We start from the raw sequence: 56,926 nt of genomic DNA, 5'->3' as shown, positions 1-56,926 counted from the left end.
CACAACCCCGTCGCCGCGACACAGCACCCAGCAAGAGCACGCAGTACAGCACCCAGACGTCGCTCCCCGTGGCCTGGGCCTGACGCCCCCGATCGTCAGCGCCCGCCCGGGGAGCGACTTGGTTCCGCGACGGCATGGTGATGTCCGTCGCGCACGGCGACACCGGTTCCACTCAAGCCGTCTCGGCGCTGCGGAACCGCTCGGGCAGCGCGATCAGCAGCTCGGCCAGCTCGGTCAGCCGGACGGCGCACAGCGCGACGTCGTCCGCGAGCGCTGCGGTCCGTGCAGCCTTGACGACCTGCATGCGCCGGGTCCAGTCCGCTGCGACGTCGATGCCGTTCGCCCGCGCGATGTCGTCCGTGTGGAAGACATCGAGCACGGTCTGCTGCGATCGCAACCAGTCAGCGCTCACCGGGGCTCCGGACCGCCGGAGCACCCACACCGCGAGCTCCACGAACGCACCGGCCTCCGACAGACAGTCGCGGAGGACGGCGGGGTCGAAGGGCTCGTCGCCCCGGGCACAGCTGGTCGGCGGATCGACCAGCATCGAGCGCGCGATCCGGGTGCGCTCGACCATCTGCCCGACCGTCCACGGGGCGATCACCACACCGACGTAGCGCTGCACGATGACCAGTCGGAGGGCCTCGAGCGGCACGAGCGCTTCGCGGACCGGGGTCCGTGACACCCGCATGTCGTCGGCCAGCGCGTCGAGGCGCAGGCGCTGTCCACGGCGGTAGTCACCGCGCAGGATGTGGCGCAACATCCGTTCGAAGACCGCGTCACGCAAGAGGTTGCGCGGCACCCCCAGCGGGTCGGTGACACCGCCGCCGGCACTGGTGCCGGCACCGGCGGCACCGGGTTCGGCACCGGTGGCACTGGCGGCACTGGTGGCACTGGTGGCACTGATCACGTCGCTCTCGACGCGCAGGAGTCCGGTCATCAGGTCACCGTCCTGCACGGCGGCTCCGATGGCCGAGGGCGCCGTCTGCCCGGTGGAGAACCGGACGCGGCCGTCTTCTGTGGAGGACAGCATGCTGCCCCCTCCGGCGGTGTACGGCCGTCGTGGTGGTGTCGTGCATCGGATCCTCCGTGACCACGGCCCTCCGGACGGGGCCGTGGTCACGAGGATCACAGGATGCGGCGGCGACCGCTAAACATGTTGCATCAGGAGTTTCGCCCGGTCGCCTGACCACGGCTGGACGGGCCTCCCGTGCCGGAACCCGGACCGGAGTCCGCACTGTCCTTCCCGGTCAACACCGACAGCGGCTGCGTGATGTCCTCGAGCCCCTTCCGGGCGGCATCGACCCCGAAGACGAGTGCGACCACCCCGCCGACGATCATCACCCCGGACCCCAGCAGGTACCCCCAGAAGAGCGGCTCGCGGTCCGAACCGTCGCCGATGAAGGCGCCGTAGATGAGCGGCGCGATCGCGCCGAAGACCTGCGCCAGCGCGAAGAAGTACGAGATCGCCTGCGACCGCAGTTCGAGCGGGAAGATCTCGCTCACCGTCAGGTAGGCACTCGAGGCACCTGCCGACGCGAAGAAGAACGACACGCACCAGAACGCGACCTGCCAGCCCGCGTTGATCGCGTCCGCGCGGAACAGGAACGCCGAGGTGGCGAGCACCAGACCGGACACCAGGTAGGTCAGGAAGATCATCTGCCGCCGACCCCAGGTGTCGAAGAAGCGGCCGAGGATGATCGGCCCGAGCAGGTTGCCGATCGCGAACGGGAAGAAGTAGATCGACGTCTCTGCGGTCTTCAGCCCGAAGAAGTTCGTCAGCACGAGTGCGTACGTGAAGAAGATCGCGTTGTACAGGAACGCCTGCGTGATCATCATCGTCGCGCCGACCAGCGTCCTGGTCGGGTACTGCTTGAGCAGCACGCGCGCGATGGTCAGGAACCCCACCCGGTCCATCGGTGTGACGGTCATCGCCTTCGACTGCGGCACCGGCTCGAGCTCCTTGCCGGACTCCCGCTCGACCTCGGCCTCGATCCGCGCGACGGTGTCCTCCGCCTCCTGCTCCTTGCCGTGCGTCATCAGCCACCGGGGACTCTCCGGGATGTGCCGACGGAGGAAGATGATCGCGATGCCGAGCACCGGGCCGAGGAAGAACCCGATCCGCCACCCGATGCTCTCGGAGAAGTTGGCCGTGTCGAGCAGGTAGATGTTCGCAGCCGCACCGAGGGCGGCGCCGCCCCAGTAGGTGCCGTTGATCGCGATGTCGACGTGCCCGCGGTACTTCGCCGGGATGAGCTCGTCGATCGCCGAGTTGATCGCGGCGTACTCGCCACCGATGCCGAGACCGGCGACGAACCGGAAGACCGCCAGGAACCAGAAGTCCTGCGCCAGACCCGCGACGCCGGAACCGATCAGGTAGATCGCGAGCGTCAGGATGAAGAGCTTGCGCCGACCGAGTCGATCCGACAGGCGCCCGAAGACCAGTGCGCCGACGACCTGGCCGACCAGGTAGATGCTGCCGAGGGACGCGACGTCCTGGTTCGACAGTCCCAGGTCGGCCTTGAACCCGGCGTTCGAGACGATCTGGATCTCGAGTCCGTCGAGGATCCACGACACCCCCAGGCCGACCACGACGCTCCAGTGGAACCTCGTCCACGGCAGTCGGTCCATCCTCGCCGGGACGAGACTCGTGACCGTCCCGTCCTTCGTTCCGCTGGCGCTCGTCATGCGCGTGCTCCTCCCGCGGTGAGCGCCTTCCGCCCGCCGCAAGAACGGAACGTACGCCGGAGCCGCCGCTCTTGTCCGCGGCCGGGACCGGAACGGCCGACGAACGACGAACGACGGGCGTGGCCGCCGGCACGCGTCGGACGGGAGGCTCGTGACGGTGCCGCCACGAGCCTCCGGTCAGTAGCGTGGTGGCGTGCCGCTGCAGAACTCGACCGACCGCATCCTCACCACCCACACGGGCTCGCTCCCCCGGACGCCGGAGCTCACCGCGCTCCTGGTCGCCCGCGACCAGGGCAAGCCGTTCGACGAACAGGCGCTCCGTGACGAGATCGCCGCCGTGCTCGCCCGCACCGTCGACGCGCAGCTGGCGGCCGGGATCGACGTCGTCAACGACGGCGAGGTGCCCCGCGTCGGCTTCTCCACCTACATCCGCGAGCGCCTGTCCGGATTCGGCGGCACCGGACACCGCAAGCCGACGCTCGACTCCGTGAAGTTCCCCGAGTACGCCGCGTTCCAGGCCCGGCAGATCGACGAGGGCGCCGAGTTCGCCCGGGTCTGGGACACCCCGGTGGCGCAGGGCCTGCTGCAGTACGACGAGGAGCGCGCCGGCATCCGGGAGGACCTCGACGGCTTCGAACGCGAACTCGCTCGCAACGCCGAAGCCGGCCGCACCCCGGCCGGCACGTTCATCTCGGCGGCGACGCCCGGGATCGTCGCGACGACCCTGCTGCTCGACGACGCCAACCCGCACTACGCCGACCACCGCGAGTACGTCTTCGCCCTGGCCGAGCAGCTCCGCGTCGAGTACGAGGAGATCGCCGCCCGCGGCCACGTCCTGCAGCTCGACGCTCCGGACCTGGCGATGGAGCGGGTGATCCACTTCGGCGACGCATCCCTCGACGAGTTCCTGGCGGCGGTCGACCTGCACGTCGACGCGCTCAACCACGCCCTGCGGAACATCCCGAAGGAGCAGACCCGACTGCACGTCTGCTACGGCAACTGGCAGGGGCCGCACCAGGACGACGTCCCCGTCGACGTGCTGCTGCCGCACCTCTACCGGGCCGAGGTCGGGTCGTTCAGCATCCCGTTCGGCAACCCGCGGCACGCGCACGAGTTCCCGGCGTTCCGCGACCTGCCGCTGCCCGACGGCGCGGTCCTCGTGCCGGGCGTCATCGACGTGACGACGAACTACCTCGAGCACCCGCAGCTCGTCGCCAACCGGATCGTCGAGGCGGCCGAGGCCGTCGGTGACCCGACCCGGATCGTCGCCGGCACGGACTGCGGCCTGGCGACCTTCGCCAGCTACGAGTTCATCGCGTCCGACGTGGCGTGGGCGAAGCTCGGCGCACTCGTCGAGGGCGCCGAGATCGCGTCCCGCCGCCTGTTCGGCTGACGCGTCCGCGCGCCGCCGTCGGCGCGAGACGCCTCCGACACATCGAGACACCGCCACATCCGGCGGCGTCTCGCCCCTCCGGCGGCGTCACGACCAGACGGGGGCGTCTCGGCGCCACGGTGCCGGACGGGAGGCGCGGGGCGGCCCCGCCACGGGCCTCCCGTCCGTTGCCGCCGTCGGTGGGCGGGCGTACCGTGGCGCCCGTGAACCGACCTGATCTCTCCACGGTCGGCGAGCTCCGCGCTGCTGGGCACGTCCAGAAGTCGGTCCGCGCCGAGATCCGCGACAACCTGCTCACCGCCCTCCGCGAGGGCCGTGACCCCTGGCCCGGCCTGCACGGCTTCCAGACCACCGTCATCCCGCAGCTCGAGCGCGCCCTGATCGCCGGACACGACGTCGTCCTGCTGGGCGAGCGCGGCCAGGGCAAGACCCGACTGCTCCGCACCCTGAACGGCCTGATGGACGAGTGGACACCGGTCATCACCGGCTCCGAACTCGGCGAGCACCCGTACGAACCGATCGTCACGGCGAGCATCCGTCGCGCCCAGAACCTCGGCGACGCACTGCCGATCTCGTGGGTGCACCGCGACGACCGCTACGTCGAGAAGCTCGCGACGCCGGACACCTCCGTCGCGGACCTGATCGGTGACGTCGACCCGATGAAGGTCGCCGAAGGCCGCAGCCTCGGCGACCCGGAGACGATCCACTTCGGCCTGATCCCGCGCGGTCACCGCGGCATCGTCGCGATCAACGAGCTGCCTGACCTCGCCGAGCGCATCCAGGTCGCGATGCTCAACGTGATGGAGGAGCGGGACGTCCAGATCCGCGGGTACGTGCTGCGACTGCCGCTCGACGTGCTCGTCGTCGCGAGTGCGAACCCCGAGGACTACACGAACCGCGGCCGGATCATCACACCGCTGAAGGACCGCTTCGGCGCCGAGATCCGCACGCACTACCCGATCGAGCTGGCGGACGAGATCGCCGTCATCCGGCAGGAGGCGCAGTTGACCGCCGAGGTGCCGGACGCCTTGATCGAGATCCTCGCCCGCTTCACCCGTGCCCTCCGCGAGTCGAGTGCCGTGGACCAGCGCAGTGGTGTCAGTGCCCGCTTCTCGATCGCCGGTGCCGAGACGGTGTCCGCCGCCGCCGTGCACCGCGCAGCCCGCCAGGGTGAGCCGGACGCCGTCGCCCGACCGATCGACCTCGAGACCGCGGTCGACGTCCTCGGCGGCAAGATCGAGTTCGAGTCCGGGGAAGAGGACCGCGCCGACGAGGTGCTCGAACACCTGCTGCGGACCGCGACCGCCGAGACCGTGCGCTCGCGCTTCCGTGGGCTGGACTTCGGCGTGCTCGTCGATGCGCTCGAGGGCGGCACGATGGTCACCACCGGCGAACAGGTCAGCGCGCGGGACTTCCTCGCCGGGCTGCCGTCGCTCGGTGAGTCCGACCTGTACGACCAGGTGTGCGAGCGCCTCGGCGCCACGTCCGACGGCGAGCGGGCCGGCGCGATCGAGTTGGCGCTGGAGGGCCTGTTCCTGGCCCGCCGCATCAGCAAGGAGTCCGGCGGGGGCGAAGCAGCGTATGGGATGTGACCCGGTGCGCACCGACACCGACACCGACACCGACACCGACGGGGTGACCCGTGGCTAGCCGCCCGAACCGTCGGCTGAGCCGTGACAGCCGCTACGGCAAGTACGACGGCGGCCCGGATCCCCTCGCGCCACCCGCCGACCTGGCCGAGGCGCTCGAGGCGATCGGCCAGGACGTCATGGCCGGCACCTCCCCCGAGCGGGCGATGCGGGAGTTCCTCCGACGCGGCGGGCAGTCGCAGCGGGGGCTCGACGACCTCGCTCGACTGGTGGCCGAGAAGCGCCGCGAACTGACGAGCCGGAACAACCTGGACGGCACCCTGCAGGAGATCAGGCAGCTCCTCGACGAAGCCATCCTGGCCGAACGTGGACAACTCGCTCGGGACACGGCGATGGACGACGGGGACCGCGCACTGGCCCAGATGCAGCTCGACAGCCTGCCGTCCTCGCCCGCCGCAGCGGTCAGCGAACTGAACGGCTACGACTGGAAGAGCCCGACGGGCCGGCAGAAGTACGATCAGATCAAGGACCTGCTCGGCCGCGAGATGCTCGACCAACGGTTCGCGGGCATGAAGCAGGCGCTCGAGAACGCCACCGACGACGACCGGGCCGCGGTCGCCGGGATGATGCACGACCTCAACGAACTGCTCGACGCCCACCGTCGGGGTGAGGACAGCCAGGAACAGTTCGACGAGTTCATGGCGAAGCACGGTGACCAGTTCCCGTCGAACCCGCAGAACGTGGACGAGCTGCTCGACGACCTCGCAGCCCGTGCCGCAGCGGCCCAACGGATGCGGAACTCGATGACGCAGGAGCAGCGCGACGAACTCGACGCGCTGGCCGAGCAGGCGTTCGGCTCCCCTGCGCTGATGGGGGCGCTGTCCCAGCTCGACGACAACCTCCGTGCCCTCCGCCCCGGCGAGGACTGGGGCGGGTCCGAGGGCATGGACGGCGAGCAGGGTCTCGGTCTCGGCGACGGCACCGGTGTGTTCCAGGACATCGCCGACCTCGACGCCCTCGCCGACCAGCTCGCCGAGGTCGGCCCCGGTTCGGAGCTCGACGACCTGGACCTCGACGCCCTCGCCCAGCAGCTCGGCGACCAGGCGGCTGTCGACGCCCGGACCCTGCAGCAGCTCGAGAAGGCGCTGCGGAACTCGGGCGCGATGAAACGGGGCACGGACGGACAGCTCCGGCTCACCCCGAAGGCGATGCGCCAGCTCGGCAAGAGCCTGCTCAAGGACGTCGCCGAGCGGATGTCGGGTCGGCAGGGCGCGCGGGACCTCCGCCGTGCCGGTGCCGCCGGTGACCGCTCCGGGTCGACGCGTCCGTGGGAGTTCGGCGACACCGAACCCTGGGACGTCACACGCTCGATCACCAACGCCCTGACCCGTACCGCCGGGGACGGCCCCCGTTCCGGCGCGGGGGTCCGGTTGCAGATCGAGGACGTCGAGGTGCAGGAGACCGAGGCCCGCACGCAGGCCGTCGTCGCCCTGCTCGTCGACACCTCGTTCTCGATGGCGATGGAGGACCGCTGGGTCCCGATGAAGCGCACCGCCCTCGCGCTGCACACCCTCATCTCCACGCGGTTCCGCGGGGACGACCTGCAGCTCATCGCGTTCGGTCGTGAGGCCGAGGTGATGGACGTCGACCAGCTCGTCGGCCTCGACGCCATGTGGGACAAGGGCACGAACCTGCACCACGCCCTGCTGCTGGCGAACCGGCACTTCCGGAAGCACCCGAACGCGCAGCCGGTGCTGCTCATCGTCACGGACGGCGAACCCACGTCACACCTGGAGCCGAACGGGCAGGTGTACTTCAGCTACCCGCCGGACCCGGTGACGATCGCGCTGAGCGTCCGGGAACTCGAGAACGCCCACCGGTTGGGCGCGAAGACGACGTTCTTCCGGCTCGGTGACGACCCGGGGCTCGCCCGCTTCGTGGACGGCATGGCCCGCCGCGTGGAGGGCACGGTGACGGCGCCGGAGAACGACGACCTGGGTGTCGCGGTGGTCGGGTCCTACCTCGGTGCCCGACGCGGCTCCGGCTCCGGCTCCGGCTCCGGCTCCGGCGACGACGGTCTCTGGGGCGGCGCCTTCAGCCGCTTCGGCTGACCGCGCTCCTGACGGCCGGGAGGCGCGTGCCGGGCTCGGCGCGCGCCTCCCGGCCGTCATGCCGCCGCGCCAGGAGACGGGCAGTGTCAGACAGTCAGCCGCGTCAGAACACCGGCCACGTCAGAAGACCGGCCACGGCACGGCCGGACCGTAGCCGTCCGGCGGCGGGAACGTCGCGACCGCGGCCAGCGCAGCGCAGCGCCCCCGGAGCGCCGACAGCTCGTCGTCGGTGAGGTGCTCACGCAGGGTCTCGCCGAGCGCTCCCCGGAGCGCCTCGGACAGCCGCTGGAGTCCAGCGACCTCGTCCTCGCTGAGGGGTTCGCCGATCCAGCCCCAGAGCACCGTCCGGAGCTTGTGCTCGACGTGGAAGGTCAGGCCGTGGTCGACGCCGAAGCGGTGCCCGTCCGGCATGGCCAGGACGTGCCCGCCCTTGCGGTCCGCGTTGTTCGTGACGACGTCGAAGACCGCCATCCGCCGGAGGACCGCCGAGTCCTCGTGCACCAGGGTCACCGCCTGGTCGTTCTCGTCCACGGCGTCGAGCACCTCACGGACGCTGCCCGCGGCGACCGCCGCGGCGGCGTCCTCGGCCGGGACCAGGTCGACGGCGTCCTGCTCGGGGTCGATGACCTGCCACCGCTGCACCATGCCCGGGCCGAAGGGACCGTCACCGAGCCAGGTCTCGGGCACGACGTTCCAACCGAGCGCCTCGGACACCAGGTAGGCGGAGACCTCACGACCGGCGAGGGTGCCGTCGGGGAAGTCCCACAGCGGCTTCTCGCCCTCGATCGGCTTGTAGACCACGTCCTCGCCGTCGAGCCGGGCGAGGAACGTGGCGTTCGAGGCCTCGCGGATGCGCCCGGTGATGCGGAGTTCCCCGGGAGCGCTGGGGACCGCGGCACCGGCGGCGTCAGGACCCATCGTCATCCGAGCTCGGGGAGCTCGGGCGGGTTCGGGCGTCCGGCGGCGATGACCTCGCGCGTGCGCTGGACGAAGGCGCGGGCGCTGCCCACCGGGATCTTGACCTGCAGCAGCTCGCTCGGTTCGGGAAGTTCGACGACCGCTTCGACCTCGTCGCCGTCGCCGGTCGACTCGGTGAAGACCTCGACGTCGTCCTCGATCGGGTACGCCTCGATCACGACCTGCGCGGTGGCCGGGTCGAAACCCAGGCTCAGGGCGCCGGCGCGGAACTCGGGCTCGACGGGCTGGTCGAGCGGGTCGCCGTCGCGCAGCTCGGTCGGTGCTGCGTCCGGGACGCTGAAGCGGTTGTCGTCGACCGTGGCGACCTCGTCGAGGAGTTCGTCGATCTTGTCGGCGAGCACGACCGACTGTTCCTTCTCGATTGCGACGCTGACGACGCGGCGGCCGTCACGGGCCTGGATGTAGAACGACCGCTCGCCCGGGCGTCCGATCGTGCCGACGACGAGTCTGTCCGGCCAGTCGAAGCCGTGGACGATGGGGGGCATACCGGCATTCTAGGAGCGTGCACCTCCGACCGTTCAGGAAGTGGCGGAGTCGGGATGCTCCGGAGACCGCGACTGCGACGACGACGACTGCTCGTCGTGTCCGGCGCCGCCGCCGACGACCGCGTCACCGCTCGGCGCCGCTGCCCGGGCCAGCCACGACAGGTCCCCCGACTCGGTGTTCGTCGCCACGACCTCCGGACGGGCCTCCCCGTACCGGACGATCGACACCGAGGCCGGTCCCACCGAGATGCGCTGGAACAGGTCCAGGTGCATGCCGAGGGCGTCGGCGAGGACGGACTTGATGATGTCGCCGTGGCTCACCGCCACCCAGACCGCACCGGCCCCGTGCTCTGCCTCGATCTGCGCGTCGAGGCGTCGGACGGCCGCGACCGCACGGGACTGCATGGTCTGCATCGACTCCCCGCCGGGGAACACGACGGCGCTCGGGTTCGACTGCACCACCCGCCACAGCTGCTCCTGGGCGAGATCGCTGATCCTGCGGTTCTGCCACTCGCCGTAGTCCGCCTCGATGATGCCGCGCTCGACGAACTGCTGCGGGTCGCCCGGCTGGAAGGCCGTGATCGCCCGCGCGGTCTGCCGGCAGCGCTCGAGAGGGCTCGAGACGACCGCGGCGAGGGGCACCGCGGCGATGCGCTCGGCGGTCGTGGCGGCCTGCCGCTTGCCGACGGAGTCGAGCGCGACCCCGGCCGTGCGGCCCGCGAGGAGCCCGGTCGCGTTCGCGGTGGTGCGTCCGTGCCGGACGAGGAGGACGGTCGCCATGGGGACGATCCTAGGCGTGGCCCGCGGCGCTGACGGCGGCCGGGATTGTGCTGCCACCCGCGAGCGGGCCATGATGCCCTGGTGCTGGTCTCCATCCTCTACATGAGCGTCGCGACGCACGAGTTCGGCGAGGACGAACTCGCCGAGATGCTCGCCGGCGCACGGTTGCGGAACGAGGCGCTCGGAGTCTCCGGCCTGCTGCTCGTCAAGGGCGGCCGCTTCATGCAGCTGCTCGAGGGCCCGGCGTGGAGCGTCAACGACCGGTTCACCGTGATCGAGAAGGACCCGCGCCACCACTCGGTGCGCTCGCTCGTCCGTGAGGACATCGAGCGCCGGCGGTTCGACGGCTGGTCGATGGCCTACCGCGGTCTCGACGACGCGGACATCGCGACCGTCGAGGGGTTCAGTCCGTTCCTGTCCGGCACCCTCGACTTCCCGCCGTCCTTCGACCGGACCAGCGCCGCCTGGCTGCTCAAGTGGTTCCGGGACCGCGACCTCGTCGAGGGCTGAGTCACCACAGCATCCGGCGCGCCCACCTGTGCGTCTGTACCGTCGGCGTCATGCCGTTCTTCCGCTCCTCCGCCGCTGCCCCACCGACGACGACGCCACCGACCGAGCCGGTGACCGGGGTGCGTGCTGCCTGGTCGGACTCGTTCGGCCGACTGGCGACCCGCTGCCTGCAGGTCATCATCCTCATCGTCATCGTCGCGGGCATCGTCTACGCGGGCCAGGTGCTCAGCGTCGTCACGATCCCGGTGCTGCTGGCCCTGATCATCGCCTCGGCCATGCACCCGGTCGTGTCCTGGCTCCGCCGTCACGGCTTCCCGTCCGTCTTCGCGACGCTGACGGTGCTCCTCGGGGTGCTCGTCGTCCTCGGGCTCCTCGGGTACCTCATCGTCGTCGCCGTCGAGAACCAGTGGTCCAGCCTGCAGAAGTCCGCCGTGCAGGGCTTCCAGCAGCTGCAGGACTTCAGCCGGACGCTGCCGTTCGCCGTCTCGGACAGCCAGGTCGACGACGCGGTGAAGACCGCCACCGACTTCGTCACGAGCGCGCAGTTCGGGTCAGGTGCCCTCGCCGGCGCGTCCGCCACCGCGAACTTCCTCACCGGCCTGGTGCTGATGATCGTCGTGCTGTTCTTCTTCCTCAAGGACGGGCCCCGCATCTGGGAGTTCCTGCTCCGTCCGTTCACCGGCGCCTCCTACGAGCGTGCGCGCCGCGTCGGTGACCGCGTCGTCTCGACCCTCGGCGGCTACGTCCGCGGCACCGCGACCGTCGCCGCGGTCGACGCCATCGGCATCGGCGTCGGCATCGCCATCGTCGGCGTGCCGCTCGCGCTCCCGCTGGCGGTCATCGTGTTCATCACGGCGTTCATCCCGATCGTCGGTGCCACCGCCGCCGGCATCCTCGCCGCACTCGTCGCGCTCGTCGCCGTCGGTCCGGTCCCGGCGCTGATCGTGGTCGGCATCGTCGTGGTCGTCAACCAGCTCGAGGGCAACTTCCTGCAGCCGGTGCTGATGGGGAAGACCCTGCGCCTGCACGGCCTGGTCATCCTGGTCGGCCTGACCGCGGGCACCGTCCTCGCCGGCATCACCGGCGCGATCATCTCGGTGCCGCTCCTGGCAGCCGGCTGGGGCGCCATCAAGGTCTGGGACGGACCGGACCTGGCCGCGAAGCCGTGGCGCCAGAAGCGCTCCGAGGACGTGGACGACCACGAACGCGCGAACAAGCGCGTCAAGCGCCGCGAGAAGGCGCAGAAGGCCCGCGAGAAGCGGCGCGAGGACCAGCAGAAGGCGCGGACGAAGCAGGCGGCGAAGACCGACTGACGACGAGACGACCGGACGGGAGGCCCGGACCAGCCCACCGGGGTCGGTCCGGGCCTCCTGTCATGCCACCCGCAGCACGCTCGCGCGGACGGTCAGGCGAAGGCGCGGTCCACGACGGCCAGCAACCGGTCGCGCTGCGCCGGGACCACGCAGGCGTGCGCGAGGACGCGCCACATCGTCGCCACGGCCGGCAGCAGGTCGATGCGTGCCGCTCGGACGTCGGACACGAGCTGCACGCCGGTGAACCACGGGACGACGGTGGCACCCAGCGCTTCCGGGGTGACCGTCGGGCCGACCTCGCCCGCGGCGACCGCCAGGCGGAAGACGTCCACGACGCTCGCGATCCACTGGTCGTAGAAGGACGACGTCGAACCGGAGAACACCCGGTTCTCGAGCGACAGCCGGATGCCGGCACGGACGACCGGGTCGTCGAGCAGCAGGCCGGCGATCGCGCGGGAGGCCTCGACCAGCCCGGCCAGCGGCGACGGTCCGTCGTACGTGACGGCTGCGAACGTGCGGGCGTTCTGCTCGTCGATCACGGCGAGGGCGATGGCCTGCTTCGTGCGGAAGTGGAAGTGGATCGCGCCCTGGCTGACCTCGGCGGACTTGGCGATCCCGGAGATGCTCGCCGCACCGAAGCCCTGGCGGTCGAACTCGACGGCGGCGGCCTCCAGGATCGCGGTTCGGCGGTCCGGTCCGCGACCGGGTACCGACGTCGGCGTGGTCATGGTCGTGCTTCCCCCGAGTTCCGTCGTGCTGGACGTGCACAGAACGACCCGTACACTCCGGCGACAACGGTACCGCGGTCCAGGCGCGGCTTCACGCCCCCGATGTGGTGTCGCTGGCGACACAGCAGAGCAGTTGTCCACAGGCTCTTCGGTCGCTGGTGGTGCTGGACTACCATCGACGCATGCTCCCCCGCCTGCCGATGAGTCGTCCGGGCCGGTCGCGCCGCGACGTCGGCAGCGACGGCCTGACCGACGACGAACGCGCCGCTCTCGTGGCCGAGTACCACGCGACGGTCGCGCGGAAGTCGTTGAAGGCCGTCGAGAAGGACGTGATCAACCGCTGGCTCGCCTCGCGTGCAGCCGGATGACCTGACCTGGGTCGGCCTCGGCGGAGAACACGTCCCGGCTCTGCAGGGTTTCACCTGCGCTGACCCTCCCCGTGCCAGCTGGGATCGACTGCGTCGGGACCACGTGCACCCGCGGCCGTGGGAGCTTGCCGTGCAGTCCTCGATCCGTGGACTGCGGCCGCCTCTGCCGCCGGAGGAGAACGCGCTGCTCGCGTTCTCCGGCGACGCACTCGCCGGAGTGTCCCGCGTCAGCTGGACCGACGGTGGCGAGCAGCTCCTGGTCATGAGCATCGCGCGTGACGTCCGTTTCCGTGGAGCCGGCCTCGGCATCGTGCTGCTCCGTCAGACGCTCGACGTCCTCCGTACGGTTCGCGATGAAGCCGGGATCGGTTGTGGTGCGTTCGCTCGGGTGGATCACCGGAACGAGCCGAGCCGCCGGATGTTCGAACTCGCTGGATTCGTCTACCTCGAGAACGACTTCGAGGAACCGAACCTCGAGTACTGGGTGCACGACCTCCTCTGACCGAGGATCGGCCTTGGCATTGAACCCGCTGCCGTTCGTCGCCGGTGCCGACGGCCGTGTCAGGGGTGCGGCGACGTCTCGCGGGCGAGGGACGCGAGCATGTCCAGCCGCTCGGCGCTCGCACTGCCCGGGTCGGCGTAGTAGAGCACCAGGAGCAGCCCGTCGACCGGCAGCTTGTCGCGGTGCAGGTGCAGCTCCCCCACGACCGGGTGGTCGACCGTCATCGACCCGCCTTCGAGCACCCGGACGTCCTGCCGCGCCCAGAGCTGCCGGAAGCGGCCGCTCGACAGTGACAGCTCGCCCACGAGTTCGACGACCCGCTGGTCCCGGACGTCGTCCGCGACCGAGTGCCGGAAGGCGCCGACGAAGCTCGCGACCGCACGCTCCCAGTCGCGGTGGAACACCCGCTCCTCCGGGTCGAGCAGCAGCGAGCGCAGACGGTTCTCGCCGACCCGGAGCCGGGGTGAGAACGCGGTGGCCAGGTCGTTCGCCGCGAGGACGTCGAACGCGCGCCCCTCGATGAAGGCCGGGATCTCGAGCGCCGCCAGCAGGGCGTGCAGGCGGGCCGGGACCCGCTCGGCCGTGCGCCGGGGACGGCTGCGTCGTGCGGGTTCGGCGAGGTGCTGGAGATGGAGACGCTCGACGTCGTCCAGTTGCAGCACCCTGGCGAGCGCGTCGAGGACCTGCGGTGACGGACGGGTGTCCCGGCCCCGCTCCAATCGGAGGTAGTAGTCGGTGCTCACGCCGGCGAGCATCGCGACCTCCTCGCGGCGGAGACCCGGCACACGCCGGACCCCGCCGGCGGGCAGCCCGACCTGCTCCGGCGTCACGAGCCCACGGCGCGCCTGCAGGTAGGCGCCGAGGGGGTTCGTCGGCACCGCGGTCGGGTCCCCGTCGAGCGTCACGCGGGCGTCCCCGAACGGCCGGGCAACGTCGCGAGCGCGTGGGAGCGCTGGGCGACCAGCTCGTCGTAGGTGCCGTCACGTTCCGCCCACCGGTGCATGAGGACACCCTGCACCAAGACCTCGTGCGGGGTGGTGTCCTGTGCCAGGAGCGCCATCACCTCGGCACCGAAGTCGCCGAGGTCCAGTGCGTTCGGGTTGCTGGTGCCCATCGTCGTGTTCACCGCCGGCGGCACGAGTTCGGCGACGTCGATGCCCGTCCCGGCGAGCTGCGCACGGAGTGCCTCGCTGTAGGCGTGCACCGCGGCCTTGGTGGCGGCGTACGACGCCATCAGTGGGAACGGCAGGAACCCGATGCCCGAACTCACGGTGACGATCGTGCCGCTGCCCTGCCGGAGCAGGTGCGGGGTGAACGCGTCGATGACCCGGATCGTCCCGAGCACGTTGACGTCGACCATGCGGGCGGCGTCGGCGAAGTGTGCCGGGTCCCGGAGGTCCTCGGGGACGCCGATGCCCGACATGGTCACGACGGTGTCCAGGTCGGGCAGCAGGTCGAGCACGGTGTCGCGTGCGGTCATGACGGATTGGTCGTCGGTGACGTCGATCGAGACCGTGCCGAAACCCTCGGCGACGAGCTGGTCGAGTACCTCGGTGCGGCGTCCGCCGACGACGACGTGGCTGCCGGCGTCACGGAAGCGCCGTGCGAGTTCGAGTCCGATGCCGGAGGTGCCGCCGATGACGGCGACGGAGCGTGTGGTGATGTCCATGCCCTCGACGCTAGGTCGACGGAGCGCCCGCTCCCGGGGCCCTGTGAGGACCCCCGATCGCTCGCGGCCGACCGTCTTCAGAGGTAGCGCCGGACGTCCTCGACGAAGCGCGGAACGCCAGCCCTCCGGAGCGTCTCGAGGACGTCGTTCATCGACACGGGCGGGTCCACGTAGTCTTCGGCGAGTTCGCGGAGCACCTGTGTGACGAGCCCGGGGAACAGGTCGAGTTGGTCGAGCAGGAAGTCGTCCGGGTGCACCACCTCGACGTCGAACGAATCGAGTGAGTGGTCGGGGAAGTCCTTGACGTTGAAGGTCACGAGGACGTCCGCCTTCGAACGGATGGCCGCCGCGAGGACATGGCGGTCCTTCGCGTCGCACGTCATCGTCGCGGTCAGCGGCTCGTAGCCCGTGACGAGGGCGTCGGGGAAGTACTGCTGCATCGCGGTGATGCGATGGTCGACCGCGGCCGGGTCGACGCCGGAGCGGATGACGTTCCGGCGGAACTCTTCGAGGACCTCGTCGGACCACAGCGCTCGGAACGCGCCCTCGTCAGCAAGTCGGAGGAGGAGGTCGGTCAGACGGATGCCGAACAGCGTGCAGGCATCGAAGAAGGCCGGGAACGCCATCGTTCAGTCACCGGTGGCTTCCGCCTGCTGCCGTTCCAGCGACTGACTGTTCCGCGCCATCTCCCGCAGCGCGGCCTTGCGGTCGATGCGGAATGCTTCCTGGAACGCCACGACGTCGCGGAGCAGGACGCGGCGGTGACGACCGCGCTTGCCGAACGGGATGGTGCCCTCTTCCAGGTACTTGATCAACGTCGGGCGGGAGACGCCGAGGAAGTCAGCAGCTTGCTGTGTCGTCATCTGCATGTCGTTCGGCGCGACCGTGACCCCGCTGCCACTGGCGAGGGCGTCGGCGACCTGTTCGAGGACCTCGAAGATCTCAGCGGGGATCGGCCGCTCCGAGCCGTCCGGTGCGCGGAGCGCGGCACCCGCATGTCGGGACGTGCCGAAGCTCTCGTGGAGTTGTCGTGCGAAGTCGACGAGTCCGTCACGAGCGGCATCCGCCGGCACGTAGGTCCGGGCTGTGGCGTTGCGGGGTCGGTGTGGGGTCGAGATCGCCATACCGGGGATCGTAACCGCAAAATCCGAAAGAAGTGTCAGCGCCCCTTCGAACGAGCGGGACTGCCTGTTCGATCTGCGGAGGGTGTGGGATTCGAACCCACGAGACATCTCTGCCCACCTGTTTTCAAGACAGGCTCCATCGGCCACTCGGACAACCCTCCGTGACCCGACCACGTGGCGAGACGTGACCGGGCCGCGTGCAGTATACCGAGCCTCCTGGCCGGAGTGCAGCCGTCAGCGCGGCAACGTGTCGAGCGCCGCCGCGAGCCCGTCGTCCGTGACGCCGCCGGTGAGTTCGTTGCCCGCGTCGACGACGTCGTCCGGGGCCTGCCCCATGACGACCCCGCGACCCGAGGTGGAGGCCCACCGCAGCATGTCGATGTCGTTGCGTCCGTCGCCGGCCGCGAAGACCCGCGAGCGCGGGATGTCGAGCCACTCACGGATGCGCTCCATGGCGGTCGCCTTCGTGACGCCCTCGGGCGCGATGTCGAGCCAGGCAGTCCAGCCGACCGTGTACGAGACCTTGTGCAGGCCCATCTTGTCGACGATGTCCAGGAACTCCTCGAGCCCGTGCTCCGGGGAGATCACGACCACGCGGGTGGCACGGACGCCCAGCAGCCGCTCGAACTCGACGTGGTCGCCCGACGCCGTCATCGTGTCGTCGGGGAAGTCGCCGGAGAGCAGGTAGTGCCCAGTCTCGTCCTCGACACCGTAGGCACCGTTCTGCAGCGCACCGCGGATCGTCTGCAGGACTTCGGTGGGGTCGAAGGTCTCGACGTGCACCCGCTCGTAGGCGCCGGTGTCCGTGCGTTCGAGGGTCAGTGCACCGTTGGCGCAGACCAGGTACTTCGGCTGGATGCCGAGCCGTTCGAGCAGCGGGACGGTCATGCCCTCGCTGCGGCCGGTGGAGAGCATGACCTCGTGTCCGGCGGCTTCGGCGTCGCGCACGGCCCGGATGACGGTGTCGGTGACGACCCCGTCCTCGCGCATGATCGTGCCGTCGATGTCCAGCGCGACGAGCCACCGCTTGACCCGTGCGGGCGAAGCGGTCCCACCCGGGGCTGCGGCGGCAGCGTCGGAACCGTCCACGAATCCGCGTGAGGAGCTCATCGGGGCTCGATCACCTCGATGCCGCCGAGGTACGGGCGGAGCACCTCGGGGATGACGACCGAGCCGTCCTCCTGCTGGTGGGTCTCGAGGATCGCGACGAGCCAGCGGGTGGTGGCGAGGGTGCCGTTCAACGTCGCGACCGGCGCGGTCTTGCCCGTCGACGTCCGGTAGCGGATGTCGAGGCGACGGGCCTGGAACGTGGTGCAGTTCGACGTCGAGGTGAGCTCGCGGTAGGTGCCCTGCGTCGGGACCCACGCTTCGAGGTCGTACTTGCGCGCGGCACTCGTGCCGAGGTCCCCGGCGGCGGTCTCGATGACGCGGTAGTGCAGCCCGAGATCCTGCAGCATCGACTCCTGGTAGGACATCAGCCGCTGGTGCTCGGCGTCGGCCTGGTCGGGGTGGACGTACGCGAACATCTCGAGCTTGTTGAACTGGTGCACACGGAGGATGCCGCGGTTGTCCTTGCCCGCCGAACCGGCCTCACGCCGGTAGCAGGTGGACCAACCGGCGTACCGGAGGGCCTGGTCGTCCTCGGACGGGAACTGCAGGATCTCGTCGGCGTGGTACCCGGCGAGGGCGACCTCGCTGGTGCCGGTCAGGTACAGGTCGTCGGCTTCGAGACGGTAGACCTCGGCGGAGTGCTCGCCGAGGAAGCCGGTGCCGGCCATCGTCTCGGGACGCACGAGCGTCGGCGTGATGAGCGGCTCGAACCCGTGCGCGACGGCACGGTCGAGGCCGAGCGACATCAGGGCGATCTCGAGTCGGGCGCCCATGCCCTTGAGGAAGTAGAACCGCGAGCCGGACACCTTGACACCGCGGGCGATGTCGATGATGCCAAGGGACTCACCGAGGTCGGCGTGGTCCTTCGGCTCGAACGCGAACTCGGGCTTCGTGCCGACGGTGCGGAGGGTGACGAAGTCGTCCTCGCCCCCGGCGGGCACGTCGGGCATCACGACGTTGGGGATCGAGCGGACGACGGTGTTGAAGGTGTCCTCGGCAGCGGTGACGGTGGCCTGCGCCTCCTTCACCTTCGCAGCGAGCGCCTGGGCCTGCTGCACGAGCGCGGTCTTCTCGTCCTTCGGTGCCCTCGCGACGGTCTTGCCGAACGCGTTCTGCTCGGCGCGGAGCGCCTCGAACGCGGTGATGGCGGCACGTCGGGCGGAGTCCGCGGCGACGGCCTGGTCGACGACGTCGACGGAGGCGCCGCGCGCAGCCTGCGAGGCCTTGATGAGGTCCGGTTCGTCGCGCAACAGCTGTGGGTCGATCACCGACCCAGCTTAGCGAGCCACGGATGACCACCCGGTGAACCTGCGGACGGGAGGCCCGCGATGCTGCCGACCCGCTCCTCCCGTCCGTCCCCTGGTCGCCATCCGGACCGCGCAGGCGGTGCCCGGTAGCGTTGAGGGCATGTCGACGCCCTCGGACACCACCTCTCTGCCGGAGGACGCCCCCGCCACTGAGCAGCGCACCGCCGCCGTGATCTACAACCCGATCAAGGTCGACCTGCCCTCGCTGCAGCGCACCGTCGGTCGGTACCAGCGTGAAGCCGGCTGGGCGGAGACGAAGTGGTACGCCACGAGCGAGGAGGACCCGGGCGGCGGCATGACCCGCGAAGCGCTCGAGGCCGGGGCCGACGTGATCGCCGCAGCCGGTGGAGACGGCACGGTCCGTGCGGTCGCCGAGGTCGTGCACGGTTCCGACGCGGCCCTCGCACTGCTGCCGAGCGGCACCGGGAACCTGCTCGCCCGCAACATCCCGGCGCCGATCGACGACCTGGGCGCGAGCGCACACACCATCTTCCACGGCGAGGACCGCGCGATCGACTTCGGCACGGTCGGGGTCGAGCGTCAGGACGGCTCGCGCGAGGAGTTCGGCTTCCTCGTGATGGCCGGACTCGGGCTCGACGCCCGGATGCTCGCGAACACGAACGACGACCTCAAGAAGAAGGTCGGCTGGCTGGCGTACGTCGACTCCCTGGTGCGGTCGCTGCGCGACGCCGACGCCTTCGAGTTCCGGTACCGCCTGGACGGCCAGGGCACCCGCTCGGTCCGGGCACACTCGCTCATCGTCGGCAACTGCGGGATGCTGCAGGCCGGCGCGACCCTGCTGCCGGACGCCGAGATCGACGACGGCTTCTTCGACGTCGTCGTGATGCGGCCGCACGGGTTCTTCGGCTGGGTCCGGATCGGTGCCCGGGTGTTCTGGGAGAACGCGATCCTGCGCCGCTTCCGCCGTTCGGCACTGGGCAAGACCGACATCGGACAGCGCATCGTGACGAAGACCCGGGATGAGCGTCCGCTGCGCTACCTGCGTGGCGAGGAGTTCACCGTGCGGCTGGAGCGCCCCGACGAGTTCGAGATCGACGGCGACCCGGTGGGCGAGGTCGTGGCGTTCCGCGCGAAGATCGACGCCGGCGGCTTGACCGTCCGGGTGGCCGGTCCGGAGGACCAGACGCGAGCGACCCGCCGGCGCTGACGGCGTGCCGGCCGTCGTGCCCTGCGGCGGTGGCGGACGGGAGGCTCAGCCCGCGTCCGGCTCGCCGCGAACGATCGCGCGCAGCCAGTCACGGGCCTCGACGAACGCCTGGTCGGAGTACCGGGGCGAGACCTCGGAGCGCGCGCCGTCCGCGCGCGGGTACGACCCGAGGAACGTGACGCGCGGGCTGAAGCGCCGCAGGCCCAACAGCGCGTCCGCGACCCGTTCGTCGCGCACGTGTCCGTCGAGGTCGATGACGAACCGGTACCGCCCGAGTTCGTCACCGATCGGCCGCGAGGACAGCAGCCCCATGTTGATGCCCCGGGTGGCGAACTGCTCGAGCATGTCGACCAGGGCGCCGGGGTGCTCGTTCGGCAGTTCGACGACGACGCTCGTCTTGTCCGAGCCGGTGCGTTCCGGCAGCGCGAGCGTCTTCGACACGAGCACGAACCGGGTGACGGCGCTGGCGTTCTCGCCGATGGAGTCCGCGAGCACCGCCAGGTCGTAGTGGTCGGTGATGCCGGGCGGGGCGACGGCGGCGTCCGCGACCGAGTGCTCCTCGAGCAGTTCGGCCGCTGCCGCGACGTTCGACGAGGCCGGGATGTGCCCGTGTCCGCGGACGTTGGCCTCGAGCCAGCGGTGCGTCTGCGCGTACGCGACGGGATGGGCGTTCACCGTGCGGACGTCGGCGAGCGCGGTGCCGTGCCGGGCCACGAGGACGAAGTCGACGGGCACCAGGTACTCCCCCACGATCCGCACGCCGGGGATCCGCGCGAGGGCGTCCTGGGTCGCACTGACCCCGCCGTCGACGCTGTTCTCGATGGCGATGACGGCGCCGACGGAACGGCCGGTGACGACGTCGTCCAGCGCCTCGCCGACGTTGTTGACGCTGCGCCAGGGCTTGCCGGCGGCGGCCTCGACGAGCTTGAGCGCCGCTTCGGTGAAGGTGCCGGCCGGTCCGAGGTAGCTGTAGGTCTCGGAGGGGCGGTCGGCGGCATGGCTCATACCGGCGAGCCTAGCGGCGGTCAGAAGGTGAGCTGCATGGTGTCGGAGTCGCCGTTCCGGCCGACGGTGCGGAAGCCCACCCGCTCGTAGAGGATGCGGGCACCGGTGTTGCCGTCCTCGACGCTCAGGCTGATGCCCGGCCACCCCGCGCTCCGTCCGGCGGCGACGATCCGGGCGAGGAGTGCGGACCCGACACCACGACCGCGGGCGCGGGCGTCGACGGCCAGGGTGAGCTCCGGGACGTCCCCGGCGACGAAGCCGTAGCCGGGGTCGCTCGCGGGCAGGTGCACGGCCCAGACGACGCCGAGCGGCCCGTCGCCGTCGGACGCCACGACGCCCAGGTCAGCAGACCGGTCGTCGGTCCGGTCGTCCGTCCGGTCGTCGCTGCTCCGCTCCGGGTCGAAGGCGGCGGAGTAGTGGGCGAACTCGGGCCGGTCGAGGTCGGCGTCGGTGAAGCGCTCGGCCGCCCAGTTCATCGCGTCGAGGCTCGCCCGGCGCAGCAGGGGCAGGTCGTCGCGGGTCGCCGGCCGGTAGGCGATGCCGTCCACGACGTCCGGGAAGGAGTCGTCGGCCGTGCCGGTCAACCGGGCCTCGCAGATGGACGGGTCGTCCGGCGGGATGTTGGCCACCGCGGCGAACCGCCCGTCGGGGTCGACGCGGCTGAGGAGCACGCGGGAGATGTCGTCGAGTTCGGCGACCTGCTCGTCGGACAGCGCGTCGATGACCAGACGGCGGGCGGTGCGCACGTGGCCGGGAGCGGCGGCCACGATGTGCTCGAAGCCGGCGTCGGTGAGCCGGACGTCCGTCGCCCGGCGGTCCTCCGTGGACGGGCAGCGTGCGACCAGCCCGCGCTTCTCCAGCCGGGACACGACGTGCGACAAGCGGGGCAGCGACGCGTTGGTGGCGGAGGCGAGCACGGACATCCGGAGCGTGCGGCAGTCGGTCTCGGAGAGCATCGCGATGACCATGTAGTCGAACAGGGTCAGGTCGGCGTCTCGCTGCAGCTGGTGGTCGAGCGCCGCCGGCAGCAGCTCCATGACGGCGACGAACCCCATCCACGCCCGCAACTGCTCGCGGGAGAGCCAGGGGGTGTCGTCGGTCATGCCCTCATCCTAGGGAGAGGTTGTCGCTGCAACCGCAGGTCGGGCGGACCGACGCCGAGCCGTGACCACTCCGACCACCAGGGCGACCACCACGACGGCGACCAGCGCGCCCTCGACCACGAGCAGCCGGGTCGTGTAGTCGAAGGGCAACACGGTGTCGTTCTTCGTGCCGTGGGCCTTCGCCGCGATCTCCGGCAGGACCACCAGGGCCAGGACGCTGCCCAGGACGACGGCGGCCTGCACGACGACGAGCACCCACGTGCGCAGCGAGCGGCCGGCCCGGCGGAGTCCCATGCCGACCGCCAGGACGAACGGCGACAGGATCGCGTCGTGCAGCACGACGGCGGCGATCAGCCAGGTCGCGAGCCCGCCGATGCGGTTCGGCCGGACGGAGGTCACGAGGACCCAGGCCCCGAACGCCAGGACGAGCACGCCCAGGACGACGAGCACGATCCGGGCCGTGCGGACCCGGCTGTCGACGACTGCGGCGCTCATGCGATGACCTCGATCCGTTCGATCCACTTCGTCTGCAGCACACCCGGGCGGCCGGGCGCGATGATCCGGGCGGGGAACCCGTGTTCCAGGTCGAGCTTCTCGCCGTTGAGCTCGAGGGCGATGAGGGTCGTCGGGTCGGCCGCGTACTCCGGTCCCATCTCCATGACCCGGTAGCCGCCGTGCCGCTCCAGGCTCGTCACCCGGACGTGCACGTGCGGGTCCGCCTGCACCGCGGCGAGGAGGTCGCGCATCCGGACTCCCTTCCACGTCGCCATCTGGCTCCAGCCCTCGACGCAGGAGATCGGCAGGCGCGCCTCGGTCTGGCCGAGGGCGGTGAGCTCGGCACGTGAGAACGTGCGGCTGACCGAGGGCCCGGCGACGGTGAGCGCCCAGTCGGCGGCCGTCGCGGTGGCCAGGACGCCCGCCGCACGGGCCGTCCGGTTCACCGGGAGCCCGCTCTGGCCGAGGTGCCGCTTGCGAGGAGCGAAGACGTTGAGGGGCTCTCCGACGACCGAGGACTGCCCGACCGTCAGGGCGACGACGCCCGCGGTGGCCGCGGTCACGCCGGCGATGAACCCGCGACGCGCGACGCGCTGCCGACGCCCGTCGTCGCTCGCCGCGGCGTCGGCGGGATCGGGGGCCGGCCGGGGTGCAGCGGCCTCGACGGTCACGTCCGGACGGGAGGCCCGGGGCACGTCCGCCCCGTCGATCCAGCGGTGGAGGCGACCCACGAACCCGCGGGACGACGAGGCTGCGCCGGGACGGGCCTCCAGGCCGGCGGGGTCGTCCGGGTCGTACCGGCTGCCCGGGTCGGGGAGTTCGCTGCCCACCGTGGCGTCGGCGACGAAGCGGCCCTGCGCGTCGAAGGAGTCGCGCTTCCGCCAGTAGCGCGTGATCACCTGCAGCTTCGTGCCGATGTGGATGAGCAGCGACCCGATGAGGACGTAGGCCAGGGCGTTGTGCACCTGCCGGAACGGGAACGGCCACGGGTACCACTGGAAGGTGTTGAGCAGGCCGGTGGCGACCTGGACGAGCGCCGACGCGACGAACACCGCGATCGACGCACGCTCGAGCAGGTGCAGGACGCTCCGGACCGGCGGGGTCTGGACGAGCGCCGGCATGACGACGTTGAGCTTGGCGAGGAGCAGCGGGATGATCGCGATCCCCGCGGTGATGTGCAGGCCCTGCGTGAACTGGTACAGCTGCACGGGCCGGGTCGGGAAGCGCATCCACCCCAGCGGCTCCTGCAGCAGGTGGCTGTAGACGCCGGTGAGGAAGCAGACCACGAACGCGATGCCGAGCAGACGACCCGTGACGACGGCGCTGCGTGCGGTGCGGTTCGGTGACGCCATGGCATCGCGGGCGTGGAGCATGAGGCGCTGCACCCCCGCTAGCCTCGTCGGACCATGAGCGAACGACTCCGTCCGGCCCGTCTCGATCACCGGGCGTTCGCCCCGCGCGCGCTCGTCCCGACCGTGCTGGCCGTCGTCGGCGTGCTGGTGCTCGGCATCGTCATCGCGGTGGGTGTCACGCATCTGGGGTTCCTCCGGGAGGGTCATCGCTCTCCATTCGTTGCGTGGACCCTCATCGCTTGGACGGTCTTCGCAGGCGCCGTGCTGGCGCTCAGGTTCGTGCCCCCGCACCTGGTGACGCGGATCGTCCTCGGTGGTGCGGTGGTCGTCGGGATCGCGGCCCTGATCGGACCGCCGAACACCAGCACCGACTCCGCACGTTACGCCTGGGACGGGATCGTGCAGCACGCGGGTATCTCCCCGTACCGGCACACGCCGCAGTCGGACGTGCTGCAGCACCTCCGCCCGGACTGGTTGTTCCCGGACAAGGTGAACGGCACGTGCGATGACGTCAAGCCCCGGTTCCGCGGTCTCGGCGACGGACGACTCGGGCATTGCACGGCGATCAACCGGCCGGACGTCCCCACGATCTACCCGCCGATGGCCGAGCTGTGGTTCGCGCTCGTCCGCGCGTTCGTGCCCGCCACCGCGCAGTACCTGCCGTTCCAGTTCGCCGGGCTCGTCGTCTCGCTCGGCGTCACCGTCGGCCTGCTCGTCGTCCTCCGCCGAATCGGCCGCCCGACCTGGTGGGCCGCACTCTGGGCCTGGTCGCCGCTCGTCGCCGCCGAGGCCGTCACCAACTCGCACGTCGACGTCGTCGGCGCGGCTCTGGCCACCGCCGGCGCCGTGCTGGTGGCGTTCGGTCGACCGATCTGGGGCGGCATCGCCCTCGGCGCCGCGACCGCGACCAAGCTCATCCCGGCGATCGTCTACCCGGCGCTGCTCGGTCGGTGGCGCAGCTGGTGGGCGATCCCGGTCGGCGTCGCCGTGTTCGGGCTCCTCTACGTGCCGTACGTGCTGACGACCGGCCCGAAGGTGCTCGGCTACCTCCCTGGCTACCTGTCGGAGGAGGGCTACGAGGACGGCTCCCGGTTCGCCCTGGTCGCGAAGGTCCTGCCCGGGGACGCCGCGACGATCGGCGTCGGACTGGTCGTGCTCGTCGCCGCGGTGCTCGCCTGGCGGCTGTCCGACCCGGCGAACCCCTGGTCCGGTCAGGTCTTCATGATCGGCGTGACCTTCCTCGCCGTGACGCCGCGCTACCCCTGGTACGCGCTGCTGCTCATCCCCTTCGTGGTGCTGTCCGGCCGGTGGGAGTGGCTGTCCATGACGCTCGCGATCGCCCTGCGCGGCGTGTGGCCCTCGGTCGTCGCCTACCGGTGGTGGCTGCTCGCGGCGATCGCCGTCGTGCTCGTCGTCACCCTGGTCCGGACCCGCCGCGAGGACTGGCGGCGCTGGCGCGACCGGCTGCTCGGCCGGGAACGGGCGCTGTACGACGGGGTCCACCCGGATCGGAGCGAGCGCACCGTATCCTGAGGCGATGCCGGCCCAGATGCTGCCCTCGACGGGCCAGATGCCGCCCTCGACAGGGCAGGCCTCCTCGTCGGCCGGGCAGCTCCTCCCCTCGTCGGACCTGATGCGTCGGGTCCACCCCGAGGCCCCGGCGCCCGGCCCCCTGGACCGCACCGACCTGCCGCCACGCCCCGCCGGCGACCCCGGGCTGGTCGACCGGTTCGGCCGCTCCGCCGTCGACCTCCGGGTCTCCCTGACAGAGCGCTGCAACCTCCGCTGCACCTACTGCATGCCGGCCGAGGGCCTGCCCTTCGCACCCGACGCCGCGCTGATGTCAGCGGACGAGATCGCCCGCCTGGTGGGCCTCGGCGCGGAGCAGCTCGGCATCCGCAAGGTCCGCTTCACCGGCGGCGAGCCGCTGCTCCGCAAGGACCTGGTCGACGTGATCGCCCGGAGCGCGGCAGCCCACCCCGACCTCGAACTGTCACTGACGACGAACGCGATCGGGCTCGCCGGTCGCGCCGCCGCCCTCCGCGCCGCGGGGCTGCACCGGCTCAACGTCTCGCTCGACACCGTCGACCCGGACGTCTTCGCCGAGGTGACCCGCCGCCCGTTCCTCGACCGGGTCCTCGAGGGCATCGCAGCGGCCGCGGACGCCGGCCTCGGCGTCAAGGTCAACGCGGTCCTGATGCGCGGGGTCAACGACCACCTGGCGTCCGAACTGCTGGCCTGGTGCCTGGAGCGTGGCCACGAGCTACGATTCATCGAGCAGATGCCCCTCGACCCGGGGCACGCCTGGGATGCGTCGACGATGATCACCGCTGTCCAGATCCGCGAGATCCTCGGCGCCGAGTACGAGCTGACCCCCGACGAGGCCCCGCGGAACGGCGCCCCCGCCGAGCGCTACCGCGTCCGCTCCCGGGCGACCGGTGCGGACCTCGGCACGGTCGGTGTCATCGCGAGCATCACCGAGTCGTTCTGCGCCGACTGCACGCGCACGCGCCTGACCGCCGACGGCCACGTCCGCAGCTGCCTGTTCTCGGACGACGAGGTCGACCTGCTCGGCCCCCTGCGTGCCGGTGCCGACGACGCGGTGGTCCTCGACCGGTGGCGCCGGGCGATGTGGGCGAAGCCCCGGGACCACGGTGACGACAGCGACGGCTTCGTGCACCCCACCCGAGGCATGAGCGCGATCGGCGGATGACGGACATGACCACGCTGCGCTTCTTCGCCGCCGCCCGTGCCGCGGTCGGTCTCGACGAGACGACCGTCTCGGCCGACTCGCTCGACGACGCCCTCCGGCAGGTGGACGCGGCGGACGCGGCCCGCTGGACCGCCCTGCAGGAGCGCTGCTCCTACCTGGTCGACGGCGTGACCACCCGCGACCGGTCGACCTCGCTCCTCGGCGTCGGCATCGTCGACGTCATGCCCCCCTTCGCCGGCGGCTAGGTCCGGGCCGGGCCCGTCATCGCTCCCACACGGTGAGTTCGGCCGGTGGCACGCGCACCCGGACCCGCAGGCCAGGGGTCAGCCCGAGCGCCGCGACCGCGGCGAGCGTCAGGTCCGCCGTGAGTTCCCCGGCCCGTACCCGGACGAGCCCGTCACGGGGCTCCAGTCCGGTCACGGTCCGCAGCAGCCCGGTCCCGTCCTGGTCGGCGCGGATCACGAGGGCGGCGGTCGGGTGGTGCGCGGCCGACACGGCACGGCCGGGAGGCACGCCGTGCGTCCCCGACGCCAGCTCGCCCCCGCCGTCGGGTGCGGCCCCGGTCGCGGTCCCGTCCGTCGTCGTGGGATGGTCCAGCACGAGTCCGTCCGACGTCGCCGTGCCGTGCAGGACGACGAGGCCGGAGAACGTCGCCGCGAAGGCACTGCGCGGTCGGGCGAGGACATCGGTGGGACGCCCCTCCTCCACCACGCGGCCGTCCTCGAGCACGACGACCCGATCGGCGAGGGCCATCACCTCGACGGGGTCGTGCGTGACGAGCAGGCTCGGTCGGCCGGCGACGGCGGAGCGGAGGGCTGCCCGGACCTCCTGCCGGGCGCCGACGTCGAGCGCCGAGGTCGGTTCGTCGAGCAGGACGACCGCCGGGTCCGCCGCCAGGGCACGGGCGATCGCGACGCGCTGGGCCTGACCGCCCGAGAGCGTCCCGGGGGCGCGGTCTGCCAGGTCGGCCACCCCGACGGCGGCCAGGGCCTGGCGGGCCGTCAGGCGGGCCTCCCGACCGGAGCGGCCGGCGGCACGCGGACCGAAGGCCACGTTCGCCAGGACGCTGCGGTGCGGGAACAGGTCCGGTCGCTGGGCGACCAGGCCGACGCGGCGGCGGTGCGCGGGGACGCTGCGGCCCGGGCCGGCGAGCAGTCGACCGGCGGAACGCACCTCGCCGGCGTCGAGGGCGAGCAGACCGGCGACGGCGTCGACGACGGTGGACTTGCCGGCGCCGTTCGGGCCGATCAGGGCCACGCACTCGGCCGGGCCGACGGTCAGGGCGACGTCGACGTCGCGGTCGTGACGGACGACGTGGGCGACGAGTCCGGCCGCCTCGGTGTGTGCGGCGGTCACAGCGCGGCTCCGCGGGTCCGGACCGAGGCCAGGCCGATCACGAGCACCGCGACGACGACGAGCACCAGCGCGAGTGCGACCGCCGTGTCCGGGTCGATCTCACGCTGCAGGTACACCTCGAGCGGGAGGGTCCGGGTCACGCCCTGCAGGCTGCCCGCGAACGTCAGGGTCGCGCCGAACTCACCGAGGGCGCGGGCGAAGCAGAGGACCAGGCCGGCCGTGATGCCCGGCAGCACCCGAGGGGTCGTGACCGTGAGGAAGGTGCGGGTCGGTCCGGCGCCGAGGGTGGCGGCGACCCGCTCGTACCGGTCCCCCTCGACGCGGAGCGCCCCCTCGATCGAGGAGACCAGGAACGGCATCGCGACGAACGTCTGCGCGATCACGACCGCCGCCGTGGTGAACGCGATCCGCAGCCCGTGCTCGTCGAGGAACGCCCCGACGACGCCGAGCCGGCCGAACGCCGCGAGCAGCGCCAGGCCGCCGACCACCGGCGGCAGGACCAGCGGCAGGAGGACCACCGCGCGCGCCACCCCGGTCCACCGGGAGCGTGACCGGGCGAACAGCACCGCCAGCGGGTAGCCGAGGACGAAGGCGATGCCGGTCGCCGCGGTCGCCGTGCCGAGGCTCAGGCCGAGCGCGCTCAGCGACGCGGGCGAGGTCACCAGCGCGACGAAGGAGCCCCACTGCACGCGCCCGACCATCGCGAGCACCGGGACGACGACGAACAGGCCGCCGAGCACCGCGGGGACGGGCAGCCACCACGGCACCGGACCGCGGACCGTCGGCCGACCGCGTCGTGTGCCGGAGCCGCGTCGTGCGCTGCGGCCGCGTCGGGTGGTGACTCGCTCTGCCGGGGGCACGGGGGTCAGGGCTTCCCGAAGCCGGCGTCGCGCAGGGTCCGCTGTCCCGCCGAGGACAGGACGTACGACGTGAACGACCGGGCGAGGACGGGGTTCGCCGCGTCGCGCAGGACGCTGATCGGGTAGGTGTTGACAGCCTCGTCCGCGGCCGCGACCGGTACCCCGGTGACGTCGCGGCCCGCACCCTGCACGTCCGTGCGGTAGACGATGCCGGCGTCGGCCTGGCCCGAGCGCACCTTGCCGAGGACGTCGGTGACGGACTGCTCCTCGCTGACCGGGTGCAGGTCGACGCCGCTCGAGCGTTCGACCGCGAGCGTCGCGGCCCCGCAGGGCACCGGGGCGGCGCAGGTCACGAGCTGCACGCCGGGGTCGTCGAGGTCCGCCAGGCCCCGGATGTGGTACGGGTTGCCGGGGGCGACGGCGATCTCGAGGGTGTTCGTCGCGAAGTCCCACGGCGAACCACTGGCCAGGCGCTGCTTCCCGAGCTCCGCCGTGGTGGCCTGGTCGGCCGATGCGAAGACGTCCGCGGGGGCACCGTTCCGGATCTGGGAGACCAGGTCGCTCGACCCGGCGAACGAGGACGTCACGGTGGTGCCCGGGTGCGCCTGCTCGAAGTCGTGTCCGAGGGTCGTGAAGGTGCGCTGCAGCGACGCCGCGGCGAAGACCGTGATCGAGCCGGACGGGGCGGCGCCCGACGTCGCGCTCGTGCCGGGTCCGCCGCTCGCCGGAGTGCTCGCGCAGCCGCCGAGTGTCAGGGCCAGCAGCGCTCCTGCGGCCAGGACGGCCGTCGACCGCACGGGCTGTCGCATGATGCCTCCTGGAGCGGCGTTCGGGTCCGCAGGTGCGGTCGTTCGCTGCGATCCTACCCGCAGGAGCGGTTCACGAGGATGCGAGGGGCAACCCCTCGCGGCGCCACGCATCGACACCGCCGTCGAGGACGGTGACGGGCCTCCCGATCGTCCGCGCCCACGCGTCGGCCCGCGGCCCGCGTGCGCAGGTGACGACGACGTCACCGTCCGGCAGTGCGGCGTCGGCGTGCACGGACCCCGCGATGACGCCGGTGGCCCACTCCGCCGGGGTGCGGACGTCGACCAGGGTCAGGCTGTCGGTCGGGTCGGCCAGGCGGGCGGCGAGGGCCGCGGGCGCGATGCGCGGCGCAGCACCGCTCGTGCCGCCAGCGCCGTCCGCTCCGGTCGCTCCGGCCGCTCCGGCCGCTCCGGCCGGGAGGCCCGTGGGACGTCGCGACGCCGGCCCACGTCGGATCGGGCTCTCGGTCCACCGCCACCGTCGCGCGTCCACGGTGAGGAGCCGGCCGAGCAGCGGTTCGCCGAGCCCGGCGACGAGGGCCGTCACCTGCGCGGCCATCACCGACCCGACCGCTCCGCAGAGCGCCGGCAGCACGCCGTCGATCGCACACGAGCCCTCGTCGGGCAGGATCTCCGGGTGCAGGTCGTGGAAGTCGACACCGTCGTCCCCGGCATCGCGGAAGACCGAGACCTGGCCGTCGTACGAGAGCACGGTGCCCCAGACGAACGGGATGCCGAGCGGGGCGCACGCGTCCGAGATCGCCCGCGTCACGTCCACGGCGTCGGCCGCGTCGACCACGACGTCGTGCCCGGCGACGTGTTCCGGCCGGAAGCGTCCGACGACCGCGACGACGTCGAGCTCGGGGTCGACCGCGCGCGCACGGGCAGCGGCGACCTCGGCCTTCGCCACACCGACGTCCGCGGTCGTGAAGAGCGTCTGTCGGGCCAGGTTCGATCCGTCCACGACGTCGTCGTCGACGATCGTCAGGCGACCGAGCCCGCTGCCGGCCAGGTAGGAGACGACGGGCGCGCCGAGCCCGCCCGCCCCGACGACCAGCACCCGCGCACGACCGAGGCGTTCGAGGACGTCGGGGCCGGACCCGGCGAGCGCGGCCGTCCGCGAACCCAGTCGTCGTCGCGCGGTGCTGACGGGCGTGCTCACGGCGCCTCCTCCGGGCTGGGTGTCTCGACCGTCACCATCGTCGCCTTGACCGAGGCCACGGCGACCGAACCGATCTCGAGCCCGAGGTCGTGGACCGCCTCCGAGCTCATCAGGGAGACGACACGGTGCGGGCCGCACTGCAGCTCGACCTGGGCCATCACGGTGTCCACGACGAGCCCCGTCACGATGCCGACGAAGCGGTTGCGCGCCGAGCTGCGAACGCCCGAGGGGTCGGCGAGCTGGTCGCCGCGCGTCCGGGCGTACTCGGCGAGCTCCCGCCCGTCGACGACCGCCCGTCCGACGGCGTCGGTCGCGCGGGTGAAGGTGCTGCCCTCGACGAGACGGCGCACGGTGTCGTCACTGACCCCGAGGTACGTCGCTGCGTCACGGATCCGGAGCTGCGTCATGACGACGACCTTAACTGTGGATCGCCGACCCTCGGCTTGTGGACACTCACCGCCTCGGAGGGGTCGATGTCGGGTTCCCGTCCAGCGGCGCTCGGTACCGTCTCCGGCGTGAGTTCCCCCCGTACCGGCAGCATCGGCGTCCCGCACGCGGTCCGCCACGTGCCGGTCCGTGCCGGGCTCCGCGGTGCCGTCTCGGCCGCCAAGACCGCCGCGGTCCGCACCCCGGAACTCACCGTCGGGGCCCTCGGCGTCGTCGTCGCCGCGGCCTTCTCGTGGGTGCCGTCGCTCTGGTACGACGAAGCCGCGACCGTCACCAGCGCGCAGCGTTCCTGGCCGCAGCTGTGGGCCGAGCTGCACACGGTCGACGCCGTGCACGGTCTGTACTACGCGGTCGTCCACGCCTGGTTCTGGCTGGTCGGCTACACCCCCTTCACGCTGCGTCTGCCGAGCGCGCTCGCGATCGGCGTCGCCGCCGCCCTCGTGGTCGCCCTCGGCCGCCGGATCGGTGGCAAGCGGCTCGGCATCACGGCCGGCATCGTGTTCCTGCTGCTGCCCCGCGTGCAGTGGGCCGGCACCGAGGGTCGGCCCTACGCCACGATCACGACCCTCTCGGTCTGCCTGACACTGGTCGGCCTGACCGCGCTCGGCCGCAGCCGCCACGGACGCGCGACCGGGTGGTGGGTCGCCTACGGCGTGCTCGCCGTCGTCGCCGTCGCGTTCAACGTGTACCTCTCGCTCGCGGTCGTCGCCCATGCCGTGGCACTCGCCTGGACCCTGCTCGCCGAACGGCACGACCTCCGACGGGCCACCGTCTCGCGGACCGGTCGGACGCCGGGTCCCCCGCTCGTCTCCCGTGGCGTGCTCGTCCGGTGGGCCGCCGCCGCGGGCCTGGCAGCCGTGGTCGTCGCGCCGTTCGTCGTCGTGGTGTCGTCACAGGCGAAGCAGGTCGGGTGGATCAAGGGCATCAGCGCCAGCACGTTCGGGCAGGTCTTCTCGACGGCCTGGTTCGGTGCCTCCGACCCGTACGCAGCGATGGCGTGGACGCTCATGGTCGTCGGCGTCGTCACCGCCCTGGTGCAGGTGCGCCAGCGGGTGCCATCGGCACGGGCCGTCGTCCGGGCCCAGGCCGTCCGCGTGGCACTCCCCCTGGTCGTCGTCCCGACCACGGTCCTCCTCCTCGCGACCGCGCTGGGTGAGCGGCTCTACTCGCCCAAGTACGCCTCCCTGAGCCTGCCGTTCGTGGCGGTGCTCATCGCGCTCGCGTTGACGATGATCCGACCGAAGGCGCTGCTCTCAGTGGCCGTCGCGGCGCTCGTCGTCCTGTCGGTCCCCACCGCCGTGACCGTGAAAGGGCCAGAGGCCAAGGCGGAATCGACCTGGGCGCAGGCGGCCTCGATCATCAGCGCTGAGCGGGCGGCGCGTCCGAGCGCCAACGAGGGCGTCGTCTTCGGCAGCGTCTACCGGCACCCGACCGCGACGGCGGAGATCATCAAGGTCTCGTACCCGGAGGCGTTCGCCGGCCTCACCGACCTGGCCGTCGGCACGAAGGGGGCCGACCAGGGCGTGCTCTGGAACCGGAACGCCGGCCTCGCCTCGACCGTCCCCGCGCGCCTCGGTGACATCGACACCGTCTGGTACGTCGGCGGCACCTCACGCACGATCCGGCCCGAACTGAAGGCCGTGCTCGCGGAGCGTGGGTTCCGTCCCGCGCACAACTGGCAGACGGGCAAGGTCATCATGACGGAGTTCGTCCGCTCCTGACGCGTGCCGGCCGCCGTCAGTGCAGGACGCGGGCGCCGTGCACCGGGCCGTTCGCCCGCAGTGCCACGAACCCGGACGCGCTCAGCGCCACCTGTACCTCGAGCGCCGCGTCGCGGTCCGGCACGAGGAACGCCACCGTCGGCCCGCTGCCCGACACCAGGCCGGCGAGGGCACCGGAGCGCTCCCCCAACTCCAGCGTCTCCGCCAGGGCCGGCTGCAGGCGCATCGCGGGGGCCTGCAGGTCGTTGTGCAGGTTCTCGGCGAGCAGTTCGGCGTCGCCGGCACGGAGCGCCTGCAGGACCTGCGCCTCGACGACGGGGGTGCGGGGCGCCGGCGAGATGTCGGCGCGGTAGCGCTCCCGGTGCTCGTCGAGCGCGCGGTACACGGACGGGGTCGACAGGCCGGTCTCGCTGAGCGCCAGGACCCAGTGGAACTCGCCCTTCGCCAGTGCCGGGCTGAGCTCGTCGCCACGACCGGTCCCGACGGCGGTGCCGCCGGCGAAGGCGAACGGCACGTCGGCACCGAGCTCGGCCGCCAGACGCAGCAGTTCGTCCCGCCCGAGGCCGGTTCCCCACAGGGTGTCGACGGCCAGGAGGGTCGCGGCGGCGTCCGCCGAGCCACCGCCCATGCCGCCGGCGACCGGGACCTGCTTGTCGATGGTCAGGTGCACGCCGCCGCGGTGGCCCGCCGTGCGGGCGACCAGACGGGCGGCGCGGATCGCCAGGTTCGTGTCGTCCGTCGGCACCGACGACGTGTCGATCGGACCGGTGAACCGGACCGAGAAGTCGTCGGCGCGCTCGGCCGTGACGTCCTCGTACAGGGACACCGCCTGGTACGCGGTGGCGATGTCGTGGTACCCGTCGTCCTGCAGCGCGCCGACGGACAGGTGGACGTTGATCTTGCCCGGTGCGCGCGTCCGCACCCGATCCGGAGCGGGCGTCGACGTCATGCGACCAACCTATCCCCGTCCGGGTCGGGCTCCCGTCGCGTCGCCCGCCGCGGCGAACCCACGTCGCAGGTCCGCGATGACGTCGTCGACGTGTTCCAGGCCGATCGACAGACGGATGAGCCCCTCGCCGACGCCCGCTGCGGCACGCTCCGACGGGGTCATCTGCACGTGGGTGGTCGACGCCGGGTGCACGACCAGGGAACGGACGTCGCCGATGTTCGAGACGTGGTCGAAGAGCTCCAGCGCCGAGACGAAGCGCCGCCCGGCCTCCACACCGCCGGCCAGGTCGAACGCCAGGACGCTCGACGGCCCCTTCGGCACGTACCGCTGCTGCAGGTGGTGCCACGGGGAGCTCGGCAGTCCGGCGTAGTGCACGTGCTCGACCTGCTCGTGCGTGTCGAGCCAGGACGCCACCGTGGCCGCGTTCGAGACGTGTCGGTCCATCCGGAGCGAAAGGGTCTGGATGCCCTGCAGCACCAGGAACGCGTTGAACGGGGCGATCGCCGGGCCGAGGTCCGCCGACAGCTTCGACCGGGTGCGCTGGATGAACGCGCGCCGCCCGAACTTCTCGGCGAAGTTCGTGCCCGCGAACCCGGAGTGCTCGGTCGTCGCCAGCTGCGGGTACTTCTTCGGGTGTGCCGCCCAGTCGAACGAGCCGGCGTCGACGATGAGTCCTGCGATCGCACTGCCGTGCCCGGCGAGGTACTTCGTCGCGGAGTGCACCACGATGTCCGCGCCGTGCTCGATCGGCCGGACGAGGTACGGGGTCGCGATCGTGTTGTCGACGATGAGCGGGACCCCGGCGTCGTGGGCGACCCCGGCCACCCCGGCGAAATCCAGGACGTCGCCGCGCGGGTTCGGGATCGACTCGCCGAAGAAGGCCCGCGTCTCGGGGCGGACGGCGGCGGCCCACTCGTCCAGGTCCGTGGGGTCCTGCACGAAGGTGAACGCGATGCCCAGGTCCTTGAGCGTGGACGCGAAGAGCGTGTAGGTCGCGCCGTACAGCGACGCGCTCGAGACGATGTGGTCCCCGGCCCGCGCGAGGCCGAGCACCGCCAACGACGTGGCCGCCTGCCCGGACGCGAGCGCCAGGGCGGCGACACCGCCCTCGAGGTCGGCGATCCGACGCTCCAGCGCCGCAGCCGACGGGTTGTTCACCCGGGAGTACGTGTGCCCGGGCGCGTTCAGCAGGAACCGGTCGGCCGCGTCCTCGCCGGACGGGTACACGAAGGCCGCGGTCTGCGCGATCGGCGGCACGTTCCCGCCGAAACCGGGATCGGACTTGAAGCCCGCCCGGATCTGCCGGGTCTCGAACGCCCAGTCGTCCTCGACGGCCATCAGGACACGGTCTCGGCAGGCACCGCGGCGCGGACGAGCGGGATGACCTGCTCGCCGAAGCGCTCCATCTCCTCGAGCTGCGGCGAGAACTGCAGCAGCAGCGTGTCGACGCCCGCGTCCTCGTACTCGCGGATCCGCGCGGCGACCTGCTCCGGCGTGCCGACGAACTGCGGCCGGAGCCCCCGGTTCGACACCGAGTAGTCCTCGAGCGAGGGGACGTGCTCGAGTTGCGACTTCGAGATGAAGTCCTGGTACGACTCGTACGCCTTGCCGTGCTGGACATCGGTGATGCGCGCGAGCTCGGCCTGGGCCTCTTCCTCGGTCTCCCGCACGATCGCGTACGCGGCCATCCCGAACGCCTCGAACGGCGGCAGGCCGGCGTCCTCGCGGCGACGACGCATCTCGGCGATCTTGTTCCGGAGCTCCTCGACGGTGCCGCCGTGGGTCACGTAGGCGTCCGCGTAGTGCGTGATGCTCGCCTTGCCGGCCTCACTCTCGCCGCCGGCGTAGATGCGCGGGGTGACGCGCGGTTTCGGCTCCAGGTGCGCGTTCTCGACGTCGTAGTACTCGCCGTGGAAGGAGTACGGCGTCTCCCGCCACATCCCCTTCATGACCTCGACGAACTCCGCGGTGCGCTTGTACCGGTCGTCGTGCTCGGAGAAGATGCCGCCGTACTGACGGGCCTCTTCCGCCCACCAGGCGCTCACCACGTTGAAGGTGAAGCGGCCGCCGGAGATGTCGTCGATCGTGGCCGCCTGCTTCGCCGTCACCGCGGGCAGGTGGTACCCGGGACGCATCGCCGCCATGATCTCCAGGCGTTCGGTGGTTGCCGCGATCGCCGCCGCCAGTGCCCACGCCTCGAGGCTCGGCGCCGCGACGCCCTTGATGTCGTTGAGGTTCAGCTCCGGCACGAGGGTCAGGTCGAACCCGATCCGCTCGGCGCGCTGCGCCAGGAGCTTCACGTAGTCGAACGTGACCGGCATCTGCTCGTCGTCGACGTTGCGCAGCCAGCCGCCGAAGAGCGGGGTCCAGTATCCGAATCGCACGGGGTGGGTTCCTTGGGTGGTGAGGAGGGACGGACGGGAGGCTCGCCCCGGGTGGTGGGGCGCGCCTCCCGTCCGGTGGGTGGTCGGGACGGTGCGGGCCGCGTGGTCAGGCGTGCGTCGGTGCGGCTGTCGCCGCGTACTCCGCGTCCAACAGGCCGCCGAGGAACCGGGCGATGGAGCGCGGGCCGGAGGCCGGCGCGACCGCCTCGACGGCGGGGTTGTAGTTCGTGTTCGTGTTGATGTCGTACACGACGGTGCGCCCGTCGGTGGTCTCCATGAACTCGACCCCCGCGATCTGGATCCGCTGGTCCGCGAGGAAGCCCCGCAGCTGCTGGACGAGCGGGTGCTCGGCGGTCACCTCGGAGCGGACGGAGAACGTGTCCGCCGTCACGGTGGCGCCGTCGGTGCCGGGGACCTCGCACACCGCGCCGGCGATGACCTGCGGCCCGTTCTCTCCGGACGGCACAGCGCACGCGTCCGCGGGGCAGAGCTCGAAGCTGCCGGCGCTCGTGTCGACGCGGACCGCGTAGACGAACTCGCCGCCGACGAACTCGGCGCGCGTGATGAACGGCTCACGCGCGGTCAGGTACTCCTGCAGCAGCGTGATGCCGTCGACCGGCGCCTCGAACTCGGGGCTGTCGACGTAGGCGTCGAACTCGGCGAGGGAGTCGAAGCGGCGAACGCCGAGGCCCTTGCCGCCCTGGTTGTGCTTCGTGATGAACGGGACGTCCTGGCCGCCCGTGAAGGTCGCCGCGGACTGCTTGAGCGTCGTCGTGCCGAAGACCGCCGTCGTGCGGGGCACGTCGAAGCCCGCGGCGCGGAGCAACCCGTGCTGCGAGACCTTCGACACCTCGAGCTCGAGGACGTGGCTGCCGCCGACCACCTGGCGTCCGGCACGCTCGAGCCATCCGAGCAGCGCCCGGGTGTACTCCTTGCTGTGCTCGTGCCCACGGGTGTGGCTGCTCGCCGACATGCGACTCCAGTAGACGCCCGGCTCCGGTTCGGCCCCGAGGTCGATCTGCCCCTCGGTCAGGAGGACCTCCTGCACCGGGACGCCCTCGGCCTCGAAGGCGGCGGCGAGCGGCGGGAACCACTCGGGGTTCTCGTGGATGACGTACACGCGCGGAGTGCTCACCGCTCCACCCTAGGCACGGTGTCCCCGCATCTGCCAGGCGTGTGACGCGGTGTTGCATGCGCACCACACTGCTGCCGCACGACGCAACGCCCCGCACTGGGCGGGGCGTTGGCTGGGCGCGGGAGGCCCGGAGGCATCCTGCATCGCCAGCATATCAGTTCATCGCGGCGCTGGTGAGGCGTCGAAGGTCTGCTGGCCGACGACCCCGAGGAGCTCGAGCTTCTGCGCGTCCTCGCTGCCTGCAGGAGCCGTGAAGAGCAGCAGCGCCTGCGCCTGGTCGTCCGTGTGCAGCACCTGGCAGTCGACGGTGATCCGCCCGAGCTCGGGCTGCACGATCGTCTTGTTGTCCGACCAGCGGGTCGCCACCTCGTGCAGTGCCCACAGCGCGGCGAACTCGGGGCTCCGCCGTTCGAGCTCCGCGATGAGCTCGGTCGCGCGACGGTCACCTGGTCCGGCGAGGCCGATGGCCGCACGGAGCGAGGCCACGACGACCCGCCCCAGACGTTCGTGCTGCTCCGGCGCGTACTTCGCCCGCTCGGTGCCGGTGACGAACCACCGCCAGGCCTGGTAGCGCTCGTTGCCGGCCAGCCCGACGGAAGTGCCGAGGAGCGCCGCCGCCAACGGGTTCTCGACGAGCGTCTCGCCCAGGTGGTTGACGACGATCGCGGGGGTGTCCGCCAACCGGTCGAGCACGCGGAGGATCGCGGGGTCGACGTGGTCGGCGCGGTGCATCCGGACCGGTGCGTTCTGCCCTGCCAGGTGGAACAGGTGGTCCCGTTCGTCGAGCGAGCAACGGAGGGCACGGGCGATCGCCGCGACCATCTGCTCGGACGGCTGCGGGCCACGCTGCTGCTCGAGCCGCGTGTAGTAGTCGACCGACATGCCGGCCTGGGCCGCGACCTCCTCACGACGGAGGCCCGGGGTCCGCCGTCGAGCGCCGGCCCCGATCCCGACGTCCTCCGGTCGGAGCATCTCCCGACGGCGGCGGAGGAAGTCGGCGAGGGCAGCACGGTCCATGCGCCCAGTCTGCTGCGTCGGCGCGCTCGGAGCCAGGGATCGCCGGTCCCCCGATGACCACGCTCTGGTTGCCTCGGCCGGGACGGCGCATCGTGGTGGTCATGGACATCACGAACAGCACCGTCTTCATCCCCGGCGCGACCTCGGGCATCGGCCTGGCACTCGCGCTCCGCCTGCAGCAGGCCGGTAGCACCGTCGTCATCGGCGGCCGTCGGCAGGCCCTCCTCGACTCCATCGCCACCGAACACGGCTTGGGCACCGTGCACATCGACGTCGCCGACGCGGAGTCGATCCGGCAGGCCGCCGAGACCGTCCTCGGGACCTACCCCGCACTCGACACCCTCGTGACGATGTCGGGGATCATGCGGAACGAGGACCTCCGTGACCCGGGACACATCTCCGACGCCGTCGAGACCATCGAGACCAACCTGGTCGGCACGATCCGGCTGATCGACGCCTTCCTGCCGCACCTGCTCGGCCGTCCCAGCGCCACGGTCATGACCGTGTCGTCCGGCCTGGCGTTCGTCCCGCTCACCGCGACGCCGACCTACAACGCCACGAAGGCCGGCGTGCACTCGTACACGCAGGCACTCCGACAGCAGCTCGTCGGTTCGTCGGTCCAGGTGCTCGAGCTCGCGCCGCCCGCGGTCGCGACCGACCTGATGGGCGGCCAGGACTTCGGCGGGATGCCGCTCGACGCGTTCATCGACGAGGTGGCGGGTCTCATCGAGTCCGGTGCCGCTCCCGAGATCCTCGTGCAGAACGTCCAGCCGCTGCGATGGGCGGAGCGCAACGGGAACCACCAGCAGATCCTCGAGATGATGGCTGGACGCGATCACTGACAGCCTGCTCCCGGCAAGCGCGCGCTCCGGTTCCGCTGCAGCGATCCGGACACGGTCGTTGCCGCCCTGGAGGCTCGGGGCGCGTCCGTCCGCTGACCGGCTGTCAGGCGGTCGTGTCGGCCGCGGCGCCCCCCGCTGCAGCGAGGACGGTCCGGCCGAGGCGCACGAAGTCGTCGACCCCGAGCTCTTCGCCACGCGCCGTCGGCGCGATGCCCGCGGCTTCGAGGACCTCGGACGCATGCGCACTGCCCCCCAGGACACCGGAGAGTGCCTGGCGGAGCATCTTCCGGCGCTGCTGGAACGCCGCGTCGACCAGGGTGAACACCCGAGAACGGAGCTGTTCGTCGCCCGGCGGCTCGTGTCGGTCGAACCCGACCAGGACGCTGTCGACGTTCGGCACCGGCCAGAAGACCTGCCGACTGACCTGCCCGGCGATGCGCCACGACCCGTACCAGGCGGCCTTGACGCTCGGGGATCCGTAGACCTTGCTGCCCGGGTCGGCGGCCAGGCGGTAGCCGACCTCGGCCTGCACCATCACCAGCGAGCGGACGAGGGACGGGAAGGTCGCGAGCAGGTGCAGCAGCACCGGTACGGACACGTTGTACGGCAGGTTCGCGACGAGGTGCGTCGGCAGGACGGGCAGGTCCTCGGCGGAGACCTGCATGGCGTCCTGGTGGACCACCGTCAGGCGGGCGTCGGGCTGCATCGCGGAGACGGTCGTCGGCAGGTGCGCTGCGAGCCGGGCGTCGATCTCGACGGCGGTGACCGGAGCACCGGTCTCGGTGAGGCCGAGCGTCAACGACCCGAGCCCCGGTCCGACCTCGAGCACCTTCGACTGCGGCGTGACACCGGCGATCGACACGATGCGCCGGACGGTGTTGGCGTCGTGCACGAAGTTCTGGCCGAGCTTCTTGGTGGGGGTGACGTCGAGCGTCGCCGCGAGTTCCCGGATCTCCGCCGGGCCGAGGAGCGCGCCCACGGCTACTGCACCACCGTGACGGGTTCGGCGTCCCACGCGCCGTAGACGAGTTCCGTGTTCGAGGTGATCTGCGCCGCGAGCATCGAGGCGTCGGTCCCCAGCGTCTCGGCCATCGACCGGAGCGTGTGCGGGATCAGGTACGGCGCGTTCGGCCGGCCGCGGAACGGCGTCGGGGTGAGGAACGGCGCGTCCGTCTCGATCATGATCAGGTGGCGCGGGGCGACGTGCAGTGCGTCCCGCAGGTTCTGCGCGTTCTTGAACGTCACGGTGCCGGCGAACGACATGTACCAGCCGCGCTCGGCGCACAGGCGCGCGAGCTCCGGGCCGCCCGAGAAGCAGTGGAAGACGGTGCGCTCGGGTGCGCCGACGCGCTCGAGGACCTCGACCACGGCGTCGTGGGCGTCACGGTCGTGGATGGTCAGCGCGAGGTCGTGGTCCTTCGCGATGCGGATGTGCTCTTCGAAGGAGCGGATCTGTGCCGCCCGGCCGTCGTCACCGGTGCGGAAGAAGTCGAGCCCGGTCTCCCCGATCGCCCGCACCCGGGGCAGGGCCGCGAGCTCGGCGATACCGGCGAGGTGCTCGTCGAGCAGCCCCTGCTCGTCGAGGACCGGGGCTTCGTTCGGGTGCAGGGCCACCGCGGCGAGGACCCGGGGCTCCCGTGCTGCGATCGATGCCGACCACCGTGAGGTGGCCAGGTCCGTGCCGACCTGCACGACACCGCGGACACCGACGCTCGACGCGCGGTCGAGGTGCTCCCGGTAGTCGAGCGGACCGTCGCCGCCGTCCCCGACACCGTCGGCGATCTCCATGTGGGTGTGGTTGTCGTACACCGGGACGGTGAGGGCCTGCGGCAGCGGCGGGTACGTCAGGTCCCGCTTCTGCCCGCCGCCGTCGCCGCCGCGGGCACGGACGTGCGCGTCGGTCACGCGGCGCCCTGCTCCGGCTGCTCGATGCGCGGGAAGAGCCCGGCGGCGAGCGGCGTCACCGTCTCGGACCCCTGCCACTCCCAGGCGCGGTCGATGCGCTGCTCAGCGATCGAGCCACCGGCGCCGATCGAGGCCCAGAGCTTCTCGGTCGCCTTCGGCATCACCGGGGACACGAGCACGGCCACGGTCCCGAGTCCCCGCAGTGCGGTGACGAGCACGGTCGCGAGGCGCTCACGCTGCGCGTCGTCCTTCGCGAGGGCCCAGGGCTCCTGCTCGGTGATGTAGCCGTTCAGGGCGTCCACGAGCTCCCAGACGGTGCTGATCGCGTCGTGCGGTGCGAACGCGGCGATCGCGGCGTCGGCCCGTTCGGTGACCTCCTGCGCGAGGGCGTCGATCGCTGCGTCGGACCCGGTCAGCTCGCCCCGCTCGGGGACGGCGCCGTCGAAGTAGCGGTTGAGCATCGCGACGATGCGGGAGGCCAGGTTCCCGAACCCGTTGGCGAGCTCCGCCTGGTACCGCGCCGAGATGTCCTCCCAGCTGAAGTTACCGTCCTGCCCGAAGGTGATCGCCCGGAGGAAGTAGTACCGGAAGGCGTCGGAGCCGAACGTGTCGGTGATCTCGCTCGGGGCGATGCCCGTCAGCTTCGACTTCGACATCTTCTCGCCGCCGACGAGCAGCCAGCCGTGGCCGAAGACACGCTCGGGGACCGGGAGCCCGGCCGCCATCAGCATCGCCGGCCAGATGACGGCGTGGAAGCGGGCGATGTCCTTGCCGACGATGTGCACGCTCGGCCAGAGGCGCTGGAAGGCTTCGTCGTCCTCGGTGCCGTACCCCAGTGCGGTGATGTAGTTCAGCAGCGCGTCGAACCAGACGTACAGGACGTGGTCGGAGTCCCACGGGATCTGGATGCCCCAGTCGAAGCTCGACCGCGAGATCGACAGGTCGCGCAACCCCTGCTTGACGAAGGAGACGATCTCGTTGCGGACGCTCTCCGGCTGGATGAACTGCGGGTTCGACTCGTAGAGGTCGAGCAGACGCTGCTCGAAGTCGGACATGCGGAAGAAGTAGTTGCGCTCGGCCAGGACCTCCACCGGGATGGAGTGGATCGCGCAGACCTGCTGACCCTCGTACGGGCCGGTGCCGGGGACCAGGTCGCTCGGCTGCTTGTACTCCTCGCAGCCGACGCAGTAGAAGCCCTCGAACTCGCCGGCGTAGATGAAGCCGTCGTCGTACAGCTTCTGCAGGAACGCCGTGACGCCACGCTCGTGCCGCTCGTCGGTGGTCCGGATGAAGTCGTCGTTGGCCACGTCCACCGTGTCGAGCAGCGGCTTCCAGGCGTCGGTGACCAGGCGGTCGGCCCACTCCTTCGGCGTGACGTCGTTCGCCGAGGCGGTGCGGAGGATCTTCTGCCCGTGCTCGTCGGTGCCCGTGAGCAGCCAGGTGTCGTCCCCACGCTGGCGGTGCCAGCGCGCGAGGACGTCCGCGGCGACCTCCGTGTACGCGTGCCCGATGTGGGGCACGTCGTTGACGTAGAAGATCGGCGTGGTGATCGAGAACGAGCTGCCGTCGGCCATGCGGACCATCCTAGAGGCGCGCCCGAGCACCGTGACGCGCTGCCGGGCGGCCTGTGGAGAACCGGACGGGAGGCCCGTGGCGGCGTCCCCACGTGCCTCCCGTCCGACAGGTGTCGCGTCCGGTCAGCGTGCGGCGAGCGCACCCTCGTAGAGGTCGCGCTTGGAGAGTCCGGTCGCGTCGGCGACCGCTGCGGCGGCCTCCTTCATGCGTGCGCCGGCGGCCACGCGTTCGAGGACCAGGCGGACGCCGTCCTCGATCATGGCGTCGTCACCCGATCCGGTGGACCCCGCGACGACGACGCAGATCTCGCCGCGGACGCCGTCAGCCGCCCACTCGGTCAGCTCCGCGAGGCTGCCCCGACGGATCTCCTCGTGCATCTTGGTGAGCTCGCGGCAGACCGCGGCACGCCGGTCGCTGCCGAACCCGGCGGCCATGTCGCCGAGCGTGTCGGCGATCCGGTGCGGCGACTCGAAGAAGACCATGGTCCGCTGCTCCCCCGCCAGTGCGGCGAACACCCGTCGCCGTTCCCCCGCCTTGCGGGTCGGGAAGCCCTCGAACGTGAAGCGGTCCGTCGGCAGCCCGGAGAGCGCGAGCGCGGTGAGGACGGCGCTCGGGCCGGGGACCGCGGTCACGGTGACGCCCGCGGCGGCGGCGGCCTCGACGAGCGGGAACCCGGGGTCGCTGATGGCGGGCATGCCGGCGTCGGTGAGCACGACGACGTCGTCCTCCCGGGCGAGTTCGACGACCTCGGCCGCGCGCTCCCGCTCGTTGTGCTCGTGCAGCGCGATGAGCCGCGGACGGTTCTCGATGCCCAGTGCGCGCATCAGGTGGATCGCGGTCCTGGTGTCCTCGGCGGCCACCACGGAGGCGTTCGACAGCGTCTCCACGAGTCGACGGGAGGCATCACCGAGGTTGCCGATGGGGGTTGCTGCGAGGACGATCACGACCCCATTGTCGTCGCAGGACCCGCGACCTGTGGACGACGCAGCCGACACCTGCGCCGCGTCCGTAGGATGCTGCGGGTGACCACGGACCTGGCCGACCTGCAGAAGACCGTGCCGGACGTCCCGCGTGGCTCGCGGCTCGACGACTGGTGGGGCCGCGTGCTCTCCGCCGGGTGGCGGGTCGCCGCCTGGCGATGGGGTGGCCCGATCGCGGTCACCGTGCTCGCTGCCCTGCTCCGGCTGGTCGACCTCGGCCGGCCGCACTCGCTCGTGTTCGACGAGACCTACTACGTCAAGGACAGCTGGTCCCTCGTCCACCTCGGGTACGAGGGCACGTGGCCGGCGAACCCGACGGGTGACGGTGCACCGACGACCGACGCCCGGTTCGCCGACGGGCAGACCGACCTTTACTCCCGAGCCGCGGAGTTCATCGCGCACCCGCCGCTCGGGAAGTACCTGATCGGTCTCGGCATGCTGTTGTTCGGGCCGGACAACGCCTTCGGCTGGCGATTCACCGTCGCGGTCCTCGGCATCGCCACCGTGTTCCTCACCGCGGTGATCGCTCGTTCCCTGTTCCGGTCCACGTTCATCGGCACGCTCGCGGGCGGGTTCCTGGCGGTGGACGGACAGGCGATCGTGATGTCACGGGTGTCGCTGCTCGACGGCATCGTCACGTTCTTCGTCGTGCTCGGCTTCGGCGCACTGCTGCTCGACCGACGGTGGTCCGCCCGGCAACTCGACCGGTGGGTCGACCGTCGTGCCGCCGCCGGCCGACCGACGCTCTGGGGTCCGGTCCTCTGGTGGCGCCCCTGGCTCGTCGCGATGGGCCTCGCGCTCGGGCTCGCCACCGCGACGAAGTGGACCGGACTGTACTTCCTGGCGTTCTTCGCCGTGTACTCCGTGGTCAGCGACATGCTGCTGCGGCGTCGCGCCGGGGTGGCCTTCTGGTCCTCGAGCGCCGCGCTGCAGCAGGCACCGGTGACCTTCTTGCTGACCGTGCCGATCGCCGCCGCGACCTACCTGGCGTCGTGGGCAGGCTGGTTCCTGACCCGGGGCGGCTGGGACCGCGACTGGATCGGGACGGGCGGTCAGCGCTGGACCGGCCTGCTCGCCTGGGTGCCCGACAGCCTGCAGAACTGGTGGCACTACCAGAGCGAGATCTACGCCTTCAACATCGGCCTGCACACGCCGCACTCGTACCAGGCGAACCCGCTGCTCTGGCTCCTCATGCAACGGCCGACGTCGATGTACTACGTCGGCACGAACGTGGGCCAGGACGGCTGCGCGGCCGACCGCTGTGGGGCGGCGATCACCGGGATCGCGAACCCGTTCATCTGGTACGCCTCGGTCATCGCGGCCGTGGTGCTGCTCGTGCTGCTCATCACACGGCGGCGGTGGGAGTACGGCATCGTCCTGATGGGCATCGCCGCGGGCTACCTGCCGTGGCTGATGTACCTGGACCGGACGGTCTTCCAGTTCTACACGATCGCCTTCGAGCCCTTCCTCGTGATGGCGCTGGCGGCCGTGATCGGGCACCTGATCGGCTCGCGGGACGACCCGCGGCCACGGCGGACCCGGGCGCTGGTCTGGCTCGGCGTGTACCTGGTCGTCGTGGTGCTCGCGTCGGCGTACTGGTACCCGCTGTGGTCAGCGATGCAGGCGCCGTGGGACTTCATCCGGTCCCACTACTGGCTGCCCAGCTGGCTGTAGCGGCGGCTCCGGTCAGCTCTGCGTCTGCATCGCGCGCTCGAGGGCGTCGCGGTCCAGCGGCTCTCCGGTCAGCTGGTCCGGCTGGGCCTGCGGGAGCACGCCGTCGACCAGCACCTGCGCGTAGCGCTTCCAGGCGTCGGGATCGTAGTCGCGGGTCGCGTCGGCCACGGCACCGATCATCGTCGTGAGCATCGGCAGGTCGCGGTAGTCGAAGCCGGGACGGACCACGCCGGCGTCCTTCGCACGGCCGATGATCCGGGACACCTGCTGCTCCAGGCGGTCGCGCTCCTGCACGATCGACGGGCGGGCCTTGCCGGCGCGGACGATGGCGTCGGCCAGGGCGCGGTCCCGCGCTCGGAAGGCGAACACGCCCATCAGGTAGAGACGGAGGGACTCGCGCGGGTCGATCTCATCGGCAGCGCGGGCGGCGGCGGCGTTCATCGCCTCGAACTTCGTCGCGAGGAGGGCCTCGATCAGCGAGTCCTTGTCCGCGAAGCGCCGGTAGACGGTGCCAACGCCCACTCCGGCCTCGTGCGCGATGTCGTTGAGCGTGACCGAGATGCCGCGTTCCGCGAAGCACTTCCGCGCCGTCTGCAGGATCAGTTCGCGGTTCCGCGCCGCGTCGGCGCGCAGGGGGCGATCGAGATCGGCGGCGGGTCCGGTGGTGCTCACAGAACGAACATAATCGGACTTTCTGGGAACAAGCGGATGCGGTGACTCCGTTTTGGGCTACAGTTACCGCAAGCGGATGCAGCGCATCCGCTTCACTCTTCTCCGGGACGCCCGACGGCGCGCGCCCCTCCTCTTCCATCCTTCGAGAAGGAGGCTGTCGTGACGGCAGAACAGACCGCGCCCGCTCCCACAGGAGCGACGCCGACGACCGCGGGCCCCACCCCGGCCCGGACCGACCACCGATGGATCGCACTCGCGGTCATCGCCCTCGCCCAGCTCATGGTCGTCCTGGACGCCACCATCGTGAACATCGCGCTGCCCTCGGCGCAGCAAGACCTCGGGTTCGCCACCGACCAGCGTCAGTGGATCGTCACGGCGTACTCGCTGGCCTTCGGCTCGCTCCTGCTCCTGGGCGGTCGTCTCGGTGACCTCTTCGGCCGCAAGAACACCTTCATCATCGGCCTGGTCGGCTTCGCCGTCGCGTCGGTGCTCGGCGGCCTCGCCGACTCGTTCGGGCTCCTCGTCGCCGCCCGCGCCCTGCAGGGCGTCTTCGGCGCGCTGCTCGCCCCGTCCGCCCTGGGCATGCTCACCACGACCTTCCGTGACCCCAAGGAGCGCGGTCGTGCGTTCGGCATCTTCGGCTCCATCGCCGGCTCCGGTGCCGCGATCGGCCTGCTGCTCGGCGGCGTGCTCACCGAGTACGCCTCGTGGCGCTGGTGCCTCTACGTGAACGTCGTGTTCGCGATCCTCGGCGTCATCGGCGCGATCGTCTTCATGGCGAAGCCGCCGAAGGTCGAGCGTCCGCGCATCGACATCGCCGGGGTCATCACGATCACCGCCGGCCTGGTCGGTGTGGTCTACGGCTTCTCGAACGCCGAGACCAACGGTTGGGACGCCCCGCTCACGATCGGCATGCTCGCCGGCGGTGTGCTGCTGATCGCGGCCTTCGTGGTGATCGAGACCCGCGTCGCGCACCCGCTGCTCCCCTTGCGCGTCATCCTCGACCGTGACCGCGGTGGTTCGTTCGTCGCCATCGGCCTGGTCGCGATCGGCATGTTCGGCATCTTCCTGTTCCTGACCTACTACCTCGAGCAGACCCTCGGCTTCTCGGCGCTGCAGACCGGCCTGGCGTTCCTGCCGATGCCGCTGTCGATCATGCTGTCCGCCACACAGATCGGCGGACGCCTGCTGCCCCGCGTCGGCCCGAAGGTCCTGATCTTCGCCGGAGCCCTCGTCGCCGCCACCGGGCTCCTGCTCCTCCTGCGCACCGACCTCGACAGCTCCTACGCGGGCACCGTCCTGCCGGCGCTCATCGTGATCGGTCTCGGCATGGGCACGATCTTCTCGTCCGCGATGAACACCGCGACGACCGGGGTCGCCCGTTCGGACGCCGGTGTGGCATCGGCAACGGTGAACACGATGCAGCAGATCGGTGGCTCGATCGGCACCGCGCTGCTGTCGACGATCTTCGCGAACGTCGTCGAGAACAGCCTCTCCGGTCTGTCCGCCGCGCCGACGAAGCTCCAGCAGGCGCAGGCCACGCTCGACGGCTACCACGCTGCGTTCGCGATCTCGGCCGGGGTCCTGTTGATCGTGGCGATCGCGAGCGGCCTGCTCATCAACCGGCAGTCCGTCCGTCTCGATCGTCTCGCCCGTGCCGGGTCCGGCGTGACGGGCAGCGTCCCGACCGCCGCGCACTGACCAGCACGACCACGCCGGACGCCACCGCAGGTCACTGCGGTGGCGTCCGGCGTCCGGCTGTTGCAAGCCACATCACGCTGTGCTCCGACCGATCGTTCCACGGCCTGTGTCGGACTGTTGCTCACCCTCTGTCGTGAGCCAGAGGCGTCGATTACGGTGTGCCACATGGCCCCCGTCCTGACCTCGCCACTCGTGTCCACGCAGTGGCTCGCCGACCACCTCGGCGCGGACGACCTCCTCGTCCTCGACGCCTCGGTGCACACGGACGGCATCGGCTTCGGCACGTCGTGGCACTCGGCGCGGGACGCCCACGAGCGTCGCGGACACGTCCCGGGTGCCGTCTACGCCGACCTCATCGACGAGTTCTCGGCGTCCGGGACGGACCTGCCCTTCACCCGGCCCGGGGTCGACCGCTTCGAGTCCGCGGCCCGTGCGCTGGGCGTGAGCCGCGCCTCCACCGTGGTGGTCTACGACGACGGCATCGGCGAGTGGAGCGCCCGTCTGTGGTGGATCTTCCGGTCCTTCGGCTTCGACGCCGTCGCCGTGCTCGACGGCGGCTTCCCGAAGTGGCGCGACGAAGGACGGCCGGTCCGTGTCGGGGCCCTGTCCCGCGCACCGGAGCCGTCCCGCGACGGCGACGCGTTCGTCGCGGGTGAGGAACGTCCGCTCTGGGCCGACCGGGCACGGGTCCTCCGTGCGGTCGACGGTTCCGAGCCGGCGGCGCTCGTCATGGCTGCCGACCCGGCGGCCCTCGGCGACGACCACCCACCGATCGTCCCCGGGAGCACCACCATCGGCGTCCGTGAGTTGCTCGACCGGTCGAACGCCCTGCTCCGCCAGCCGGACCTCGAGCGTGCCCTCGCTCCGGTGCTCTCCGCGGACGAGGTCGTGACCTACTGCGGAGTCGGGAGCGCCTCGTGCGTCGACGCGCTGGCCTTGACCGTGCTCGGCCACCAGAAGGTCCGCGTGTACGACGGGTCCCTCGCCGAGTGGTGGCGGGAACCGATCGCCTCCTGACCGGGTGGCGCTGCCCGTCGCCCGCAGCGGGCTAGCGTTGCCCGCATGAGCAGCAGACGCGCGGTCGTCCTCGGTGGGACCGGCGGCATCGGATCCCAGGTCGTCCGCGAACTCCTCGACGTGTCCGGCCGGGGCGGCGACGACTGGGAGGTCGAGGTCGTCTCGCGCTCCGGAGGCCCGGTCGCCGATGGACTCCTCGCCCGCGGCGCGGTCGGCCGACCGGGAGACCGTCGAGACACGACGTTCCTGCGCGAGCTGCTGCGCCCCGGCGCGGACCTGCTCGTCGACACCGTCGGTGCGACCCGCGACGACGCCCTGCAGCTCGCCCCCTTCCTCGACGACGTCGGGTCGACCGTCTTCGTGTCCTCGAAGGCGGTCTACGCCGACGAGCAGGGTCGCCACGCGAACTCGCTCGACAAGCCGGTGTTCGGCGGCGCCGTCACCGAGCTGCAGCCGACGGTCACCCCCGCTGACGCGGACCCGACGAGTCGCGACGGCTACGGTGCCGCGAAGGTCGCCGCCGAACAGGTCCTGCTCGACCACGGGGCGCCCGTCACCGTCCTGCGCCCCTCGAAGGTGTACGGCGTCGGCATCGGCCGACCCCGCGAGTGGTTCGTCGTACGCCGGGTGCTCGACGGCCGCGAGCGCGTCCTGCTCGCCGACGAGGGCCGCGGCGTCGACCACACCACGGCGGCGTCGGGCATCGCGTCCCTGGTCCGGATCGTCGCCGACGCACCCGACCGCCGCATCCTCAACGTCGCGGACGAGACGGCGCCGACGGCGCTGGAGATCGTCCGGACCGTCGCGGGGCACCTCGGCCAGACGTTCGACGAGGTCCTGCTCGGCGAGGACGCCCCCGCGTTCGTCGGACTCACGCCCTGGTCGGTGCCGTCGCCGTCCGTGCTCGACACCACCGCTGCGCGCTCGCTCGGGTGGGTCCCGCCGCGGTTCGCGGAGGCGGTCGTGCCGGAGGTCGACTGGTTGGTCGAGACGGCGCACCGCACGCCGGTCGACGGGGACGTGCCGTGGGCGGCCGATCCGTTCTGGGACCGGATGTTCGACTACGGGCCGGAGGACGCGGCGCTGGTGCTGCTGTCGCTCGGGCTGGGCTGACTGGTCGGTCGGGCTGACCCCGCCGGACTGTGGACAGCGGCAACTCGTCCACAGATCGGACTGGAGGCCCGCCCACACAGGGCGCGCGGGGCACGCTGGGTGCATGAACGACAACCGGCTCGGGACCGCCGTCAGCCCCTACCTCCGCCAGCACGCCGACAACCCGGTGGACTGGCGCGAGTGGGGCGCCGACGCCTTCACCGAGGCACGGGAGCGTGACGTGCCCGTCCTCGTGTCGATCGGGTACGCCACGTGCCACTGGTGCCACGTGATGGCGCGTGAGAGCTTCTCCGACCCGGAGATCGGCGCGATGCTCCGGCAGGACTTCGTCGCCGTGAAGGTCGACCGCGAAGAGCGCCCGGACGTCGACTCGAGCGCGATGGCCGCGGCGAGCGCCTTCACCGAGAACCTCGGATGGCCGTTGACGGTGTTCATGACGCCTGACGCGCAGGTCTTCTACGCGGGCACCTACTACCCGCCGCAGCCGGTCGGGCAGCACCCGTCCTTCCGACAGGTCACGGCCGCGGTGCTCGATGCGTGGCGGGACCGTCGGCACGAGGTCGATGCGAACGCGGCGGCGGTCGCGGGGGCGATCCGGCAGGGTGCCGAGACGGACGCGGCCGCGGCACGCGCGAGCCAGCCCGACGGGGGTGGTGCGGGCCTCCCGTCTGTCGACGCGATCCGCGGCGTCGTGCAGGACCTGGAGCGCGCGGAAGACACGACGTACGGAGGATTCGGTGGTGCGCCGAAGTTCCCGAACGCCCCGCTGTTGGAGTTCCTCGGCGACGCGGCCGCGGACGGCGACGGCGCAGCCGGCGCGCTGCTCACCCGTGCGCTCGACGCCATCGCCGGGTCCGAACTGACCGACGTCGACGGTGGTGTGTTCCGGTACGCGACCCAGCGCGACTGGTCCGTCCCCCACTACGAGCGGATGCTCTACGACAATGCGGGCCTGCTCGCGGTGGCCGAACCCGGGCGAGCCCGCGGCATCGCGGACTTCCTCCGCGACACCCTCCGGCGGGCGGACGGTGCCTTCGTCGCGGCGCAGGACAGCGAGTCGACCATCGACGGCCGGCGTGTGGAAGGCGAGTGGTACCGCGTACCGCTCGAAGAGCGCGGCCGGCTCGCGGCACCGCCGCTCGACGACCAGGTCCTGACCGGGTGGAACGGCCTGGCGATCCGCGGGCTGGTCATCGCGGGCAGTCGCGCCGGGGACGACGAGATGATCGACCTCGCGCGCAGCGCGGCGGACGCCGTCATCGCCGCACACCTGCGGGACGGACACGTCAGGGTGCGCTCGAGCACCCCGCGCGGTGGGTCGACCGCGGCGCCGACGATCGAGGACCTCGGTCTGTTCGCGGAGGGGTTGCTCGAGCTCGCCCTCGCGACCGGCGAGCTCGGGTACGCCGTGATCGGGCGAACGCTCGTGGACGACGGACTGTCGGGTGCGCTCGAAGTCGATCCGGTCCTCGCCGCCGCCGGGACCGCGACCGGTGAGCAGCCGCAGACCGCACTCCGATCCGGAACGGTGGCGATGGCCGGGGCTGCCGCGCTCCTCGCTGCCCTCACCGGTGACGACGGCCGGCACTCGGCGGCCGAACGCCTCATCGCCGAGCGCGCCCGGACCGGAGTGGACCGACCACTCGGGCACGCGGATGCCCTCGGGCTCGCGCTCGCGCTCCAGCGGCCCTCACGAGAGGTCGTGCTCGTCGCTGACGACCGATCGGGTGCCGAGGCGGTCGGCATGCTGGCCGCAGTCCGGGCCGCACGACGTCCGGGGACGATCGTCGCCGTGCTCACCCGGACGCAGGCGGCGGAGTGGGCGGCCGCCGGCTTCTCACTGTTCGAGGGCCGGGACACGCTGGACGGCGTGACGTACGTCTGCCACGACCGGGTCTGCGCGTTGCCGGCACGGACCGCTGGCGAGCTCGCCGCCCAGCTCGGCTGACTGCCGCACGCCCGGACGGTATCCTGGAATGCTCATGTCGAATCCCCCCGTCATCACGTACCCGCCCGAGCTGCCCGTCTCGCAGCGGCGGGACGACATCGCTGCTGCGATCCGCGACAACCAGGTCGTGATCGTGGCGGGTGCCACCGGGTCCGGCAAGACGACGCAGCTGCCGAAGATCTGCCTGGAGCTCGGTCGCGAGAGCATCGGCCACACGCAGCCCCGACGCATCGCTGCGCGCACGATCGCGGAGCGGGTGTCCGAGGAACTCGGCAGTGAGCTCGGCGACCTGGTCGGGTACCAGGTGCGCTTCACCGACAAGGTCAGCGCGGCCACCCGGATCAAGCTGATGACGGACGGCATCCTGCTGAACGAGATCCACTTCGACCGGGACCTCAAGCGGTACGACACAATCATCATCGACGAGGCGCACGAGCGGTCCCTCACGATCGACTTCCTGCTGGGCTACCTGAAGCGGCTCCTCACCCGTCGCCCGGACCTGAAGCTCATCATCACGAGCGCGACGATCGATCCGCAGTCGTTCTCGGACCACTTCGGGGGCGCCCCGATCGTCGAGGTCTCCGGCCGGACCTACCCGGTGGAGGTCCGCTACCGCCCGCTCGTCGCTGACGAGGACGCCGCGGGCGACGAGGACGACGACGACTTCGACGAACGTCCCGCCGGCACCCGACCTGCCACCCGGAAGCGCGACGGGGGCGACCGCGCGGGTGGTGAGCGCACCGGTGCCGACCGGAGCAGCACCGACGACCGCGACTACCTGCAGGGCATCACCGACGCGCTCGACGAACTGGCGCGGGAGGACCCGGGTGACGTCCTGGTGTTCCTGTCCGGCGAGAACGAGATCCGCGACGCACAGGACGCCATCGAGGGCAAGCACTACCCGGGGACCGAGGTCCTGCCGCTGTACGGTCGGCTGTCCGCCGCGGACCAGCACCGGGTGTTCCAGCGATCGAACACCCCGGGCCTCCGACGACGTGTCGTGCTCGCGACCAACGTGGCCGAGACCTCGCTGACCGTCCCCGGCATCAAGTACGTCGTGGACACCGGCACCGCCCGCATCTCCCGGTACTCGCCGCGGGCCAAGGTGCAGCGGCTGCCGATCGAGGCGATCTCGCAGGCGTCCGCGAACCAGCGTTCCGGCCGTGCCGGTCGGACGAGTGCGGGCATCGCGATCCGCCTCTACTCCGAGGACGACTTCGACCGCCGTCCCGAGTACACCGACCCGGAGATCCTCCGGACGAACCTGGCCGCCGTCATCCTGCAGATGATCTCGCTCGGGTTCGGCGACATCGAGTCGTTCCCGTTCCTGCAGCCGCCGGATTCCCGCGGCGTGAAGGACGGCCTCGACCTGCTGCGCGAACTCCGAGCCGTCGACACGGCCGGCGCCATCACGAAGACGGGCAAGCAGCTGACGCGGCTGCCGATCGACCCCCGCCTGGGTCGGATGGTGCTCGAGGCGAGCCGCCAGGGCGTGGGCCGTGAGGTCATCGCGATCGTCTCGGCGCTGAGCATCCAGGACCCGCGCGAGCGTCCGCTCGAGAAGCGGGCGCAGGCCGACCAGCAGCACGCGCGCTTCGCCGACCCCACGAGCGACTTCCTCACCCTGCTCGGCCTCTGGAACTACCTGGAGGACAAGCAGGAGGAGCTGTCCTCCAGCGCGTTCCGCCGGATGTGCAAGGCCGAATTCCTCAACCACCTGCGCATCCGCGAGTGGCAGGACCTGTACCGCCAGCTCTCCCGAGCAGCCAAACAGGTCGGCATCCACGTCGGCAAGGAACGCAAGGACGACCCGGACTCGGTGCACCGGGCGCTCCTCGCCGGCCTCCTCAGCCAGATCGGTCTCCGCGACCGCGAGAAGCGGGACTACCTCGGCTCGCGGAACACCCGGTTCGTGGTGTTCCCGGGCAGTGTGCTCGCGAAGAAGCAGCCGGACGCGGTGATGGCCGCCGAACTCGTCGAGACGAGTCGGTTGTTCGCCCGGACGGTCGGCCGCATCGACACCGCGTGGGTGGAGCCGCTGGCCGGCGACCTGCTCAAGCGCACCTACGGCGAACCGCACTGGGAGAAGAAGCAGGGCTCGGTCGTCGCCTACGAGCGGGTGACGCTGTTCGGCGTGCCGATCGTGCAGCGTCGACGGGTGCAGTACAACCGGATCGACCCCGTGCACTCGCGGGAGCTCTTCATCCGGCATGCCCTGGTCGAGGGCGAGTGGGAGTCGCAGCAGGCGTTCGACCGGGCGAACCGGAAGCTCCGCCGGGAACTCGAACAGCTCGAGGAGCGCACCCGGCGCCGCGACATCCTGCTCGACGACGAGACGGTCGTCGAGTTCTACGAGGCCCGCATCCCCGCCGAGATCGCGACGACGCGCGACTTCGAGGGGTGGTGGCGCCGGACGCGCCGCGACCAGCCGGACCTGCTCACGATGCGCCGCGAGGACCTGCTCGACGAGTCCGCCGCATCCGCCGCGGAGGACGACGCCGAGTACCCGACCCAGTGGCGGAGCGGCGACCAGCGCCTCGCCGTCCGCTACCGCTTCGAACCCGGTGCCGAGGACGACGGGGTCAGCGTCCAGGTGCCGCTCGCCGTCCTGCCGCGCATGCGGGAAGAGGGCTTCGACTGGCAGGTCCGCGGGCTCCGGAAGGAACTCGTCACCGCGCTCATCAAGGCGCTGCCGAAGCAGATCCGCAAGAACGTCGTCCCGGCCGCCGACTGGGCCGAGAAGATCGTCGCCGAACTCCCCGACGACGCTCCGACGACCCCGACCGAGAGCTTCCGCGCCACACTCGCCAAGACGATCCAGCGCCTGGTGCACGTGCCGGTGTCGGAGTCCGACTTCGACATGTCGCGGGTGCCGTCGCACCTGCTGCCGACCTACGCGGTCGTCGACGAGCGCGGCCGCCGGGTCGAGGCCGGCAAGGACCTCTCGGCGCTGCAGACCAAGCTCAAGGACCGGACCCAGCAGAGCGTCGCTGCGGCGACACAACGCTCCGGAGGTTCGTCCCGCGTCGCCGACGCCGGCTCGGGCCGCCGCATCGAACGGTCCGGCCTGACCACCTGGCCCGACCAGGACCTGCCCGAGGTCCTCGACACGAAGCAGGCCGGCGGCGTCATCCGCGCCTACCCGGCCCTGGTCGAGGAGGGCTCCGGCCCGAAGGCGACCGTCGGCGTCCAGCTCCTCGCGACGCCAGGTGACCGGACCGTGCAGATGCCCGCGGGGGTACGCCGCCTCGTGATGCTCGCCGTTCCGTCCCCCGTGTCGTACATCCAGCAGCACCTCACCGCGCAGGAGAAGCTCGCGCTCGCCGCGAGCCCCTACCCGTCGACCAACGCCCTCTTCGACGACGTCCTGGCCGCCGTGGTCGATGCCGGGATCCGCCGGACCCACCCCGACGGGCTGGTCTTCACCCGGGCCGCGTTCGACCAGGTGCGCGACACCGTCTCGGCGACGGTCGTCGACACGATGTTCACCGCCGTGTCCGAGGTGGCCGCCGTCCTCACCGCCCAGCGGAACGCCGAGCGTGCGATGAAGCAGGCGACGAACATGGCGCTGCTGCCGGCGCTGTCGGACATGCGGCAGCAGATGGAACGGCTGGTGTTCCCCGGGTTCGTCTCGGTGGCCGGGCTCGACCGCCTCCGACGCATCCGGGTGTACCTGCAGGGCATCGACGCCCGCGTCACGAAGCTGCTCCAGAACCCGGGTCGCGATGCGAGCTGGATGCGCGAGGTCACCGGTGCGACCGACCGCTACGTCGAGGCCGGTGGGACGTTCCCGCCGGCGGTCGGCTCGCACCCGGAGCTCGTGCACGCACGCTGGATGCTGGAGGAGTTCCGCCTCAGCCTCTTCGCGCAGGAACTGGGTACAGCGGAGACCGTGTCGCTGCAGCGGATCACGAAGGCGCTGACGGCAGCCTCGCGCTGAGCCGCGGGACGGCCGAGCCGACCAGGACTACGGTGACCGCCATGATCGGCACACTCGACGTCGTCGTCCTGGACTGCCCGGACACCCGCGCCCTCGCTCGCTTCTACGCCGAACTCCTCGGCGGGGAGATCGTCGCCTTCGACGAGGACTGGGCCGAGGTGGTCCTGCCCTTCGCCGGACACCGACCGCTGCTCGCCTGCCAGCGGGTCGACGACTACCGGGCACCGGAGTGGCCCGGACAGGATGTCCCGCAGCAGATCCACCTCGACGTGAAGGTCGACGACCTCGACGCCGGTGAGCAGGCGGTCGTCGCGATCGGTGCGACGACGACCGGGCAGGGCACCGACACCTTCCGGGTCTACCTCGATCCGGCCGGGCACCCGTTCTGCCTGGTCGTGCCGCAGGACTGAGTCCGCTCGGTCAAGCGGGCTGGTCGGCCTCCGACGAGGAATCGACCTCTGCCGAATCGGCAGCGCCCGCATCAGCGGGGTCGACCGCCAGCCCCTCGACGACCTCGACACGGGGCAGTTCGCCGAGCACGGCCCCCGGCAGGAACAGCTTCGCCCCACGGACGCCGGCACCGATGACGACCTCGGGAGCCTCGAGCACCCGGGAGTCGACGTACACGGCCCAGTCGGCCGGCAGACCGATCGGGGTGATGCCGCCGTACTCCATCCGAGTGCGCTCGACGGCGTCGTCCATCGGCGCGAAGCTCACCTTCCGTGCCCCGAGCAGGCCCTTCACGGTCCGGTTCACGTCGAGCTTGGTCGAGGCCAGCACCACACAGGCCGCGTAGGTGACGGTGTCGCCGCGCTTCCCCGCGACGACGATGCAGTTCGCGCCGCCGGACACCGGGAAGCCGTAGGCCTCCGAGAACGCAGCCGTGTCCGCCAGGTCCGGGTCGATCGGCGATGCCTCGATCCGCTGGAGCAGGGCCGACGGCAGGGCGACCAAGGCCTCGGCGACGGGGATGGCGATGGAGCCGATGGCGAGCAGGACGGGCATGCGGTTCAACGTCGGCATCCTCCCACCCTAGGGACGGACGCCACGACGACGTGTCAGCCGAGGTCGGCGCCGGCGCCGGCACCGCGGTGCCCCTGGCGGTTCGCGCTCAGCGACAGGACTCGCGTGCGCCGCCACGAGGACTGTCGCTGAGCACGAAATGCGCCCGCCCGCCCGCGCCGCAGCGACGCTCTGCTGGGTCCGGTCCTTGAGCTTGGTCTGCAGCGCC

General features: G+C 71.5%; 52 protein-coding genes and 1 tRNA gene. 20 read left to right on the top strand and 33 right to left on the bottom strand.

Translation table 11 applies throughout. From position 1 onward, the window contains the following. Positions 1-172: 172 nt before the first annotated feature. Together DEJ24_RS14030 and DEJ24_RS14025 are read right to left on the bottom strand one after the other, a co-directional pair. Entirely contained in the window at positions 173-1,033 is an 861-nt protein-coding gene (locus tag DEJ24_RS14030) for a GntR family transcriptional regulator (RefSeq protein ID WP_111079158.1), read from the bottom strand. Between the two features lie 131 nt (positions 1,034-1,164). Continuing rightward, positions 1,165-2,688 carry an MFS transporter gene (locus DEJ24_RS14025; RefSeq protein WP_258374833.1) on the bottom strand — a complete coding sequence of 508 codons (1,524 nt, stop codon included), beginning with the start codon at positions 2,686-2,688 and terminating at the stop codon, positions 1,165-1,167. A gap of 193 nt (positions 2,689-2,881) precedes the next feature. On the opposite strand from DEJ24_RS14025, the gene DEJ24_RS14020 reads away from it, so the two are divergent. From DEJ24_RS14020 to DEJ24_RS16985, 3 genes are all read left to right on the top strand, one after another. Further along, positions 2,882-4,081: a cobalamin-independent methionine synthase II family protein gene (locus tag DEJ24_RS14020; protein ID WP_258374832.1), complete on the top strand. Its 1,200-nt coding sequence runs from the start codon at positions 2,882-2,884 to the stop codon at positions 4,079-4,081. Between the two features lie 203 nt (positions 4,082-4,284). Next, positions 4,285-5,673: an AAA family ATPase gene (locus tag DEJ24_RS14015; RefSeq protein WP_111079157.1), complete on the top strand. Its 1,389-nt coding sequence runs from the start codon at positions 4,285-4,287 to the stop codon at positions 5,671-5,673. Between the two features lie 50 nt (positions 5,674-5,723). Beyond that, positions 5,724-7,781: a VWA domain-containing protein gene (locus DEJ24_RS16985; RefSeq protein ID WP_258374831.1), complete on the top strand. Its 2,058-nt coding sequence runs from the start codon at positions 5,724-5,726 to the stop codon at positions 7,779-7,781. 120 nt (positions 7,782-7,901) lie between these two features. Here the strand turns inward: DEJ24_RS16985 and DEJ24_RS14005 are convergent, their stop codons facing one another. From DEJ24_RS14005 to DEJ24_RS13995, 3 genes are read right to left on the bottom strand one after another with little or no spacing between them, the layout of a single operon-like run. Then, on the bottom strand, positions 7,902-8,699 hold the full coding sequence (locus tag DEJ24_RS14005; RefSeq protein ID WP_111079156.1) for an SCO1664 family protein: 798 nt from the start codon (positions 8,697-8,699) through the stop codon (positions 7,902-7,904). 2 nt (positions 8,700-8,701) lie between these two features. Further along, positions 8,702-9,244 (bottom strand): DUF3090 domain-containing protein, encoded by a 543-nt coding sequence (locus DEJ24_RS14000; protein ID WP_111079155.1) that lies wholly within the window; start codon positions 9,242-9,244, stop codon positions 8,702-8,704. A 33-nt stretch (positions 9,245-9,277) separates the two neighbouring features. Continuing rightward, on the bottom strand, positions 9,278-10,024 hold the full coding sequence (locus DEJ24_RS13995; protein WP_111079154.1) for a histidine phosphatase family protein: 747 nt from the start codon (positions 10,022-10,024) through the stop codon (positions 9,278-9,280). A gap of 81 nt (positions 10,025-10,105) precedes the next feature. On the opposite strand from DEJ24_RS13995, the gene DEJ24_RS13990 reads away from it, so the two are divergent. Next, entirely contained in the window at positions 10,106-10,534 is a 429-nt protein-coding gene (locus DEJ24_RS13990) for a BLUF domain-containing protein (RefSeq protein ID WP_111079153.1), read from the top strand. A gap of 50 nt (positions 10,535-10,584) precedes the next feature. Further along, on the top strand, positions 10,585-11,847 hold the full coding sequence (locus DEJ24_RS13985; RefSeq protein ID WP_111079152.1) for an AI-2E family transporter: 1,263 nt from the start codon (positions 10,585-10,587) through the stop codon (positions 11,845-11,847). Positions 11,848-11,939: 92 nt separating this feature from the next. Here DEJ24_RS13985 and DEJ24_RS13980 read toward each other — a convergent pair whose 3' ends face one another. Continuing rightward, positions 11,940-12,575 carry a ScbR family autoregulator-binding transcription factor gene (locus DEJ24_RS13980; protein WP_110904638.1) on the bottom strand — a complete coding sequence of 212 codons (636 nt, stop codon included), beginning with the start codon at positions 12,573-12,575 and terminating at the stop codon, positions 11,940-11,942. 182 nt (positions 12,576-12,757) lie between these two features. On the opposite strand from DEJ24_RS13980, the gene DEJ24_RS13975 reads away from it, so the two are divergent. Both DEJ24_RS13975 and DEJ24_RS13970 read left to right on the top strand, forming a co-directional pair. Continuing rightward, positions 12,758-12,943, top strand: coding sequence for a hypothetical protein (locus DEJ24_RS13975; protein ID WP_111079151.1), 186 nt, complete (start codon positions 12,758-12,760; stop codon positions 12,941-12,943). Between the two features lie 130 nt (positions 12,944-13,073). Next, positions 13,074-13,445, top strand: coding sequence for a GNAT family N-acetyltransferase (locus DEJ24_RS13970; protein ID WP_110904640.1), 372 nt, complete (start codon positions 13,074-13,076; stop codon positions 13,443-13,445). A 59-nt stretch (positions 13,446-13,504) separates the two neighbouring features. On the opposite strand, the gene DEJ24_RS13965 is transcribed toward DEJ24_RS13970, so the two are convergent. The 7 genes from DEJ24_RS13965 to serS all read right to left on the bottom strand — a co-directional run bounded on the left by DEJ24_RS13965 (position 13,505) and on the right by serS (position 18,616). After that, positions 13,505-14,350: a helix-turn-helix transcriptional regulator gene (locus tag DEJ24_RS13965; protein ID WP_258374515.1), complete on the bottom strand. Its 846-nt coding sequence runs from the start codon at positions 14,348-14,350 to the stop codon at positions 13,505-13,507. Then, positions 14,347-15,114: an SDR family oxidoreductase gene (locus DEJ24_RS13960; RefSeq protein WP_111079149.1), complete on the bottom strand. Its 768-nt coding sequence runs from the start codon at positions 15,112-15,114 to the stop codon at positions 14,347-14,349. Before DEJ24_RS13960 ends, DEJ24_RS13965 begins: the two co-directional genes overlap by 4 nt. Positions 15,115-15,191: 77 nt before the next feature. Then, positions 15,192-15,740 carry a PIN domain-containing protein gene (locus DEJ24_RS13955; RefSeq protein WP_111079148.1) on the bottom strand — a complete coding sequence of 183 codons (549 nt, stop codon included), beginning with the start codon at positions 15,738-15,740 and terminating at the stop codon, positions 15,192-15,194. A 3-nt stretch (positions 15,741-15,743) separates the two neighbouring features. Beyond that, positions 15,744-16,238, bottom strand: a complete 495-nt coding sequence (locus DEJ24_RS13950) for a helix-turn-helix domain-containing protein (RefSeq protein ID WP_181432779.1) — start codon at positions 16,236-16,238, stop codon at positions 15,744-15,746. Positions 16,239-16,314: 76 nt separating this feature from the next. Then, a tRNA-Ser gene (locus DEJ24_RS13945) sits at positions 16,315-16,399 on the bottom strand. 73 nt (positions 16,400-16,472) lie between these two features. Continuing rightward, a complete protein-coding gene (locus tag DEJ24_RS13940; RefSeq protein ID WP_111079146.1) occupies positions 16,473-17,348 on the bottom strand; it encodes an HAD family hydrolase in 876 nt (291 codons plus the stop codon). Then, positions 17,345-18,616, bottom strand: a complete 1,272-nt coding sequence (gene serS / locus DEJ24_RS13935; protein ID WP_111079145.1) for a serine--tRNA ligase — start codon at positions 18,614-18,616, stop codon at positions 17,345-17,347. The genes DEJ24_RS13940 and serS overlap by 4 nt, the downstream gene beginning before the upstream one ends. A gap of 139 nt (positions 18,617-18,755) precedes the next feature. Here serS and DEJ24_RS13930 point away from each other — a divergent pair, with 139 nt between their 5' ends. After that, a complete protein-coding gene (locus DEJ24_RS13930) occupies positions 18,756-19,823 on the top strand; it encodes a diacylglycerol kinase family protein (RefSeq protein ID WP_111079144.1) in 1,068 nt (355 codons plus the stop codon). A gap of 45 nt (positions 19,824-19,868) precedes the next feature. Here DEJ24_RS13930 and pheA read toward each other — a convergent pair whose 3' ends face one another. The 4 genes from pheA to DEJ24_RS13905 are packed head-to-tail and all read right to left on the bottom strand — an operon-like array spanning position 19,869 to position 23,811. Further along, the gene (gene pheA / locus DEJ24_RS13925) at positions 19,869-20,828 is read right to left on the bottom strand and encodes a prephenate dehydratase (RefSeq protein ID WP_111079143.1); all 960 of its coding nucleotides are present in this window, start codon (positions 20,826-20,828) and stop codon (positions 19,869-19,871) included. Positions 20,829-20,848: 20 nt separating this feature from the next. Beyond that, a complete protein-coding gene (locus tag DEJ24_RS17335) occupies positions 20,849-21,931 on the bottom strand; it encodes a bifunctional helix-turn-helix transcriptional regulator/GNAT family N-acetyltransferase (protein WP_309147019.1) in 1,083 nt (360 codons plus the stop codon). A 9-nt stretch (positions 21,932-21,940) separates the two neighbouring features. After that, positions 21,941-22,426 carry a hypothetical protein gene (locus DEJ24_RS13910; RefSeq protein ID WP_111079142.1) on the bottom strand — a complete coding sequence of 162 codons (486 nt, stop codon included), beginning with the start codon at positions 22,424-22,426 and terminating at the stop codon, positions 21,941-21,943. After that, on the bottom strand, positions 22,423-23,811 hold the full coding sequence (locus DEJ24_RS13905) for a molybdopterin-dependent oxidoreductase (RefSeq protein ID WP_181436621.1): 1,389 nt from the start codon (positions 23,809-23,811) through the stop codon (positions 22,423-22,425). The genes DEJ24_RS13910 and DEJ24_RS13905 overlap by 4 nt, the downstream gene beginning before the upstream one ends. 21 nt (positions 23,812-23,832) lie before the next feature. On the opposite strand from DEJ24_RS13905, the gene DEJ24_RS13900 reads away from it, so the two are divergent. The 3 genes from DEJ24_RS13900 (at position 23,833) to DEJ24_RS13890 (ending at position 26,736) form a co-directional block, all read left to right on the top strand. Then, positions 23,833-25,311 carry a glycosyltransferase family 87 protein gene (locus DEJ24_RS13900; RefSeq protein WP_111079141.1) on the top strand — a complete coding sequence of 493 codons (1,479 nt, stop codon included), beginning with the start codon at positions 23,833-23,835 and terminating at the stop codon, positions 25,309-25,311. Between the two features lie 100 nt (positions 25,312-25,411). Beyond that, positions 25,412-26,491 carry a GTP 3',8-cyclase MoaA gene (gene moaA / locus DEJ24_RS13895; protein ID WP_111079168.1) on the top strand — a complete coding sequence of 360 codons (1,080 nt, stop codon included), beginning with the start codon at positions 25,412-25,414 and terminating at the stop codon, positions 26,489-26,491. A 5-nt stretch (positions 26,492-26,496) separates the two neighbouring features. Continuing rightward, positions 26,497-26,736, top strand: a complete 240-nt coding sequence (locus DEJ24_RS13890; RefSeq protein WP_220036722.1) for a MoaD/ThiS family protein — start codon at positions 26,497-26,499, stop codon at positions 26,734-26,736. 16 nt (positions 26,737-26,752) lie between these two features. Here the strand turns inward: DEJ24_RS13890 and DEJ24_RS13885 are convergent, their stop codons facing one another. The 5 genes from DEJ24_RS13885 to DEJ24_RS13865 form a co-directional block, all read right to left on the bottom strand. Continuing rightward, positions 26,753-27,847, bottom strand: a complete 1,095-nt coding sequence (locus tag DEJ24_RS13885; RefSeq protein WP_111079139.1) for an ABC transporter ATP-binding protein — start codon at positions 27,845-27,847, stop codon at positions 26,753-26,755. Then, positions 27,844-28,614: an ABC transporter permease gene (locus DEJ24_RS13880; RefSeq protein WP_111079138.1), complete on the bottom strand. Its 771-nt coding sequence runs from the start codon at positions 28,612-28,614 to the stop codon at positions 27,844-27,846. The genes DEJ24_RS13885 and DEJ24_RS13880 overlap by 4 nt, the downstream gene beginning before the upstream one ends. Positions 28,615-28,712: 98 nt before the next feature. Then, complete coding sequence (modA, locus tag DEJ24_RS13875; RefSeq protein WP_111079137.1) at positions 28,713-29,516, bottom strand: molybdate ABC transporter substrate-binding protein; 804 nt, start codon at positions 29,514-29,516, stop codon at positions 28,713-28,715. 70 nt (positions 29,517-29,586) lie between these two features. Further along, a complete protein-coding gene (locus tag DEJ24_RS13870; RefSeq protein ID WP_111079136.1) occupies positions 29,587-30,675 on the bottom strand; it encodes a ThiF family adenylyltransferase in 1,089 nt (362 codons plus the stop codon). Further along, positions 30,672-31,082: a molybdopterin-binding protein gene (locus tag DEJ24_RS13865; RefSeq protein ID WP_111079135.1), complete on the bottom strand. Its 411-nt coding sequence runs from the start codon at positions 31,080-31,082 to the stop codon at positions 30,672-30,674. Before DEJ24_RS13865 ends, DEJ24_RS13870 begins: the two co-directional genes overlap by 4 nt. Before the next feature lie 108 nt (positions 31,083-31,190). Between DEJ24_RS13865 and DEJ24_RS13860 the strand changes: the two genes are divergently transcribed. After that, positions 31,191-32,843 (top strand): glycosyltransferase family 39 protein, encoded by a 1,653-nt coding sequence (locus DEJ24_RS13860; RefSeq protein WP_181436620.1) that lies wholly within the window; start codon positions 31,191-31,193, stop codon positions 32,841-32,843. 16 nt (positions 32,844-32,859) lie between these two features. Here DEJ24_RS13860 and DEJ24_RS13855 read toward each other — a convergent pair whose 3' ends face one another. From DEJ24_RS13855 to DEJ24_RS13835, 5 genes are all read right to left on the bottom strand, one after another. After that, positions 32,860-33,792 carry a 4-(cytidine 5'-diphospho)-2-C-methyl-D-erythritol kinase gene (locus tag DEJ24_RS13855; RefSeq protein ID WP_111079133.1) on the bottom strand — a complete coding sequence of 311 codons (933 nt, stop codon included), beginning with the start codon at positions 33,790-33,792 and terminating at the stop codon, positions 32,860-32,862. Between the two features lie 9 nt (positions 33,793-33,801). Further along, the gene (locus tag DEJ24_RS13850) at positions 33,802-35,130 is read right to left on the bottom strand and encodes an O-acetylhomoserine aminocarboxypropyltransferase/cysteine synthase family protein (protein WP_111079132.1); all 1,329 of its coding nucleotides are present in this window, start codon (positions 35,128-35,130) and stop codon (positions 33,802-33,804) included. Then, positions 35,130-36,176, bottom strand: a complete 1,047-nt coding sequence (locus DEJ24_RS13845; RefSeq protein WP_111043999.1) for an LLM class flavin-dependent oxidoreductase — start codon at positions 36,174-36,176, stop codon at positions 35,130-35,132. The genes DEJ24_RS13850 and DEJ24_RS13845 overlap by 1 nt, the downstream gene beginning before the upstream one ends. 106 nt (positions 36,177-36,282) lie before the next feature. Continuing rightward, on the bottom strand, positions 36,283-37,311 hold the full coding sequence (locus DEJ24_RS13840; RefSeq protein ID WP_111079131.1) for a RimK family alpha-L-glutamate ligase: 1,029 nt from the start codon (positions 37,309-37,311) through the stop codon (positions 36,283-36,285). A gap of 159 nt (positions 37,312-37,470) precedes the next feature. Continuing rightward, positions 37,471-38,328: a helix-turn-helix transcriptional regulator gene (locus DEJ24_RS13835; protein ID WP_111079130.1), complete on the bottom strand. Its 858-nt coding sequence runs from the start codon at positions 38,326-38,328 to the stop codon at positions 37,471-37,473. Positions 38,329-38,429: 101 nt separating this feature from the next. Here DEJ24_RS13835 and DEJ24_RS13830 point away from each other — a divergent pair, with 101 nt between their 5' ends. Beyond that, entirely contained in the window at positions 38,430-39,170 is a 741-nt protein-coding gene (locus DEJ24_RS13830) for an SDR family oxidoreductase (RefSeq protein ID WP_111079129.1), read from the top strand. 103 nt (positions 39,171-39,273) lie between these two features. Here the strand turns inward: DEJ24_RS13830 and rsmA are convergent, their stop codons facing one another. The 4 genes from rsmA to rsmI form a co-directional block, all read right to left on the bottom strand. After that, complete coding sequence (gene rsmA, locus DEJ24_RS13825; RefSeq protein ID WP_110904662.1) at positions 39,274-40,149, bottom strand: 16S rRNA (adenine(1518)-N(6)/adenine(1519)-N(6))-dimethyltransferase RsmA; 876 nt, start codon at positions 40,147-40,149, stop codon at positions 39,274-39,276. 2 nt (positions 40,150-40,151) lie between these two features. Continuing rightward, on the bottom strand, positions 40,152-41,075 hold the full coding sequence (locus DEJ24_RS13820) for a TatD family hydrolase (protein WP_110904663.1): 924 nt from the start codon (positions 41,073-41,075) through the stop codon (positions 40,152-40,154). Next, positions 41,072-42,649 (bottom strand): methionine--tRNA ligase, encoded by a 1,578-nt coding sequence (metG, locus tag DEJ24_RS13815; protein ID WP_111079128.1) that lies wholly within the window; start codon positions 42,647-42,649, stop codon positions 41,072-41,074. The genes DEJ24_RS13820 and metG overlap by 4 nt, the downstream gene beginning before the upstream one ends. A 123-nt stretch (positions 42,650-42,772) precedes the next feature. Next, a complete protein-coding gene (gene rsmI / locus DEJ24_RS13810) occupies positions 42,773-43,594 on the bottom strand; it encodes a 16S rRNA (cytidine(1402)-2'-O)-methyltransferase (protein WP_111079127.1) in 822 nt (273 codons plus the stop codon). 78 nt (positions 43,595-43,672) lie between these two features. On the opposite strand from rsmI, the gene DEJ24_RS13805 reads away from it, so the two are divergent. Then, positions 43,673-45,304 (top strand): dolichyl-phosphate-mannose--protein mannosyltransferase, encoded by a 1,632-nt coding sequence (locus DEJ24_RS13805; RefSeq protein WP_181436619.1) that lies wholly within the window; start codon positions 43,673-43,675, stop codon positions 45,302-45,304. Positions 45,305-45,316: 12 nt separating this feature from the next. Here DEJ24_RS13805 and DEJ24_RS13800 read toward each other — a convergent pair whose 3' ends face one another. Continuing rightward, complete coding sequence (locus tag DEJ24_RS13800; protein WP_111079125.1) at positions 45,317-45,976, bottom strand: TetR/AcrR family transcriptional regulator; 660 nt, start codon at positions 45,974-45,976, stop codon at positions 45,317-45,319. Between the two features lie 159 nt (positions 45,977-46,135). On the opposite strand from DEJ24_RS13800, the gene DEJ24_RS13795 reads away from it, so the two are divergent. The 6 genes from DEJ24_RS13795 (at position 46,136) to DEJ24_RS13770 (ending at position 56,105) form a co-directional block, all read left to right on the top strand. Continuing rightward, positions 46,136-47,677, top strand: a complete 1,542-nt coding sequence (locus DEJ24_RS13795) for an MFS transporter (protein WP_111079124.1) — start codon at positions 46,136-46,138, stop codon at positions 47,675-47,677. 165 nt (positions 47,678-47,842) lie between these two features. Further along, positions 47,843-48,694, top strand: coding sequence for a sulfurtransferase (locus tag DEJ24_RS13790; protein WP_111079123.1), 852 nt, complete (start codon positions 47,843-47,845; stop codon positions 48,692-48,694). Positions 48,695-48,739: 45 nt separating this feature from the next. Next, positions 48,740-49,807, top strand: a complete 1,068-nt coding sequence (locus DEJ24_RS13785; RefSeq protein ID WP_111079122.1) for an NAD(P)-dependent oxidoreductase — start codon at positions 48,740-48,742, stop codon at positions 49,805-49,807. A gap of 103 nt (positions 49,808-49,910) precedes the next feature. Continuing rightward, positions 49,911-51,755: a thioredoxin domain-containing protein gene (locus DEJ24_RS13780; RefSeq protein ID WP_111079121.1), complete on the top strand. Its 1,845-nt coding sequence runs from the start codon at positions 49,911-49,913 to the stop codon at positions 51,753-51,755. A 34-nt stretch (positions 51,756-51,789) separates the two neighbouring features. Then, entirely contained in the window at positions 51,790-55,695 is a 3,906-nt protein-coding gene (hrpA, locus tag DEJ24_RS13775; protein ID WP_111079167.1) for an ATP-dependent RNA helicase HrpA, read from the top strand. 41 nt (positions 55,696-55,736) lie between these two features. Next, positions 55,737-56,105: a VOC family protein gene (locus tag DEJ24_RS13770; protein ID WP_111079166.1), complete on the top strand. Its 369-nt coding sequence runs from the start codon at positions 55,737-55,739 to the stop codon at positions 56,103-56,105. A 10-nt stretch (positions 56,106-56,115) separates the two neighbouring features. Here the strand turns inward: DEJ24_RS13770 and DEJ24_RS13765 are convergent, their stop codons facing one another. Next, a complete protein-coding gene (locus DEJ24_RS13765) occupies positions 56,116-56,718 on the bottom strand; it encodes a YbaK/EbsC family protein (protein WP_111079120.1) in 603 nt (200 codons plus the stop codon). Positions 56,719-56,926 lie beyond the last annotated feature (208 nt).

Origin of the sequence: Curtobacterium sp. MCPF17_001 (assembly GCF_003234615.1) — a bacterium.
In the GTDB taxonomy this organism is placed as follows: domain Bacteria; phylum Actinomycetota; class Actinomycetes; order Actinomycetales; family Microbacteriaceae; genus Curtobacterium.
The sequence above is the reverse complement of the archived record's forward strand: the minus strand, read 5'-3'. Positions and strand labels throughout refer to the sequence as shown.

Bases quoted from the DNA above. Each gene is read 5' to 3' on its own strand.
- DEJ24_RS14030 (WP_111079158.1), bottom strand. From the start codon at position 1,033: ATGCTGTCCTCCACAGAAGACGGCCGCGTCCGGTTCTCCACCGGGCAG.
- DEJ24_RS14025 (WP_258374833.1), bottom strand. From the start codon at position 2,688: ATGACGAGCGCCAGCGGAACGAAGGACGGGACGGTCACGAGTCTCGTC.
- DEJ24_RS14005 (WP_111079156.1), bottom strand. From the start codon at position 8,699: ATGGGTCCTGACGCCGCCGGTGCCGCGGTCCCCAGCGCTCCCGGGGAA.
- DEJ24_RS14000 (WP_111079155.1), bottom strand. From the start codon at position 9,244: ATGCCCCCCATCGTCCACGGCTTCGACTGGCCGGACAGACTCGTCGTC.
- DEJ24_RS13995 (WP_111079154.1), bottom strand. From the start codon at position 10,024: ATGGCGACCGTCCTCCTCGTCCGGCACGGACGCACCACCGCGAACGCG.
- DEJ24_RS13985 (WP_111079152.1), top strand. From the start codon at position 10,585: ATGCCGTTCTTCCGCTCCTCCGCCGCTGCCCCACCGACGACGACGCCA.
- DEJ24_RS13980 (WP_110904638.1), bottom strand. From the start codon at position 12,575: ATGACCACGCCGACGTCGGTACCCGGTCGCGGACCGGACCGCCGAACC.
- DEJ24_RS13975 (WP_111079151.1), top strand. From the start codon at position 12,758: ATGCTCCCCCGCCTGCCGATGAGTCGTCCGGGCCGGTCGCGCCGCGAC.
- DEJ24_RS13960 (WP_111079149.1), bottom strand. From the start codon at position 15,114: ATGGACATCACCACACGCTCCGTCGCCGTCATCGGCGGCACCTCCGGC.
- DEJ24_RS13955 (WP_111079148.1), bottom strand. From the start codon at position 15,740: ATGGCGTTCCCGGCCTTCTTCGATGCCTGCACGCTGTTCGGCATCCGT.
- DEJ24_RS13950 (WP_181432779.1), bottom strand. From the start codon at position 16,238: ATGGCGATCTCGACCCCACACCGACCCCGCAACGCCACAGCCCGGACC.
- DEJ24_RS13940 (WP_111079146.1), bottom strand. From the start codon at position 17,348: ATGAGCTCCTCACGCGGATTCGTGGACGGTTCCGACGCTGCCGCCGCA.
- DEJ24_RS13930 (WP_111079144.1), top strand. From the start codon at position 18,756: ATGTCGACGCCCTCGGACACCACCTCTCTGCCGGAGGACGCCCCCGCC.
- pheA (WP_111079143.1), bottom strand. From the start codon at position 20,828: ATGAGCCATGCCGCCGACCGCCCCTCCGAGACCTACAGCTACCTCGGA.
- DEJ24_RS17335 (WP_309147019.1), bottom strand. From the start codon at position 21,931: ATGACCGACGACACCCCCTGGCTCTCCCGCGAGCAGTTGCGGGCGTGG.
- DEJ24_RS13910 (WP_111079142.1), bottom strand. From the start codon at position 22,426: ATGAGCGCCGCAGTCGTCGACAGCCGGGTCCGCACGGCCCGGATCGTG.
- DEJ24_RS13900 (WP_111079141.1), top strand. From the start codon at position 23,833: ATGAGCGAACGACTCCGTCCGGCCCGTCTCGATCACCGGGCGTTCGCC.
- moaA (WP_111079168.1), top strand. From the start codon at position 25,412: ATGCGTCGGGTCCACCCCGAGGCCCCGGCGCCCGGCCCCCTGGACCGC.
- DEJ24_RS13890 (WP_220036722.1), top strand. From the start codon at position 26,497: ATGACCACGCTGCGCTTCTTCGCCGCCGCCCGTGCCGCGGTCGGTCTC.
- modA (WP_111079137.1), bottom strand. From the start codon at position 29,516: ATGCGACAGCCCGTGCGGTCGACGGCCGTCCTGGCCGCAGGAGCGCTG.
- DEJ24_RS13865 (WP_111079135.1), bottom strand. From the start codon at position 31,082: ATGACGCAGCTCCGGATCCGTGACGCAGCGACGTACCTCGGGGTCAGT.
- DEJ24_RS13855 (WP_111079133.1), bottom strand. From the start codon at position 33,792: ATGACGTCGACGCCCGCTCCGGATCGGGTGCGGACGCGCGCACCGGGC.
- DEJ24_RS13850 (WP_111079132.1), bottom strand. From the start codon at position 35,130: ATGGCCGTCGAGGACGACTGGGCGTTCGAGACCCGGCAGATCCGGGCG.
- DEJ24_RS13835 (WP_111079130.1), bottom strand. From the start codon at position 38,328: ATGGACCGTGCTGCCCTCGCCGACTTCCTCCGCCGCCGTCGGGAGATG.
- DEJ24_RS13830 (WP_111079129.1), top strand. From the start codon at position 38,430: ATGGACATCACGAACAGCACCGTCTTCATCCCCGGCGCGACCTCGGGC.
- metG (WP_111079128.1), bottom strand. From the start codon at position 42,649: ATGGCCGACGGCAGCTCGTTCTCGATCACCACGCCGATCTTCTACGTC.
- DEJ24_RS13790 (WP_111079123.1), top strand. From the start codon at position 47,843: ATGGCCCCCGTCCTGACCTCGCCACTCGTGTCCACGCAGTGGCTCGCC.
- DEJ24_RS13785 (WP_111079122.1), top strand. From the start codon at position 48,740: ATGAGCAGCAGACGCGCGGTCGTCCTCGGTGGGACCGGCGGCATCGGA.
- DEJ24_RS13780 (WP_111079121.1), top strand. From the start codon at position 49,911: ATGAACGACAACCGGCTCGGGACCGCCGTCAGCCCCTACCTCCGCCAG.
- hrpA (WP_111079167.1), top strand. From the start codon at position 51,790: ATGTCGAATCCCCCCGTCATCACGTACCCGCCCGAGCTGCCCGTCTCG.
- DEJ24_RS13770 (WP_111079166.1), top strand. From the start codon at position 55,737: ATGATCGGCACACTCGACGTCGTCGTCCTGGACTGCCCGGACACCCGC.
- DEJ24_RS13765 (WP_111079120.1), bottom strand. From the start codon at position 56,718: ATGCCGACGTTGAACCGCATGCCCGTCCTGCTCGCCATCGGCTCCATC.